General features: G+C 45.5%; 52 protein-coding genes (1 of these 52 only partly in view). 28 read left to right on the top strand and 24 right to left on the bottom strand.

The features are described from left to right. Window positions 1-87: 87 nt before the first annotated feature. From VNM22_12825 to VNM22_12865, 9 genes are all read right to left on the bottom strand, one after another. Window positions 88-570, bottom strand: coding sequence for a hemerythrin domain-containing protein (locus VNM22_12825; protein HWP48041.1), 483 nt, complete (start codon window positions 568-570; stop codon window positions 88-90). Between the two features lie 303 nt (window positions 571-873). Continuing rightward, window positions 874-1,695, bottom strand: a complete 822-nt coding sequence (locus tag VNM22_12830) for a molecular chaperone TorD family protein (protein HWP48042.1) — start codon at window positions 1,693-1,695, stop codon at window positions 874-876. A gap of 108 nt (window positions 1,696-1,803) precedes the next feature. After that, window positions 1,804-3,054 (bottom strand): 4Fe-4S dicluster domain-containing protein, encoded by a 1,251-nt coding sequence (locus VNM22_12835; protein HWP48043.1) that lies wholly within the window; start codon window positions 3,052-3,054, stop codon window positions 1,804-1,806. Window positions 3,055-3,161: 107 nt separating this feature from the next. Next, the gene (locus VNM22_12840; protein ID HWP48044.1) at window positions 3,162-3,512 is read right to left on the bottom strand and encodes a hypothetical protein; all 351 of its coding nucleotides are present in this window, start codon (window positions 3,510-3,512) and stop codon (window positions 3,162-3,164) included. A 17-nt stretch (window positions 3,513-3,529) separates the two neighbouring features. Then, entirely contained in the window at window positions 3,530-7,006 is a 3,477-nt protein-coding gene (locus VNM22_12845; protein ID HWP48045.1) for a molybdopterin-dependent oxidoreductase, read from the bottom strand. A 163-nt stretch (window positions 7,007-7,169) separates the two neighbouring features. Then, window positions 7,170-8,843 carry an ethylbenzene dehydrogenase-related protein gene (locus VNM22_12850; protein ID HWP48046.1) on the bottom strand — a complete coding sequence of 558 codons (1,674 nt, stop codon included), beginning with the start codon at window positions 8,841-8,843 and terminating at the stop codon, window positions 7,170-7,172. An 842-nt stretch (window positions 8,844-9,685) separates the two neighbouring features. Next, entirely contained in the window at window positions 9,686-10,852 is a 1,167-nt protein-coding gene (locus VNM22_12855) for a M20 family metallopeptidase (GenBank protein ID HWP48047.1), read from the bottom strand. A gap of 81 nt (window positions 10,853-10,933) precedes the next feature. Continuing rightward, a complete protein-coding gene (locus VNM22_12860) occupies window positions 10,934-12,625 on the bottom strand; it encodes a GAF domain-containing protein (protein ID HWP48048.1) in 1,692 nt (563 codons plus the stop codon). 76 nt (window positions 12,626-12,701) lie between these two features. Further along, window positions 12,702-13,967: a glucose-1-phosphate adenylyltransferase family protein gene (locus VNM22_12865; GenBank protein ID HWP48049.1), complete on the bottom strand. Its 1,266-nt coding sequence runs from the start codon at window positions 13,965-13,967 to the stop codon at window positions 12,702-12,704. A gap of 720 nt (window positions 13,968-14,687) precedes the next feature. Between VNM22_12865 and VNM22_12870 the strand changes: the two genes are divergently transcribed. The 3 genes from VNM22_12870 to VNM22_12880 all read left to right on the top strand — a co-directional run bounded on the left by VNM22_12870 (window position 14,688) and on the right by VNM22_12880 (window position 16,610). Beyond that, a complete protein-coding gene (locus VNM22_12870; protein HWP48050.1) occupies window positions 14,688-14,960 on the top strand; it encodes a hypothetical protein in 273 nt (90 codons plus the stop codon). 78 nt (window positions 14,961-15,038) lie between these two features. Further along, the gene (locus tag VNM22_12875) at window positions 15,039-15,302 is read left to right on the top strand and encodes a hypothetical protein (protein ID HWP48051.1); all 264 of its coding nucleotides are present in this window, start codon (window positions 15,039-15,041) and stop codon (window positions 15,300-15,302) included. A gap of 15 nt (window positions 15,303-15,317) precedes the next feature. Beyond that, on the top strand, window positions 15,318-16,610 hold the full coding sequence (locus VNM22_12880) for an aminopeptidase P N-terminal domain-containing protein (GenBank protein HWP48052.1): 1,293 nt from the start codon (window positions 15,318-15,320) through the stop codon (window positions 16,608-16,610). Between the two features lie 61 nt (window positions 16,611-16,671). Here VNM22_12880 and VNM22_12885 read toward each other — a convergent pair whose 3' ends face one another. Then, complete coding sequence (locus VNM22_12885) at window positions 16,672-17,646, bottom strand: CPBP family intramembrane glutamic endopeptidase (protein ID HWP48053.1); 975 nt, start codon at window positions 17,644-17,646, stop codon at window positions 16,672-16,674. Between the two features lie 206 nt (window positions 17,647-17,852). Here VNM22_12885 and VNM22_12890 point away from each other — a divergent pair, with 206 nt between their 5' ends. From VNM22_12890 to hflC, 8 genes are all read left to right on the top strand, one after another. Then, window positions 17,853-18,935, top strand: a complete 1,083-nt coding sequence (locus VNM22_12890; protein HWP48054.1) for a mandelate racemase/muconate lactonizing enzyme family protein — start codon at window positions 17,853-17,855, stop codon at window positions 18,933-18,935. A 26-nt stretch (window positions 18,936-18,961) separates the two neighbouring features. Beyond that, complete coding sequence (locus VNM22_12895) at window positions 18,962-19,915, top strand: dienelactone hydrolase family protein (protein HWP48055.1); 954 nt, start codon at window positions 18,962-18,964, stop codon at window positions 19,913-19,915. A 187-nt stretch (window positions 19,916-20,102) separates the two neighbouring features. Further along, entirely contained in the window at window positions 20,103-20,876 is a 774-nt protein-coding gene (locus tag VNM22_12900; protein HWP48056.1) for an alpha/beta hydrolase, read from the top strand. An 86-nt stretch (window positions 20,877-20,962) separates the two neighbouring features. Further along, window positions 20,963-22,990, top strand: coding sequence for an elongation factor G (gene fusA, locus VNM22_12905; GenBank protein HWP48057.1), 2,028 nt, complete (start codon window positions 20,963-20,965; stop codon window positions 22,988-22,990). A gap of 28 nt (window positions 22,991-23,018) precedes the next feature. Beyond that, window positions 23,019-24,662: a hypothetical protein gene (locus VNM22_12910; GenBank protein ID HWP48058.1), complete on the top strand. Its 1,644-nt coding sequence runs from the start codon at window positions 23,019-23,021 to the stop codon at window positions 24,660-24,662. A gap of 55 nt (window positions 24,663-24,717) precedes the next feature. Then, on the top strand, window positions 24,718-24,924 hold the full coding sequence (locus VNM22_12915) for a copper ion binding protein (protein HWP48059.1): 207 nt from the start codon (window positions 24,718-24,720) through the stop codon (window positions 24,922-24,924). 16 nt (window positions 24,925-24,940) lie between these two features. Continuing rightward, window positions 24,941-26,020 carry an FtsH protease activity modulator HflK gene (hflK, locus tag VNM22_12920; GenBank protein HWP48060.1) on the top strand — a complete coding sequence of 360 codons (1,080 nt, stop codon included), beginning with the start codon at window positions 24,941-24,943 and terminating at the stop codon, window positions 26,018-26,020. Next, window positions 26,017-26,925, top strand: coding sequence for a protease modulator HflC (hflC, locus tag VNM22_12925; GenBank protein HWP48061.1), 909 nt, complete (start codon window positions 26,017-26,019; stop codon window positions 26,923-26,925). Before hflK ends, hflC begins: the two co-directional genes overlap by 4 nt. Window positions 26,926-26,986: 61 nt before the next feature. Here hflC and VNM22_12930 read toward each other — a convergent pair whose 3' ends face one another. Continuing rightward, window positions 26,987-27,217: a KH domain-containing protein gene (locus VNM22_12930; protein ID HWP48062.1), complete on the bottom strand. Its 231-nt coding sequence runs from the start codon at window positions 27,215-27,217 to the stop codon at window positions 26,987-26,989. 266 nt (window positions 27,218-27,483) lie between these two features. Here VNM22_12930 and pyrF point away from each other — a divergent pair, with 266 nt between their 5' ends. The 7 genes from pyrF (at window position 27,484) to VNM22_12965 (ending at window position 33,959) form a co-directional block, all read left to right on the top strand. After that, window positions 27,484-28,434 (top strand): orotidine-5'-phosphate decarboxylase, encoded by a 951-nt coding sequence (pyrF, locus tag VNM22_12935; GenBank protein ID HWP48063.1) that lies wholly within the window; start codon window positions 27,484-27,486, stop codon window positions 28,432-28,434. A gap of 111 nt (window positions 28,435-28,545) precedes the next feature. Beyond that, window positions 28,546-29,166, top strand: a complete 621-nt coding sequence (locus VNM22_12940) for a hypothetical protein (GenBank protein ID HWP48064.1) — start codon at window positions 28,546-28,548, stop codon at window positions 29,164-29,166. A 262-nt stretch (window positions 29,167-29,428) separates the two neighbouring features. Beyond that, window positions 29,429-30,493 carry an amidohydrolase family protein gene (locus VNM22_12945; GenBank protein ID HWP48065.1) on the top strand — a complete coding sequence of 355 codons (1,065 nt, stop codon included), beginning with the start codon at window positions 29,429-29,431 and terminating at the stop codon, window positions 30,491-30,493. Between the two features lie 142 nt (window positions 30,494-30,635). After that, a complete protein-coding gene (gene pyrB, locus VNM22_12950) occupies window positions 30,636-31,661 on the top strand; it encodes an aspartate carbamoyltransferase (protein HWP48066.1) in 1,026 nt (341 codons plus the stop codon). Window positions 31,662-31,971: 310 nt separating this feature from the next. After that, window positions 31,972-32,742, top strand: coding sequence for a TatD family hydrolase (locus tag VNM22_12955; GenBank protein HWP48067.1), 771 nt, complete (start codon window positions 31,972-31,974; stop codon window positions 32,740-32,742). Beyond that, window positions 32,739-33,485 (top strand): competence/damage-inducible protein A, encoded by a 747-nt coding sequence (locus tag VNM22_12960; protein HWP48068.1) that lies wholly within the window; start codon window positions 32,739-32,741, stop codon window positions 33,483-33,485. The genes VNM22_12955 and VNM22_12960 overlap by 4 nt, the downstream gene beginning before the upstream one ends. Window positions 33,486-33,494: 9 nt before the next feature. After that, window positions 33,495-33,959, top strand: a complete 465-nt coding sequence (locus tag VNM22_12965) for a PilZ domain-containing protein (protein HWP48069.1) — start codon at window positions 33,495-33,497, stop codon at window positions 33,957-33,959. Window positions 33,960-33,977: 18 nt separating this feature from the next. Here the strand turns inward: VNM22_12965 and VNM22_12970 are convergent, their stop codons facing one another. Both VNM22_12970 and speY read right to left on the bottom strand, forming a co-directional pair. Beyond that, complete coding sequence (locus tag VNM22_12970) at window positions 33,978-35,033, bottom strand: AAA family ATPase (GenBank protein ID HWP48070.1); 1,056 nt, start codon at window positions 35,031-35,033, stop codon at window positions 33,978-33,980. Window positions 35,034-35,148: 115 nt separating this feature from the next. After that, on the bottom strand, window positions 35,149-36,237 hold the full coding sequence (gene speY, locus VNM22_12975) for a deoxyhypusine synthase (GenBank protein HWP48071.1): 1,089 nt from the start codon (window positions 36,235-36,237) through the stop codon (window positions 35,149-35,151). A gap of 208 nt (window positions 36,238-36,445) precedes the next feature. Here speY and VNM22_12980 point away from each other — a divergent pair, with 208 nt between their 5' ends. The 4 genes from VNM22_12980 (at window position 36,446) to gpmI (ending at window position 40,428) form a co-directional block, all read left to right on the top strand. Then, the gene (locus VNM22_12980) at window positions 36,446-37,399 is read left to right on the top strand and encodes a cysteine synthase family protein (protein HWP48072.1); all 954 of its coding nucleotides are present in this window, start codon (window positions 36,446-36,448) and stop codon (window positions 37,397-37,399) included. A 350-nt stretch (window positions 37,400-37,749) separates the two neighbouring features. Next, window positions 37,750-38,262 carry a thermonuclease family protein gene (locus VNM22_12985; protein HWP48073.1) on the top strand — a complete coding sequence of 171 codons (513 nt, stop codon included), beginning with the start codon at window positions 37,750-37,752 and terminating at the stop codon, window positions 38,260-38,262. A 283-nt stretch (window positions 38,263-38,545) separates the two neighbouring features. Next, window positions 38,546-38,839, top strand: a complete 294-nt coding sequence (locus VNM22_12990) for a hypothetical protein (protein ID HWP48074.1) — start codon at window positions 38,546-38,548, stop codon at window positions 38,837-38,839. Continuing rightward, window positions 38,836-40,428 (top strand): 2,3-bisphosphoglycerate-independent phosphoglycerate mutase, encoded by a 1,593-nt coding sequence (gene gpmI / locus VNM22_12995; GenBank protein HWP48075.1) that lies wholly within the window; start codon window positions 38,836-38,838, stop codon window positions 40,426-40,428. The genes VNM22_12990 and gpmI overlap by 4 nt, the downstream gene beginning before the upstream one ends. 259 nt (window positions 40,429-40,687) lie before the next feature. Here gpmI and VNM22_13000 read toward each other — a convergent pair whose 3' ends face one another. The 6 genes from VNM22_13000 to VNM22_13025 form a co-directional block, all read right to left on the bottom strand. Continuing rightward, window positions 40,688-41,545 (bottom strand): cyclase family protein, encoded by an 858-nt coding sequence (locus tag VNM22_13000; GenBank protein ID HWP48076.1) that lies wholly within the window; start codon window positions 41,543-41,545, stop codon window positions 40,688-40,690. A gap of 166 nt (window positions 41,546-41,711) precedes the next feature. Next, entirely contained in the window at window positions 41,712-42,479 is a 768-nt protein-coding gene (locus VNM22_13005; GenBank protein ID HWP48077.1) for an ABC transporter permease, read from the bottom strand. Between the two features lie 140 nt (window positions 42,480-42,619). Further along, window positions 42,620-43,318, bottom strand: coding sequence for an ABC transporter permease (locus VNM22_13010; GenBank protein ID HWP48078.1), 699 nt, complete (start codon window positions 43,316-43,318; stop codon window positions 42,620-42,622). A 219-nt stretch (window positions 43,319-43,537) separates the two neighbouring features. After that, the gene (locus VNM22_13015; protein ID HWP48079.1) at window positions 43,538-44,341 is read right to left on the bottom strand and encodes an ABC transporter ATP-binding protein; all 804 of its coding nucleotides are present in this window, start codon (window positions 44,339-44,341) and stop codon (window positions 43,538-43,540) included. A 4-nt stretch (window positions 44,342-44,345) separates the two neighbouring features. Beyond that, entirely contained in the window at window positions 44,346-45,347 is a 1,002-nt protein-coding gene (locus VNM22_13020) for an ABC transporter substrate-binding protein (protein HWP48080.1), read from the bottom strand. Between the two features lie 59 nt (window positions 45,348-45,406). Continuing rightward, window positions 45,407-45,745 (bottom strand): hypothetical protein, encoded by a 339-nt coding sequence (locus VNM22_13025; protein HWP48081.1) that lies wholly within the window; start codon window positions 45,743-45,745, stop codon window positions 45,407-45,409. Window positions 45,746-46,332: 587 nt separating this feature from the next. On the opposite strand from VNM22_13025, the gene VNM22_13030 reads away from it, so the two are divergent. Then, a complete protein-coding gene (locus tag VNM22_13030) occupies window positions 46,333-46,536 on the top strand; it encodes a cold-shock protein (protein HWP48082.1) in 204 nt (67 codons plus the stop codon). Window positions 46,537-46,708: 172 nt separating this feature from the next. Here the strand turns inward: VNM22_13030 and VNM22_13035 are convergent, their stop codons facing one another. Together VNM22_13035 and mutY are read right to left on the bottom strand one after the other, a co-directional pair. After that, window positions 46,709-47,764 (bottom strand): Ldh family oxidoreductase, encoded by a 1,056-nt coding sequence (locus tag VNM22_13035; protein HWP48083.1) that lies wholly within the window; start codon window positions 47,762-47,764, stop codon window positions 46,709-46,711. A gap of 248 nt (window positions 47,765-48,012) precedes the next feature. Further along, complete coding sequence (gene mutY, locus VNM22_13040) at window positions 48,013-49,101, bottom strand: A/G-specific adenine glycosylase (GenBank protein ID HWP48084.1); 1,089 nt, start codon at window positions 49,099-49,101, stop codon at window positions 48,013-48,015. 201 nt (window positions 49,102-49,302) lie between these two features. Here mutY and VNM22_13045 point away from each other — a divergent pair, with 201 nt between their 5' ends. Beyond that, window positions 49,303-51,342 carry a tetratricopeptide repeat protein gene (locus VNM22_13045; GenBank protein ID HWP48085.1) on the top strand — a complete coding sequence of 680 codons (2,040 nt, stop codon included), beginning with the start codon at window positions 49,303-49,305 and terminating at the stop codon, window positions 51,340-51,342. Between the two features lie 14 nt (window positions 51,343-51,356). On the opposite strand, the gene VNM22_13050 is transcribed toward VNM22_13045, so the two are convergent. Beyond that, the gene (locus tag VNM22_13050) at window positions 51,357-51,650 is read right to left on the bottom strand and encodes a hypothetical protein (GenBank protein ID HWP48086.1); all 294 of its coding nucleotides are present in this window, start codon (window positions 51,648-51,650) and stop codon (window positions 51,357-51,359) included. Window positions 51,651-52,101: 451 nt separating this feature from the next. Here VNM22_13050 and smpB point away from each other — a divergent pair, with 451 nt between their 5' ends. The 4 genes from smpB (at window position 52,102) to rph (ending at window position 55,577) form a co-directional block, all read left to right on the top strand. After that, entirely contained in the window at window positions 52,102-52,560 is a 459-nt protein-coding gene (gene smpB / locus VNM22_13055; protein ID HWP48087.1) for an SsrA-binding protein SmpB, read from the top strand. Window positions 52,561-52,606: 46 nt separating this feature from the next. Next, window positions 52,607-54,106, top strand: coding sequence for an N-acetylmuramoyl-L-alanine amidase (locus VNM22_13060; protein HWP48088.1), 1,500 nt, complete (start codon window positions 52,607-52,609; stop codon window positions 54,104-54,106). A 10-nt stretch (window positions 54,107-54,116) separates the two neighbouring features. Beyond that, the gene (locus VNM22_13065) at window positions 54,117-54,704 is read left to right on the top strand and encodes a GerMN domain-containing protein (GenBank protein ID HWP48089.1); all 588 of its coding nucleotides are present in this window, start codon (window positions 54,117-54,119) and stop codon (window positions 54,702-54,704) included. Window positions 54,705-54,839: 135 nt separating this feature from the next. Then, the gene (rph, locus tag VNM22_13070; protein ID HWP48090.1) at window positions 54,840-55,577 is read left to right on the top strand and encodes a ribonuclease PH; all 738 of its coding nucleotides are present in this window, start codon (window positions 54,840-54,842) and stop codon (window positions 55,575-55,577) included. A 140-nt stretch (window positions 55,578-55,717) separates the two neighbouring features. Here rph and VNM22_13075 read toward each other — a convergent pair whose 3' ends face one another. Beyond that, a complete protein-coding gene (locus VNM22_13075; protein HWP48091.1) occupies window positions 55,718-56,227 on the bottom strand; it encodes a biotin/lipoyl-containing protein in 510 nt (169 codons plus the stop codon). Between the two features lie 3 nt (window positions 56,228-56,230). Next, on the bottom strand, window positions 56,231-57,671 hold the 3' portion of the coding sequence (accC, locus tag VNM22_13080) for an acetyl-CoA carboxylase biotin carboxylase subunit (protein ID HWP48092.1). Its footprint extends 89 nt past the window's final position; only the last 1,441 of its 1,530 coding nucleotides appear in the window; its start codon lies beyond the right edge, outside the window — the gene reads right to left on this strand; it ends in the stop codon at window positions 56,231-56,233.

Raw genomic sequence — 57,671 nt, forward strand, 5'->3', positions numbered from 1 at the left:
CCCATAAAAGGCAGATTGATATTATTCCATGGAAATGGGATTCTCCGGTCCTCTCGTATTCAACTTGTTCATGTCATAGACGAGATCTCATGAGAATCGCTCTTTCCGATATTCTAACAGGGTCGTACCTTCACGTCGTCGTTCTTCCATTTGGTTCAAGAGCTCCTCTTGTAGAGTATGGGGTAGTCTTTCCATATAGAGAGCCAATCCATCACAAGTGATAGGATGCTCCCAAATCAGTTCCAGATTCGCAGCTGCGGTTTCGGCATCGGACTGACTCCAGGTATCTTTTGCAGCCAAATTCATTAAAGCCATCACACCCCGGAATACCCCATCGTGTTCCGTGAGCAGTCGTTGCAATCCAGCTTCTCCGATGAATTCCCTTAACTTTGGGTAAAGATGGAGTTCTTCAAACTTAAAGTGTGGACCAACCAACTTGTTTGCTTCGTTCAACGTCGCCCTGATCCGCGCAATATCTTGAGCCTGGATGGCACTTCGTAAATCCATCAGGGCCTGTACCACCTTCGTATGGTCTGAGTGAAATTCTCCAATAAGAGTTTTTCCAGCCATCTTTGTTACCTCCCCACATAATCTAAGGACAGGTTTGTTTTTTAGTTAACATTTCCTGACAGGAGTATCCTCATGACCTCCTTAAACAGGTCCCATCCTCATAGTAAACAAACATTACTTTTAATAAAGTTAAACAGGGATCATCGCGCTCCCCTTTCCCCATATGTGCCCGGATAAGGCTTAGCTGGGGGTGTAACCATCTACCTCACCTTCCTTTCCCCTCTCCTGAAGCTTCAGGGATTACCTGGATCCCAACTTCTCCCTTCTCTCACGGAGAAAAGCAGGAGTAACCGTTCCTACAGACTATTCATTCGAGGTATCTGCACAGGAGATTTCTCGAATGAGATCATCGCCAGGACCACAGGTAAAACACTCATCGGTGATCAGGGTGGGTCGAAGGCGTAATTGCTTTGAACCAAAGGGTATGTCGTACTGATGGCATTCCCGCCGTATAAATTCATCACATATCTTACCCAGGGTTCCATAAAAGCCATCCGGGTCTTCCCGGCTCAGCAAGTTGGAGAAGGAGGGCACAAAGCGCCCCAGATGGTCCTTTAGAAACAACTTTTGAGCTTTGCGAGTTTCTACCACTGTAAAGGCGTCTTGCTGTTCCAGGGCATAAGCTTCTTTCCGTGTCAGAAAAGAGAGAAACTCGCATTCCCCACTGATATGATCTACCCGCTCATGTTGCTCAGAGTTCCATTCTAATCCAAAGGCTTTATAAAATCCGGCAATATCCCCCAGCTCTTGAGGTTGTTGAAATAAGGTTTCCTCTCCATATTCTGTTTCGTAGGGGGGTACCTTAGGTTGGGCAGTATGTCCAAAGAGGAAATTGTACGAGTTTTTCAACGTTTCCAGACTTTGAGCGTCTGTACAGGATCTTAACTTGAGGATGTAGATATGAAGGGGCAGCGTTATCTCGCCCCTTCTTTTGAAGGCAACATCTAATATCCAGGTAATTTCGGCCAGATCCGTATTCTGTTCCTCTGCTACCAAACGTTCCAAGGTTTCAGCATTCGGTGAACGAAACCCTAAAGCCAGGGCTTCATAGAGGGCGCTGCGGCACAAAGCGAGATCAATCTCATCTGACAATTGAAAAGGGTGAAGGTCGGTTTCGGTTTTCATGGGTCCTCCCTATTTAGTTACAAAAACACCAGGATACCGGGGTTTACTAAGAAAAAAAGCCTGGTGGAGCTTTGTACCCCGACATCTTTGTGACTAAAAATTTCAGAATCAAATAGAATTAGCATGTTGGGCAGGTCGTTCATATACAGGCTCTTCGACGGTTGTACGAAAGAGTTCTTCTCCTTCTTTGCCATAAGCTATAACCGTGTCATTGTAAATGGTGACCGGTTTTCCACGTAGAGTTCCTTCAAAGATTTTAGGACCTTCCTCAAACTTGTAGCTGAAAATAATTAAGTTAGATCGTCTAAATAACTGTAACACAGCCAGGAGCTCACGATCAGGATTCATATACCGTTCGATAGCTTCATCCACACCGGGTCCAAACATCTGGTATAAATAAGGTCGTGGGACCCATCGGGGCGGAATATAGTAGCCGTTAGGGGCGGTTCCGAATTGGGGATATAAGGGCAAGGCCACCTTAGCCACATGGACCAGATAGTAAATCGGGTTATAGCGATCTTCTGCCCAGGTCCCATCGGGATTCATTTTCACCAGGCCTTGTAAGCGGATCTGACCGATGCAGGCAGCCATACATCGGGTTTCCATGGGTTTACCGTTTGATTCGGGATCATTTCCTTCGACCCTTGGATAGCAAGCAATACACTTCTCGGAAATTCGGGTGTTACCCCTGTACATAACTTTTTTGTACGGACAGGCTTCTACACACTTACGATAGCCACGGCATTCACTCTGATCCACCAATACGATTCCGTCCTCTGGCCGTTTGTAAATGGCATTGCGGGGACAGGCGGCCAGGCATCCCGGGTATGTACAGTGATTACAGATTCGGGCAAGATAAAAAAACCAGGTTTTATGAACCGGTAGTTGTGCGCCTTCTTTATCCCATTGAAAGGGTTGGCCTTTGGGTCCTTTGGGATTGTCTTCATAGATATTAGGGGAATTCCACTCATGGTCTTCCGGCAAGTAACCTAAAACCCTGGAGCTTTCGGGGGTAAGTTTCTTTTTGGCAGCTTCAAAGATGGTTTGACCTTCAAATTGAAAGGTTCCATCTTTTTTCGACCATACTTGACCACCTGGATTGGCTTCCTCCAAAAGTTTGAGAATCTTCATGTCCCAAAATTGAGGATAGCCTCCGTAAGGTTTGGTCTCCACGTTAGCCCACCACATGTGTTCCTGGCCCTTGCTGAAAGTCCAGGTAGACTTACAAGCCATGGTACAGCTCTGACAGGCAATGCAACGATTGATATTGAAAACAAAGGCAAACTGCCTTTTGGGAAAGGCCGCTTCATGGGGATATTCCATGTTACGACCTAATTGCCAATTATATACTTTAGGCATAATTATAAGTGAGTATGGGAGTGTGGGGGTATGGGCGTGTGAGAGTATTCAAACACTCCCATACCCCCCTACTCCCATACTCCTATACTTCCATCCTTCCACCCGCCTTATTCTTTATTCGTAGCATCCTGATCCCTCCATTTGAGTCGTCCCCAAATCGCAAGGCATTCGTCCACGATTTTTTCTATTGTTTCCTCACCTAACTCCAGGTAAGCCCGATGGGCACCTGCATAAAAGGGTCGTTTGAAAATGCGCATCAGATTCTTCTTATCAAAACCCAATCGGGCAAATTCCTCGGCAAACACATAAGCCATATCCCAGGTAGCTTTGGGATTGGCTGGTAACTCTACACCTACCAACATGTTGGGATCGGTCGGATCCGGGTCATTGTAAGGCATAAATGGGGGAGTATGGGAGTGTAGGGACGGGAGGCCTCCCGCCCGTACTATGGAAGGCACCTACACTCCCATACCCCTTATTTTTTAATGTTTATTAATTCTCCAGCCAGATACCTCTGCATAAACTCATTCTCATTGTCCGGTGTAAAACCGGTGGTTGCAGGAAACCAGATTCCAACTCCACCCATCCCACCATCCTCTGCCTTGGTGATGCGTACCAGGGTCTCTTTGGGAACGGTGTTTAAAGCATGGTTATCCGCTTCGCCGCCGAAGATAAAACCCATGAAAGTCTTTGCTTTATGAAAGAGGTTATCGGTCTGATGCATGGGCATGTGCCAGTTCCGGGTGATGGATTGCTGAGAGCCGTAGCGCAGATTGGCCTGATAGCCTGTGTTTTCAGAAAGGGCTCGACCATCCGGTCGAGTTTCATGGGCTTTAACGCTCTTTTCTGTGGCGATGAAAGGAGCGTGTTTCATCATCACCACATTATAGGGATAGGCATGGTTGTACTTGACCCTCAACATGCACCGTGAGACGCGATAGAAGAACTCGTTGGGTTTGGCGCCTATGTAAGGTCGATCAGCCGGATTAGCATCCACATATACATAGTCTCCATCGTTGATACCCAAATCTCGAGCTGCCTGTGGATTGATGTGGAGTTGATGTTCTCCTACGGATGGAGCGCGTTTATCCAGCCGATAGGGATCCCCAAAATTGGAATCATAAAGCATGTGCCAATCAACATTAGACCAACTACTGTGAACCCGGTGACGGGTCTTGGGGGTCAGGCAGTAAAACTGGAATCCCTTTTCCCAGAGGAAGTTTTTGGTCCCTTTAACTCGGCTCCAGGGCATTTTGATGTTACGGATAGTACGGTCATCCCAGTGCTCATCATCTATAGGAATGCCATAATCATCGGGCCGTATAAACGGATTGGAACTGACAATCACATTGGGCAGATAAGGCGTTGCTTCGGGTCCTTCACGGTGTACAATGAAGTTCTCTCCATATTCAATGGCTTCTGGAATATCGGAATAAGCATGGAGGCGGCCTGTATCCGTGTAAAAGGGTTCATTATCATGGATCTGTTCGTAAAATGGGATGCGTGGATAAGTGCGGAATAACATCAACGCACCTCCCGGAGGGCCATATTTTCCGGCCATGATATCTTCCAGGTTATACCCTGCTGTGGTGGTCGACGAATCCAGTAACCGCTGGATGTAAACCTTACGTTTACCTTCGTATTCAAATTTAAAATAATCGGTAAACCGGGTATCCCCTGTTACTTTCGCCAGACTTTTGGCAATTCCTGCGATGATGGTCAGATCGTCTTTGCTATCGAATACCGGTGGGATGCCTCCTTTCCAGATTTGCAAAAACGGATTAGAGCAACTGGCCGTTATTTCCAGGTCTTCAAACTCCAGCCAGGAGTTAGCCGGTAAAGCCAGATCAGAATACTCGATGGAAGCGGTCATCTGGATGTCAATGGAGACGATCATCTCTACATTGGGATTGACGTTTTTGAGCATCTCGTAAACCCACTTGGCATTATTAATCAGATTGACGTTGGTAAACAACATGGCTTTAGTAGGCGTGGGCATATGGGTTTGGCCCGTGAAATTTTTCCTTCCATACTTGGGAGTTTCTACAATCAGGGCCTTGTCTCCATGATTCCAGTAAGCCGGCTCTTCATCCTTGGTATAGGCATGGGCTTTAATATCTTTTCCATGGGCATTGGGATCCAGGTTGGGTTCAAAGGGATCTTCGGCTACCCAACCTTTAAAACCGGGTCCGGTCCAGGGGGAGCCCTGAAACAGAGCGGCTTTATAATTCCCTGCCCAGGTATGGCAACCCGCTCCGGGTTTTCCTATATTCCCTGTCAACATAAGAGGCAAATAGGCTGCCCGGTTCATTTCGGTAGCATGGAACCAGTGGTTAATCCCTTCACCCTGATGAATGGCTACCGGCTTGAGGGTTGCAATGTCTTCGGCCAACTGCTCCACCAGGTTCCGGGGTGCGTGGGTAATCTCACAAACGGTATCAATATCATAGTCTTTGAGATGGATTTGATACAACGTCCAGAGCGTGGCCACTTCGACCTCTTTACCGTCTATTAACTTAATTTTAAACTCTCCTTCCAGGGCCGGATTGATGCCTTTCTTCTCAAGGGTCTCACCCACATCGTCCCGGGTGACTGCCCGGGGTTTGTTACCGGTAAGGTCCCACACCACAAAGTCACCCAGCTTTTCATGCTGTTCCTTCGTGAATCCCTGGATCTTCATGGAAGGTCCTTCCGGGGAAAGATCGCTTTGATAATTGGGAAAGACTTCGTGGGCCCGCAACCGTTTAAGCGTATCCTTACGAATCAGCAGGGGAAAATCGGTAAACTGTTTAACAAACTTCTCGTCATACTGCTTACGGTCTATCATCAGTTTCGTAACTCCCAACCAGAGCGCTGCATCGGTGGCAGGGCGAATGGGAATCCAATAATCTGCTTTGGTAGACGGAGGCCCGTACTCGGGGGCAATCACCACAATTTTGGCCCCTCGTTCCATGCATTCAATAAACCAGTGGGAATCGGTCAGCTTGTTCTCCACCAGATTTTTGCCGTCCATGATGATTAACTTCGAGAACCTCAGGTCATTAAAATCGCAGTCCGAAGCTTGAAGGCCATGCACCCAGGGTTGACCAGGGGCCTGATCTCCGTGCCAGGTATAATTAGACCAGGTACGTCCGGCAAGGGCTTTATCAGGACCTACGCCGCGAATCTTTGCATCCAGCAGAGCAAGGGAATTACACAGACGATACATTCCATATTTGCCCATGACCCCCAACAAACCCATACCACCTCGCATTTTGATACAGCGGGTACCGGCTCCTTGGGTAGCCTCTACCATTTCAGGCTGATAACCCTGAGCAAGAAGTCGCTTTTTTCCCTCCTCACCACTGTAACGTGTTGCAATGGCTACCAACGCCTTCGCGATACTGTCAAAGGCATCTTCCCAAGAAATCTGTATAAATTCATCCTCGCCCCGGCTGTCGAATTTGTATTTGGTTTTTAGTTCAGGTGTAAGGGCTGGAAATCCGGCATCTGCCCAGGCTTTCCAGCCTTTACGAACAATGGGATGTTTCAGTCGATAGGGACCGTAAATAACACGATGGAATGTATATCCCTTGGCACACTGACGAGGATTCCAGTTATGGGTGGCACGATTCCCGTAAAGATCCCTGTAATTCTGATAATCATAGGTAGCCCCCAGACGAGTTACAATACCATTTCGGACATAGGCACGAACCCGACATGCATGGGTATCGTTGGGAGAGCAGACCCAATCAAACCAGGAGTCGTATTCATACTGGTTCCGATAAATTTTTTCCCAATCTCGATTTATGGAACCGGCCAACGGGTTTTCATTTGGATTAGCCGCTGCAAGAAGTTTAAGGGGCATATTGAGATTAAGGACGGTTGCCCCGGCACCGGCTCCTAACCAGCGCAAAAATTGGCGTCGGTTTATAAGGTTAAAACCTTCCAGGCTGTGCTCAAAATTTTCCATTTTATGCTCAGGCAATTAAGGAAAAGTAGGGGAGAGTGGAAGTATGGGAGTATGGGAGTGTGGAAGTGTGGGGGTAAATCCTTCCATCCCTCCATACCCCCTCCATACTCCCATCCCTCCATACTTCCAATACTTCTCTGCCTCCCTACTTTCCCTTGCCGCCTCAGGGGACTATAATAAGATCCTGCCAGATGGTTACAGATTTTTTTCCATCCCGATCTCCCGCATGCCCATTCCATACAGCAAAAGCAACACGTATCGTTCGACCCGAGATGAAATCAAAACTATTCGGACCGGTTCCTTTGAAGGAGCGACGAAACACCACACGATAGGTACCTAAATTGTAAACTCCCTTAGCACGAACACTCTGATCCAGAGCAGGACGTGCTTTCAGGGTCCCAAATCCCTGTGCCGTGAGTTCTTCTGCGGCGGTTTGGCGAAGCGGGTCTGAGACGATATTGCCGGCTCCCCAACCCGTTACAAAGGTGGGATCGGACTCCAAAGTTAAAGCATGTCGGGTAGGTTGCTCAACGGGAGATTTCATTAGATTGGGATAGGAATCAATCCCTATATTGGGATAGACCTTGTCAATATCCTGAAATGCCGGCTCTAAATCGGCTTGTCGTTCTGATTTCCACATCCAGATGTTCACAACCTGCCCCGTTTGACCCATACCAAAAAAGGGGGGATCATCTGCTAATGAAAACTCTACGGCTGCGGCATCTCGAAAATCTTGAGTACGAATGGCAGTGTGGTCGTAGGTTTCGTCTACCCACATCAACCGTAAAGCCAGTTCACTCCCATTATGCAGCGCTTTTACGTTTAAAATCTCCGGACGGTTTTCCCGCCACCAGAGGGGCATCATGTGTAAATTCACCCCCGGTACATCTCGCCAGATCCCTGCATCGGGATGGTCCGGAATTTCCTGGGCCCAGGGTACTACGATTCTGAATTTTTTCATTTCTACCCGTTCCCTTTGTTCTGGACTGGACATGGAAAGGACTAAATGAGTCAGATGCCAGGCATCCTGCCCATAGGCCCAATCACTCATGGGCATAGGAGATCCAGGCATGCCGGCCACAATCCTGCGATAAATATCTTTCGGGTCCGGATTTCCTTTAAAGATCCCCTGGGTCAGATCCCTGGGACGAATGGGGTAGCCCTTTTCATCAAACTGCTCCTGAACCCCATCTCCTCGACCTGTTTCTCCATGACAGGAGGCGCAGGCATCACGAAATATCTCTTTAGCCCGCGTCTGGGCTTCCATATCATAGGGAGGCTCCGGAGGTACCTTGATAATTCCAGGGTGTGTTTCCCCTTCGCTTTTTTCTGTACTCCCCTGCTGTTCGAGCTCTTCCTCAGTCTCTACAAGACTCGGCTGGATCGGTTTTTCTGCAAAGGTTTTAATGTAATGGACCAGAGCCCACCGGGTTTCTTCGGGTAAATGGGCCCAGGACGGCATAGCCGATCCTGGAATACCACGGGAAATAGTTACAAACAAATCTCTATCCGTTGGAACCCTTTCCCACGTGGAGACCATGCGATATTGGGCGGTAACAAAATCGCGAGGTTTTGGATACAGAAGGTAAGCCGCTGGTCCCTCACCACGACCATCCAGGCCATGACAGGGTGAACACTCTTTATTGTAGACCGTTTTCCCCAAAGCTAAAAGCTCCTCAGAAGGGGCTATAGCCCGTGTGGGTACAATCGAAACAGGAATAGGACCCGTCTGTAAGGCTTCTCCTTCGATCCCCTTGGAGTAGTTCAGAAACCAAAGCACCAAAATTAAATTGGACAACCCAAAACCTATTATTATAAATAAGGGAGGTTTTTTCATTTCCAGATCCTTTCTTTGAATCTGTTAAATTCAGGCGAGGCAAAAAGATAGGTAGACAGGTCTGTCTTTTTGCCTACTGATTTCTGGTTCCTATATCAATTCACCATGAAAAGGTTACCTGATGACCTGTGGAACTTCCCCTACGGCTTATGTAAAGTTTCAATGAGGAAATGGCATAAGCCTCTTATTCTTGTCATATCGGCCATAAGCTCCACAATAAATATCCTGAAAGGCCTTCTGTAACATCTTTTGAATTTGAATTACCTTCTGTCCTTTGACAGATAGGTATATATCGGGTTTACTGGTTGTTAAGGAGATATCGCAAAGGGTATGCCGGGTTTTAAAATACAAAGACCTCGGGGGAAGATACCGCTACGCCGAAGATTGCAGGTATAGGATTGGCTTCAGATTAGAAGGTTGGGGGTTATATTTCCTGCCTTAAAGTCGTACAACATCGATGAAAACCCAACGTCTCCGGAGGAGATGAGGTGGTGTCTTGAATCAGGACAAAAGACAGATCAGGTAAGGATTCTAAATACCTTGCTTTCAGAGTAAGCGGTTAGGCCATTTCTCCTATGGGTACGGGCGGGGGGCCCCCCGCCCCTACTGCAATCATTTCTGTTTTGAAAGGTTGGCCTTTATCTTAGATCTTTGGATAAACTTGTTCTGAATTTATGGAAGGGTTCAGGATAGATTTATTACGGGAGGAAAGAGGAAAGGGTGATAAGGTTTTACCTTTCGACAGGCTCCGGGCGAACGGAGTACAGTCATTAATATTTCAAGTAATACCAGGTTCATTTTGAAATTATCCCTGGAGGGTAAGGGCACGTTGCAACGTGCCCTTACGCTTCAGCCAGGTGGATTTCCACCGTTCGGGCCAGTATTTCAGTTGCTTTTCGGATCTGGTCGATCTCTACGTACTCATCGGGTGCATGGGCCTGTTCGATGTTGCCGGGTCCGAAGACGAGACATTTTTGATTTCCGGTTTTAACGGAGATCATCCCCACATCGGTATAGTAGGGAACTCCAATTTCTTTAATCTCGCCGCCCATGGTTTCTCGATAAGCTTTTCGCATATCGGCCAGGATTCTGGCATTGGGATCTATTCTTAAGGATGGCCGGGCGGCTGTCATGGGTTGAACTTCTCCACGAGTACCTGCTACTTCCTGACCGGCTGTTTGGACAATCTCCTGGACCAGGGTCGTGAGCGACTCTGGAGTAAGGGGAGGTGGATAGCGAATATCGATTTCGGCACGGCAGGTCCCGCAGACCACGTTGGTTTTTTGCCCACCTTCTATTCTTCCAATAGAAACATAGGTTCGCCCTACCAGGGGGTCCTCGATCCCGAGTTCGGCAATTTTTTGTTTAATTTTAACCAGAATAAGGGCCATGGCATGGGCCGCATCAGCTCCCTTGTAGGGAGTTCCGGCATGGGCATTCTTTCCGTACGTTTTGATTTCAAACCAGGCCACCCCTTTATGGGCTACAACCATATGGAGATTACTGGGTTCGGTGGCTATAAGGGTCATATCATTATCCACAATTCCGGCATCGGCCAGGTCTATGGCCCCCCGCATGTGGGACTCCTCGTCAATGGTTGCACAAAGGAGGAAATCTCCCTTTAAAGTCTTCCGATTCTGCGCCAGGTATTTGAGGGTGACCAAACTGGCTGCCAGACCGCTTTTCATATCGGCGGCTCCCCGTCCATACATTTTACCGTTTTCTATCACCGCCTCATAGGGAGGTTTTGTCCAACCCTCTCCCAGGGGCACCGTATCCATATGGGCTACAATCGCAAGGGCCGGCCTCTGTCCACTTCCTCGAATACGACCGATAATATTATCCCGATCCGGAAGTACATTCTTCCTTATCACTTCAACTCCGGCTTCTTTCATATAACGCTCTACATAATAGCTGATCTCTTTTTCTCCGACGGTTGGATTTAAGCTGGGAATTTTAATTAAGTCCTGAGTGACCTGGACGGCCTCGTCAAGGTAGGTTTTATCCATGAAAAGTCCAAAGCCCAAAGTCTAAAGCCCAAAGTCCAGGGTTTATTCGGCCTGGAACAGGAGGCTCTAAACTCTGCACTGTTAAATTCGGTTCAGTTTGATTCGAAAGGTAGTTCCTCTTCCGACTTCGGATTCCACTTCAATCTCGCCTTTATGTTCATCGATGATCTTCTTAACCATCGCAAGTCCTAATCCGGTCCCCTGCTCCTTCCCCTGGGTTACAAAGGAATCGAAAAGTCGATCTCGAATCTCCTCCGGGATTCCACATCCGGTATCGGATAATTCAACCACCACATGGGAATCTGTTAAGTAAGATTTAACATTAAAAACGCCTCCTTGTGGCATCGCTTCGATGGCATTTCGAATGATGTTGTAAAATACCCGCTTCATCTTGGATTCATCCACATAGACATGAGACCTGTATTTCAGATCTACTTTCAATTGGATGTTTCTACTTTCAAAATCCGGTCGCATCAAATCCAGGACGTCATTGACAATAGCAGACAGATAATATCTTCGCAGTAAGAGGTTCGTTTCTCCTTTGGCAAAATTGAGAATTTCCCGGGTCATGTTAGTCAGAGATTCGATTTCCCGAAGGATAATTTTACAAAATTTTTTTCGATTTTCCTCGGTAGTTTTATCCAGGCTGATAAGTTCGACAAAGCCGATGATACTGGAAATAGGATTCTTTAGGTCATGGATAATGCCGCTTACCATCTGCCCCACCATGGCCAACCTTTCCTCTTTGGCTTCTTTTTCTCTCAGTCTATGGGTCTCAATGGCCCTGGCTACCTGACTTCCTATAACCTCCAGGAGCTTCAGATCATCTTCGGTAAACACATTATCCTCACCTTTTTTATTAATGAGTTCCAAAGCTCCTAATATCCGATTATTCTCGACCAGTGGCACACAGATAATAGATCGCGTGGGAAATTGAATTTTAGCCGAAATATGACCGGCAAATCGAGGGTCCTCAGCCACATTGTTTACAATCACAGGGGTTTTGGTAGAAGCCACCCATCCGACAATTCCTTCTCCCATCTTAATCTTAAATTTTCGGAGTTCTTCGGCTTTTTCCCCGGTAATACTCTTGAAATAAAGGAGATTGGTTTTCTCTTCCAGCAGGAAAATGGATCCGGCTTCGGCATGCAGGGTCTGGGTAGTTTTGAAAAGGATTTTATCCAAAAGCTTATCTAAATCCCACGAACTACTGATTTCTTTTTCAATCTCGTACAAGATATCTAATTCACGAATTTTCTGCTCCAGTTGTCTTTTTGCCTCAACCAAAGCTCTGTTTTTAGCCCGAATATGCTGGTATAGCTGGGCATTTTCTATGGCTATGGCGGCTTGAGAGCAAAGGGCGTCCAGGAGTTTTTCATCCCGCTCTGTAAAGGCCCCTCCTTTTTTATTTAAAACCTCGATGACGCCTATTCTCTGACCATAGGTATTGACCAGTGGTTTACAGAAAATGGTCTGGGTAAGATACCCTGTCTGCTCGTCGAAGGCACGATTAAACCTGGGATCTTTATAGGCATCGGTAATATTCAAGGTCTCACCGGTTGCCATTACAAAGCCCGCAATCCCTTCCCCTAATTTAAGTCGTATTTCCTTGATCTCAGAATCTTGAGCAATCTTCGACCATAGCTCTTGCTTTTCCTCATCATAGAGAAACAAGGTACTTCGCTGGGCTTCTATCGATTTAGTAATTTTATTCATGATGAGGATGAGGAGTCGATTTAAGTCCACCGTTTCAATCACGGGTTCGGAATCCATAAACTTCCAATTGTCTACCATAGTCCCTCTTATTTTAGAAGGTTTGGTGGTTTTTAGGTAATTATTTCTCAGGTAATTATAGGGTTCTTCCAGAAGGGATCTCAGAATATTTCGATTTTGAAACGACGATCCCCGGATGGATCAGGCAATTTCTGCCTATCTGAATGTGGTCCTCGACTTCAGCACCTTTACCCAAGACGGTAATCCCGGTATGAAAGTAGGAGGGGTAAGATAAATTGGCAACTTGAGGGTCTCCAGTTCCTACAACAGCATGGGCTCCAATCAAAACATCTTTATCGGCAACTACCCGGTCGACAAGGGCGCCGGTACCAATCTGAGTATCATGCATGATAACCGAATCACGAACTACGGCATCCTTTTCTACCACAACTCCCGGGGAAAGAACACTTCTCTCTACTCTACCCCTGATCAGACAACCCGGTGAAATGAGGGAATTGATTACCTCGGCAGAAGGATCACATCTGGCCGGAGAACGGTCACCGATATTTCTATCCTCTAAATTGGTCCGGACAGACCAGTTCCACAGATCGATCTCCGGTTGATCTTTAAGGAGATCCATATGAAGTTTCCAGTACTCATCAATGGTACCACAATACTCCCAGGTTCCGGTAAATGGGTAAGCGTAGAGTCGATACTTCCCTACAAGGTTTGGGATAATATTATAAGCAAAACTATGGGAAGAGTCTTTCTGCTCGGCATCTTCTTGTAATCTCTCTAAAAGAAAGGGGGTATTAAATACATAGATCCCCAGAGAATAGTAATTCCCCTTAGGAACCTGAGGTTTTTCTTCGTAACGTAGAACTTTTCCGTCCTCATCCATAGCTAAGATTCCAAATCGGGATGGATTTAGAACGGGTAGCTTCTTACAAACAATGGTACAGTCGGCCTTTTTACTGATGTGAAAATCTATGACAGGAGAATAATTCATCGTATAAATATGCTCCGCCGATAGAACCAGCACATAGTCTGGATGGTGATCTTCAATAAAATTTATATTTTGGTAAACGGCATCGGCAGTTCCTCTATACCAGTCTGAGTCTACCTCTCCTTTGTAAGGAGGTAAAATCCGGACATAGCGGGTTCTCCCTATAAAATCCCAGGGAGCCCCAATACCTACATGATCCATTAAAGAACTGGGTTTATACTGGGTGAGGATGCCGATAATATTGATCCGAGAGTTCATCAAATTACTCAATACGAAATCAATGATCCGATAAATCCCTCCAAAAGGGATAGCCGCCTTGGCCCGCCTCTGGGATAAGATATTCAACGCCGGTACCATCCCCCCCGCCAGAACCATGGCTATAACTTTTCGTGTCATATATCCTCAGGACTACCTTGGGTTCCGTACCCCCATAACGGGGAGCGCACGTTGCACAAACAGGGTTATTTACTTTATACTATAAGGTGTCTTTCTAAAATTTGTCCCCCTAAAAACTCATTTTTTATTTTCATTTCAAAGGATAGAGTAATACTGTGGAAATTATGCTCCGTTTTCCAAAGGACTGTCAAGATAATTTTCCTCGGCAGGATGTTTAACTGAAAGTATAACCTTTTCGTCCCTATATCTTTGTCAACCTTCAATACCTCCAGGGATAAAAGCCATGAAACAGGCTCTTTGAGCCGGGAAATAGCTTCATTCCCTTCGCTTTACCCGGGACTTCGGCTTACACGGCAAGTAACCGGTTTCCCTATCGAAGTTGTAAAGGAGGTGGGATGAAACGCCGGGTTTTGAACTTTTGGAAAAAAAGCTTCAATCCCACGAAGTTCTCTTGACTTTTATGATAAGACACTCATAGTATAACTTAGGGTGAAATGCTTACTTTAATTAATTGAATTAAAATCCTTTGTAAAATGCCTTCTTATCTGTATCTTATCTATGGTGTTAAAAACCATTTTAGCCCTTCTAGGAATTGCTTTAGGATTATTGATAGGGCTCGCTATCGTTGCCGTAACCATAAAAACGAAACGGGTCATGCGGGGAAGAAGATGATGAAAGATTACTTTTTTCCGTCTACTTAAAGGAGTCGTGATTTTTTTTATGAGTTTGTTTAGAGATGAGTCTATGTCTCATGAAGAGATGGTAGAAATCGAGAGCCGATTAACCAAATTAGAGAGTAGTCTTACGGCTAGCCGGGAAATGTTGGAGAAGTGGAGGGCCCAGGTGAATTTAATCAAAAAGCTACTGGGAGATCTGGAATTGAGTATTCGTGAGAGTCGCAAAGAAAGCTTCATGATGGACTTTGGGAGTCTCAATCGTGATGTGAATTTGAGCGAGTCGTTGGAGAAAGAGGATATAGAAGACGAATCTTAAGCCGCACTAGAATTCAGAGGCCAGGACTCAGACTCGAAATTGGGTTGTTTTCTGACTTCTGATTTCTGACTCTGGAGTATGCTCGCAGAATCCAATGAAGAGGCCTTAGAAGCGAAGGTCCAAATGAAGAAGGAAACGGAATATAAATCCAGGATTGTTCGTAATCATACTCCACTTATAACAGAGTTTTTAGATAGTTATAAGGATATCTTGAAAGACAAAAAGCTCTGCGAAGAAGGGGCCAGGGGTAAACTGGTTGAAATACCCATGCAACCTTTTCTCCTTCAACTCCTTCTCGACTATGAAGATTTTAAAATAGAAAAGAAAAAGTTACTTTTTTGAAGGGGGAATGCTGATATGTTTCAGATGAGACGAGCTCAATTTATGGAAAAAATGGGGAAAGGTGTGGCCATCTTCAAGAGCGCACCTGTTGCTACTCGCAACCAGGACGTAGATCATGAATATCGTCAGGATAGTGACTTTTACTATTTGACCGGGTTTGAAGAACCTGAATCTCTGTGCCTGCTGGCTCCCGAGCATCCAGAACACCAGTTCGTCATGTTTGTGCGACCCCGGGATAAAGAAAAAGAAACCTGGACCGGTAAACGAGCAGGTCCAGAAGGTGCCATAAAGGATTATGGAGCTCAACAAGCCTATACCATCGACAAGCTGGATGAAATGCTTCCTAAATATTTGGATCAGGTAGATAGAATTTACTATCGGATTGGAAAAGATCCGGAACTGGATCGCAAGATCATGGGTTTAGTCTATTCTTACCGTACGAAGTCCCGGGCAGGTATTTCAGGTCCTTATATGTTAATCGACGCAGCCGAGATTCTCCATGAAATGCGCCTGATCAAAAAGGAGGAAGAATTATCTTTGCTGCGCCAGGCCGTGGATATTTCCTGCGAAGGTCACCTGGAGGCTATGAAGGCAGCCCGGGGAGGAATGTACGAGTATGAAATCGAAGCCCTTATAGAGTATACCTTTCGCAAAAGGGGTTCTCCTCGAAACGGCTACCCCAGCATCGTGGGCTCCGGTCCTAATACCACCATCCTTCACTACGATACCAATAATCGACAAATGCAGGAAGGAGAACTGCTGTTGATCGATGCAGGGGCAGAATATGGATACTATACCGGTGATATTACCCGAACCTTCCCGGTTAGTCGAAAATTTTCTCCTGAACAAAAGCAGATCTACCAGATTGTTCTGCAAGCCCAACTGGAAGCCATCGACCGGGTTAAACCAGGGGCAAGTATCATGGATGTGCATAACCGCGCTGTAGAAGTTATTACCGAGGGACTTGTAGCCCTTGGTTTTCTACGGGGGAATGTAAAAGATTTGATCGAAAAGGAAGAGTATCGTAAGTTTTATATGCATAAAACCAGTCACTGGTTGGGGATGGATGTCCATGATGTGGGAAAATACAACCTCAATGGGAAGTGGCGGGTGCTAGAGCCGGGGATGGTTTTAACCGTAGAGCCCGGGATTTATATTCCTGAAGGAACCGAACAGGTGGATCCTAAATACTGGAATATAGGAATTCGAATCGAAGATGATGTTTTAGTCACCCCCCAGGGTCATGAAGTCCTGACGGCTAAAGTACCTAAACAAATAGAGGACATTGAGGCGATAAGAGGTTCCTAATCGTTGTCTTTGTCAATAACCGGATGAAACCTATCCTGGTTCCCCCAGGATCCTGGAAAAGCTACTGGAAAAATATGCGCCAGTAGCTATCCACCAGCCAATGGGTAATGGCAGCAGCCGTAACTTTTCCGGTTCTTATATAGGTAAGCCCATAAAACCATCCGGCCAGGGTGGCCAGAATCACATAGACCCAGTTCGGGGAATCGGGCCGGTGAATGTGAGATAGACCGAAAATGGCCGAGGAGATCATTAAAGCCACGTAGGGTTTTTCCTTCAATCGCTGAGAAATCAGGTTGTGAATCACTCCACGAAAGACCAATTCTTCAGGTAAAGCAATGGAAAATGCAATAAGAACCAGAGAGATAAAGATCTGAGTACCTGATTTCAGGGTCGGGGGTATGGTAATGAAATGGGTAGGTACGGCAATGGGAATGGCAAAAAAAGCGACAAATACGGCAAAGTAAAGACCTGCCCACCGGATATCGTTCCTATGCAACTGAAAAGTATAACCTACCCTCTCTAAAGGGCGTACAACCAGAAAAAGAAAAATCCCCCAGATCAGGCCCAGGACTCTATCCAGAGATTCCCCATGCTCTACCGGAATACTAACCAGCCGGATCCACCCTCCCAGGAGGGGAACCCAGAGGGTCGTAATCACCAACACATCCTGGATGGTTAATCCATCCGTTTTTGGCCTCGCAACCAGGAGGATGAAAGCAGGAATGAAAAGATATAACGCATATATCCCCACATCTTCCCAACGAAATCCGGCAACGGAAAGTGCGTAAAAAGCATACATAATAAGCAGAATCAATGCTATACCGAAAACCTTCGCGCAATTAAACCTGATGTTTTCCTTTAATTTTTCGACTAATTCAGGAATCCCGAGCAGAAGATAGAGGGATATAAGGAATATGAACAGAGTAATGGCCGCAAGCTGACTTTGAAGATCTAATTTAAGAGTTAATACGTATACAGAAAAAATTGTCGTTAAAAAAACGATGAGTGGAAGAATAACCCAGTTCTTACCTTTCATGTCGATTTTCCTTTTCGCGTTAAAAAGACTCTGTCAAACAAGAGTTTTCTCTAAACCTATCTTCCCATTGTTTTTAACATGTTATGGTAGGCTTAAAAAAGCAATATAACCCGATAAAAAAGGAAAAGATTGACTTAAACCTTGCAGAGTAAAGGGGATTTTGGATTCTCATTTTGCGTGGTTTAAGTAATCGAGGCTAACAGCTTATGAAAATTACCCAAATCGCTTCGGCACTTTATCGGATTCCCCCTCTTCGTCCCAGGAAGGATGCTATTCAGGAGTTCAGTGCCATGGAACTCCTTCTGGTAGAGATCTTCACAAATGAAGGATTAACCGGGGTGGGTTACTCCTATACCATTGGACAGGGAGGCAAAGCAGCCAAGGTCCTGTTGGATGAAGATCTCGTTCCTTGCATTCTGGGCGAAGATCCTTCCAATGTGGAGCGTATCTGGCAGAAGATGTGGTGGCGAATTCATGCGGTCGTCGGTGGGATTTCTCCGGTTGCCATGGCTGCAGTGGATATAGCCTTATGGGATCTCAAAGCCAAGATGGCAAAATTACCGCTTTATAAACTCTTGGGAGGTTATCGAGATCAAATATCCGTGTACACCACAGAAGGCGGCTGGCTTAATATGAGTTTGGAGGAGATAAAGGAAGAAGCCATAAAAGCCGTCGAAGAAGGATTTACAGGGGTAAAACTGAAGGTAGGCAAGGAAGATCCCCTTGAGGACGTTAAAAGGGTTGGTGAAGTTCGTAAAGTTATAGGGGATTCTGTGAAGCTTATGGTCGATGTTAACCAAAAATGGACCTCTACGGAAGCCATTACCCGTGGGAAACAACTGGAAGAGTTTAATATTTTTTGGTTGGAGGAACCTCTCCCCCACGATGATGTGAGTGGACACGCCACCTTAAAGGCACATCTGACCGTCCCTATTGCCCTGGGAGAGAGCCTTTACACAAAGCAGGCGTTTAAAGCTTATTTGGAGCAGAAGGCTGTGAGCATTTTACAACCCGATGTGGGTCGGGTCGGGGGGATTACCGAATGGATGAAGATTGCAGCCCTGGCTGAAGCCTGGAACCTTCCGATAGCCCCTCATTTCCTGATGGAAATCCATTTTCACCTTGCCGCTGCAGTCCCCCATGCTTTGTTCGTAGAATACATTCCGCAATTGGATCCCATTTTGGAAGAACCTTTTAAAATTAAAAAGGGAATCTTCGAGCTTCCTCCAACGCCAGGCCATGGGATTCGATTCGATAAAGGCAAATTAAAAGCTTATCAGGTCCTGTGAAATTACTTTAACAAGGGTCAGGGGCCATGTTATTTCGCCCAAACAGAAGGCAAAAATATGTGTGGTCCTCCCTCACCGTGATCATCCTTTTTTTATCTCTGCTGTTTCTTTCCACGGAACTCTATAAGGAACGGGACTTCAGCCAGATTTTCCTGGATCGGAAAGGAAGTCTCGTCGAGATTGAAGAACGGTCCCTGGATCCTAAAAAGTATGAAATTCGGCTTCGTAGCTCAAATGGTCTTACCGTGGAGGGATTTATTAAAATTCCGGATTCTTCGACCCTATCTGCACCGGCGGTTATTGTTTTTAATGGGCTGGAGACCGGAGCCTGGGTGGTGGATCTGATCGGTGGCGTCCAGGAAGTTGAGGAGACGGTGATCATGGCGATGAATTATCCTTACAAGGGAGAGGTTTCCCTGGAAGGAGCTCAACTCCTATTGACACTTCTTCAGTTTCGCCAGGCTATTTTTGATACCGTTGTCGGTGGTTTACTTATGGTGGATTACCTGACCCAACGTAAAGGGGTAGACCCCGAACGGATTACCATGGTCGGGATCAGTTTTGGAAGTCCTTTTGCCGTGGTAGTGAGTGCCCTGGATCCTAGAATTCGGGGAGTGGCCATTCATTATGGCGGAGGGGATCTGGAAAAGCTTCTTTTCCATAATATTCAATCGGGAAATTGGATTTCCAGAAAGTTGCTGAGCTCTCTGGGTGCCCTGATTTTGGCACCCATAGAACCCCTCAAATATATCGACCGCATAGCGCCTCGACCTCTTTTTATGATTAATGGGGAACAGGATGAAAGAATCCCCCAGGAGAGTGCCAGGACCTTGTTCCAAAAAGCCCATTTCCCCAAAGAGATGGTTTGGCTGGAGTCCGATCATGTTTATCCTTCCAAAACAGAGTTGATCCAGGAATTAACCCGCAGAACCGCTCAGTGGATGAAAAAGAACCATCTTCTTAAGGTCTTTCCAAAGTAAAAAAGTAAATAGCGTAGAATCCAAGACTTTGAAAAGTCAAATAGTTACAAATTTTCTAGTTGACAATTCAAGAATTTTCCGGTTAAATAATTTAAATAGTTTTAATCAAGTGCCTGATTATTTACAGGTATAAACAGACAGACCCCTTGAGAACTAACGCCGGAGTTAAAATATACCTACGCTTCATATGCCCTATATAAATATTAAAGACAATAAGATTCGATATATTGTAGTGGAGAATACCCATAAAGTAGGACATGGCGAAAAGATTTTTTTCCTTCATGGGTTGGGAGGAAATATTTATAACTGGGCGTATCAAATTAAATATTTCTCAGAATCTTATCAGGTGATTGCTTTGGAGTTACCCGGTCATGGAAGATCTCCGGGAAAAGGAGCCACCGCCATTTCCGATTATACCAACTTGCTACGAGAATTTTTTGAAGTCATGGACCTGGATGAAGTGATTTTAGTGGGTCATTCCATGGGTGGGGCTATTGCTCTAGATTATGCGATTAAATATCAAGATTCATTAAAAGCCCTTGGACTTGTAGCTACAGGAGCGAAATTTGAGATTTCTACCCAAACCCTCATAAAAATGAAGGACAACATTGAGTCTATTTTTGGAGCTTTGGATAAAGCCAAGGAAAAAATGAAAGATATCGATGAACGGTTGGTGACCAACGATATCAATGTGATGCTGGGAGATGTGGTGGCTGCCAGAAAGTTTAACGTAACCTCCCAGTTATCGACCATTCAAATTCCAACTTTAGTCGTTTGTGGTACCGAAGATCCCTTAATTCAAATCTCAATGGCCGAATATCTCCGGGATCACATTCCGGGTGCTCAACTTGCCCTCATTAAAGGAGCCGGTCATATGGTCATGGTAGAATACCCCCAAGAGTTTAACACCATTTTGGAGCAGTTTGTTATTAACTTAATGGTAAACTCTTTATGGGACTAAAAGTTGAAGGGATAGTAAATTATTTGTAATAAGGAGTAAAAGGGTTTAGCTTCCTTTACTTCTTACTCTGGATAACTTACAGAATTATGGAACCCTCCCTAGATAAGATCCGTAACCTGGGCATTATGGCCCATATCGATGCCGGTAAAACAACCGTCACGGAGCGAATCCTGTACTATACCGGGCGCTCTCATAAAATGGGGGAGGTTGACGAGGGATCTGCCACGATGGATTGGATGCCCCAGGAACAGGAACGGGGCATTACGATTACCGCGGCAGTTACAACCTGTACCTGGAAAGGTTGTCAGATTAATATCATCGATACGCCGGGTCATGTGGATTTCACCATTGAAGTCGAACGGGCTTTAAGAGTTCTGGATGGAGCCATAGCCGTTTTCTGTGGGGTAGAGGGTGTAGAGCCTCAATCTGAAAAGGTGTGGCGGCAGGCGGATCGTTACCATCTTCCCCGGATAGCTTTTGTCAATAAAATGGATCGGGTTGGGGCCGATTTCTTTCGGGCCATCCAGAGCATGGAAGAAAAACTGAAAGCCCGGGTTGTTCCTATTCAACTCCCCTGGGGAGGAGAAGGTGATTTCCGGGGGGTTATTGACCTTATTGAAATGAAGGGCCTTCTCTGGCAGGATGAATTGGGGACGCAAATTGCAGAGGTTGAAATTCCGGTGGATAAGATCCAGGAGGCGAAAAAATACCGAGACAGGCTCATAGAGACCCTGGCCGAGACGGATGATGTTCTGCTCGATAAGTATCTCAATGAAGTACCTTTGACGGCCGAAGAAATAAAAGCCTCCTTACGGAAAGAGACGTTACAGGGCCGGCTCTTTCCCGTACTTTGCGGTTCAGCTTTAAAAAATAAAGGCATACAACCTCTGCTCGATGCCGTCATCGACTATCTCCCTTCTCCCATAGAAGTTCCTATAACCCGAGGAATAAATCCCCTCACCCAGCAGGAAGAAATTCGTAAGCCGGATTCTACAGAACCTCTGTCGGCTCTTGTATTTAAAGTCATGACCCATCTGGAAGGTCCCACCATCTTTTATACCCGGATTTATTCCGGTACGTTGTCAGTGGGAGATACCGTCTATAATCCACGTTCGTGTAAGAGGGAAAAAGTTCTGAGGGTCCTTCAACTCCATGCCAACAAAATCAACCAAATCGATAAGGCTTATCCGGGGGCCATCATCGGGATTATCGGCTTGAAGTTCACCACGACCGGGGATACCCTCTGTGACGAAGCCCATCCCATTCTCCTGCAATCCATTGAGTTTCCAGAACCGGTCATCTCCGTTGCTATTGAGCCGAGAACCCAGGCCGATCAGGAAAACCTGGACGAAGCTCTTCGAAAATTGGCCAACGAGGATCCCACTTTTCAAGTTAAGAAAAATGAGGAGACCGGCCAGACGATTATTTCCGGAATGGGGGAGCTCCATCTGGAAATTCTCGTGGATCGACTCCTGCGGGAACATAAGGTCAAAGCTCGGGTTGGAAAGCCCCAGGTGGCCTTTAAAGAGACGATTCGGAAGAAAGTAGAAGTGGAAGGGAAGTTCATCAAACAAACCGGGGGAAGGGACCATTATGGGCATGTGTGGTTGCGGGTAGAACCCAATGAAAGGGGAAAGGGTTTTAAGTTCGAAACCGATCTAAAAGAAGGAACCTTACCGCCGATATATATTGCTGCAGTGGAAGCAGGGATTCGGGATACATTGGGAAGCGGGGTATTGGCCGGATACCCCATAGTGGATGTCAAAGTCACCCTCTTCGGAGGTTCTTACCATGAAGAACATTCTTCGGAACTGGCTTTTAAGATCGCGGCTGCAACGGCCTTCAATGATGCCTGTCGAAAAGCAGATCCGGTGCTTCTAGAACCGATTATGCGGGTCGAGGTTAACACCCCCAAGGCCTATACCGGTGAGGTCATAGAAGATCTAAATACCCGTAAAGGAAAAATTCAAGGATTGGAAACCCGAGAAACTACGGAAATTATTAAGGCTCTGGTCCCTTTGTCGCAAATGTTCGGCTATACCACCAGTCTCAGATCTCTGACTCAAGGCCGGGCAACCTTCTCTATGGAACTGTCTCACTATGACGAAGTCTAAGCAAGAGCAAGGAAAAGGAAAAAGGGAAATGATGGACAAAAATCAGCGTATAGAGAAGTGTGGACCTGTTGCCACTTTCTGTATGTTTGTCTGTGGCCTCTTCCTGGGTCTTGTGGGAGTTCTATCCTCTCACCTGGCCATCAGTTTCTATAGGTATCATTTTGTCCTCTTATTTCCTGTCTGGATGGGAATACTCCTGGGAATGGGAGTTTCAATGGGGGCGCGGATAGGAAGATGTACCCGACAGTTGTCTGGATTCTTGATGGTTACGCTGCTGAGTATCTTTTGCTACGCCCTGCTTTTAATCCTCAATAACTTTACCTCCCTGACAGAGCCGGGTACGGCTGTAAAAGAGTATTATTACTTGAGAAGAGATTTTGTAGAACCCCTTCAAAAAACCGTTTCCCAATACGGACTGGATCTCAAGACCTGGGATACCCTCAAAGAAGTTTGGTTCCAATGGGCTTCTTTATTACCGGCTTATGATGAAAAAGCCATGGTTTCTAACCATGAATTTTCAGTTTTTTTAGAGTATCCTCCCCTTACCAGGTGGCAGGCACAAAGGAAGATCTTAGAATTCGAGAAGGTCCAAAACTGGATGGTATGGGGTGTGGAACTTCTCGTTTTGATCCTGGTTGCCTGGGAAAAAACTCATAAAACGATCCAATACAACTACGCCAGGGCTTATTCCAGAAAAATGCTCCAATCCGAAGTGAAGAGCTCTCCGACCGAGACAAAAACCCTGGAAAATCGGCTGGCTAACTTGAATCTGGAGCCTGGACGGGTTTCCGAAGCATCTCAGCAGGCCAAAAAGCCTGAGGCCCCTGTTAAAACGCCGGGTACAGAAACTCCCACGGTTACCATCCCCCCTATGCCGGTGGATCACACCGAAATCCCTGCAACCATGATCCTTGATCGGCAGGTTGATACCACCAAAACCCTCACACTGCCTCAGCCAGATATGCCGGGTACTGGTCCAACAACCTCGACTTCTGCAACGCTTAACCGGCCAACTGATACCCCAAAAACCCAGGAGTCCCCGGAGATAAAGGCCCAACAACCACCGCCAGGCCCCGGGTATGCACTTTTACTTCGAGGATATGATCCAGCACGGACAGAAGCGCTGGTGGATTTCATGACCAAATCCCTGAACATGTCCATGGATAAAGCTAAAGTCTTACTTAAAACCCCCTCTCTGTTAAAAGCTCCGGTAACGGACCTGGAAGCTCAGACTCTCGTAAAAGCGTTTAATCAATTGGGTGCTCGCGTTCAAGTTATCACCCTGGAGCAACTCCGAGCTATAGCCGAAAAACAAAGGAGGCAGAAGAGTAAAGAACCCTCGAGAACCCTATCGGAATCTGTTACCCAGGGTTTGGAAGTTCCAACCCTCATGACCCCTCCGTTCTCCAGGGATAATCCGAGATATGGGGTTTTATTACAAAAATTTGATAAGACCTATGAAGAAGAAGTTCTTCACCTCCTTGCTTCGCTAACCGGATTAACCATAGAACGTCTGAAATCGGCTCTCAGAACTCCTGCCCTTGTAGTAAAAAATGTGACTCAAGAAGAAGCAGACCGGATCGGTCAACAATTTAAGGGTATCGGTGCAGAAGTAACTATTTTAACCATGCAGGAGGTAGAAAAATTGTTTGCCCCCAAACGATCTGCGTGAAACGTAGTCTTATAGAAAGACCTTACGTTTTACGCCCTATGGTTTACAGACAGGTATGATTGAAAAAACCACTATTTTCATCGAAGGAATGAGCTGCAATCATTGTAAAATGACCCTGGAAAAAGGTATCGGTGGCTTGAAAGGAGTCTCCTCGGTCAAAGTGGATCTCGATCAGAATCAGGCAGAAGTTCAATTTGATCCCGACGAGATATCCTTGACAGATATTAAAAAGAAAATTGTTGATTTAGGCTATAAGGTTTAGAACAGGAGGAATGATTATGCCTTGGAAAGACAGAAATCCCAGACGAGGTCCTGGAGGGGATTTTGATGAAGAACCCGAGTTTAAATTACCCGGTTTAGATTTACCCCGGGTGTTCTGGCCGAAAACTTTTAATCTGGTAATTATTTTGGTGGTGGTTCTGGGACTTTTTATAGCCGCCGGAGTCTATAAGGTGAACCTGGGTGAGGTGGGAGTGGTCAAGCGTTTCGGTAAACTCAACCGGATCGTCAGTCCGGGCTTACATTATCGAATTCCCTTCATCGAAGAGGTAGCAACTCCCAAAGTAGAAGAAGCTAAACGCGAAGAAATCGGCTTTAGGACCATAGATCCGGGCCCCCCGGCCAAATATCAGGATGTACCTAAAGAATCCCTCATGCTCACCGGAGATGAAAACATTATCGATATCGATGTCATTGTACAATATCGAATTAAGGATGCAGCCGCCTATTTGTTTAACGTGAGAGATCAACAAAAAACCGTGCGAGATGCTGCCGAAGCGGCTATCCGAGAGATTATAGGGAATCGAACCATTGATGAAGCTTTAACGACCGGGAAAACAGATATTCAGAACAGCACCCGGGAACTCCTTCAACAGATTTTAGATAAATACCAAAGTGGAATCGTCATCGAAATGGTTCAGCTCCAAGATGTTCATCCCCCCCAGCAGGTTTTTGCTGCATTTCGAGATGTAGCCAGTGCAAGGGAAGATCGCAATCGACTCATCAACGAAGCCCAAGGGTATCGAAACGACATTATTCCTAAAGCAGAAGGGGCGGCGGCTGAAATTATTCAGCAGGCGGAAGCTTACAAGCAAGAGAGAATCAACCGGGCCCTTGGGGATGTTACCCGATTCCGCCAGATTCTGACGGAATACCAAAAGGCTAAGGAGATCACCAAGCAGCGGTTGTATCTCGAAACCATGGATGAGATCTTACCGGGTATCGATAAGTACATTATCGATGAAACTTCCCAAAAAGGATTGTTACCCATACTCCAGCTCAATAAAGAAGAATACCGTAAAGACGAGAATCATCCGGTTGGAAATGCATCCGAGGAAAGAAAAGGAGGAAATCCATGAAGAGTTCACTGAGTACCATTGCTCTCCTTGTTGTCGTCTTGATTCTGATAAACTCCCTTTTTTACACTGTGGATGAAACCGAGCAAGCCGTGGTCACCCAATTCGGTAAATTTGTAAAAACAGTGACAGAGCCCGGTTTACATGTCAAAGTTCCTTTTCTTCAACAGGTTACCCTCTTCGAAGATAGGGTTCTGGGATATGATGCCGCTCCTAAAGAAGTGATCAGCCGGGATAAAAAGGCGATTGTCATGGACAATTATGCCAAATGGCGCATTGAGGATGCTCAAAAGTTCTATGAAAGTGTCCGGGATGAGGCCCGTGCTCAATTCCGAATCGATGATATTATCTACTCCGAGCTGAGAGCGGAACTCGGTATGCACGATTTTGCCTCTATCATTGGAAAAGAGCGGAGCCAGATTATGGATAAGGTAACCGAGAACAGTAATCGACAGGCATCTAAATACGGAATTGAAATCGTGGATGTTCGGATTAAGCGAGCCGACTTACCCCCCGAAAACGAAAAATCTATCTTCGGGCGCATGGAAACAGAACGCCAACGAGAGGCCAAGCAATACCGCTCAGAAGGGGCAAGGGAAGCAACTAAAATACGAGCTGAAGCCGATAAAGAAAGAGCCATTATTCTGGCAGAAGCTTATAAAAAAGAACAACAAATCAAAGGAGAGGGAGATGCTGAGGCTATTAAAATCTACGCCGAAGCTTATCAGCAGGATCCAGAGTTTTACGGCTTTATCAGGACTTTAGAAGCCTACAAACGGTCCCTCAAAGAGAGATCAACCCTTGTGCTATCCCCGAATTCTGAGTTTCTAAAATATTTAACCCGGTTTAACCTGGATTCAGACTCCCGGCACAATCAGACGAACAATAAGGAAGACCATGGAAAATAAAAAAACAAACTTCTCCCTTTAAGAGCTTAAAGGCTTTTCAGCAATTTTTGAGGAAAGAATCTTATTCTAAGATTTCAAGGATGCATCGGGTTCCAACTTTGCGTCCGGCAGCATTCAAAATCGTCCGTAAAGCACGTGCGGTCCTTCCCTGCTTTCCGATAATTTTTCCAATATCACTCTGGGCTACCCGAAGCTCGACAACAATCGTTTTCTCACTCTGCACTTCCGTCGCTTGAACTTTCTCCGGTTCATCCACCAACAACTTAGCTATATACTCAACCAGCTCCTTCATCCGAAAGTACCTCCTTATCCTATGAGATGATAGGAATTAGAACACTTGCACCAACTTAGGCACTACCTTAACTATTGACCGACCTACACAGCTACAACTTCTTAATTTGTCAAGGTTAGGATAACCTTGTTTTTATGTCAAGGGATTTTTTGCAAATAAGAGATAACTACGTATTAGTCGGTCGTTAAAATACATACAGAGTGTTATAATCCGACTATTTTCTATTTTTCAAAAAATTTTTTTGATTTTGATAAGAAATCTTAAAATTGAGTGGAATCAAACCGAAATCCTTCAAGAAAAGGTTTGACAAAACCCTGAAAGGGCTATATCCCATAGGTATGGGAGAATCCTTTCAAAAACTTCTGGAGAGACGATGGGAAAAAGGATTTTTTGTCTGCATAGGTTTAGATTCAGAGCTCGGGAAAATTCCCAAGGTTGCCCGGGCAGGTTCTGTCAAGGAAACCCTTTTAAAATTTAATCGGGAAATTATTGAAGCTACGGGAGACCTGGTCTGTGCCTATAAACCCAATATAGCTTTTTATGAAGCGGAAGGACCCGAGGGTTTGGAAGCCCTTATCTCTACAGTGGGATTTATCCATGCTACTTATCCCGAGGTTCCCGTTATTCTCGATGCTAAACGGGCCGATATCGGACATACCAATGCCGCCTATGTAAAAGCCATGTTCGATATCTATGGCGGAGATGCTCTAACCGTTCATCCTTATGTGGGACAAGAAGCCCTTCAAACTTTCCTGGATCGGAAAGAGAAGGGAATCTTTGTCCTCTGTCGAACTTCAAATCCAGGGGCCGGAGAATTCCAAGATTTACAGGTCCTCAAAGAAGGGCAAAGGTTACCCCTTTATCAAGTCGTTGCCCATCAGGTGGCAACAAAATGGAATCGTAACCAGAATTGTGGGCTTGTGGTAGGAGCCTCTTACCCGAGAGAACTTAAAGAAATCCGACGGATCGCAGGAGATCTGCCTGTTTTATTGCCCGGCATTGGAGCCCAGGGTGCCGAACTTACCCAGGCCCTCGCAGCCGGATTGGATTCGAAGGGTACTGGACTCATTGTGAACGCCTCACGGAGTATTATTTTTGCCTCTTCAGAAGCCGATTTTGCCCTGGCAGCCCGACGAGAAACCGAAAATCTCCATAAGGCTATCCAACAGTATAGATTAAGCCTTAATTTAGCTAAGTTAACAGGTCGAGAATTTTAGTGTATAAAAAATTTGACAACATAAAGAAAACATTATATCCTTTAGCTTTAGAGTTAAACCTCATGGTTAAAGGAAATTTTTTTAAACTTCATCGATCCCATCACTTCCATTGTGACCGAAAAGCAAGAAATTTTGGCTTCGGACCTTTTTGAAATCGGAGCCATTAAATTCGGAGCTTTTAAGCTCAAACTTCATGAAAAAGTCCCTGATGCCCCTCTTTCTCCCATTTACATTGATTTGAGGATTCTCCGTTCCTTTCCCAAGGTCCTTCGAAACACCATCGAGGTCTTTAAAGAACTGATAATCGGATTAAAATTTGACCTCCTGGCCGATATTCCAACGGCTGTTACACCCCTTGTAGCCATTCTATCCTACGAAATGGGAATTCCCATGATTTCTCCCAGAAAAGATGAAAAAACCCATGGATTATCTCGCCGAATCGATGGAGTCTTCCAAACCGGGCAAACGGTTCTTCTCCTGGACGATTTAATTACCAAGGCAGATAGCAAATTTGAAGCTATTCAAGCTCTTCAAGAAAATGGACTGCGCGTTCAAGATGTCCTGGTCTTAGTGGACCGGGAACAGGGAGGGGCTCAGCAGCTTGAAGCAGCCGGATATCGTCTCCATGCAGTTTTTAAGCTCAAAGATTTACTGAGTTACTATTTAAAGAAGGGCCAGCTTGAGCCCGCAAGATATGAAGAAATTATGCGATATCTTGCGATGGGTACTTAGGATAGGTCCACAGGACATCTTGTTAAATGCTGTAATCCCAGAGATCCAGGCTTTCTGGGGTAGGTTTTTTGGATCTAACCCTTCCAACTCTCCGCCCCTGGGAGGGAAGAGGAGAGTGGGGAAGAAAGGCCCTCTCCGATTTCCCCTTCCCGCATCGGGAAGGGGGGGTCAGGGGATTAGGTTATAAAAAACCTGCCTCTGAGAACTCTGTATCCCCCTACAGAATCTTCATTGAAAGTACCTGGACAGGGTTTTAAAGGCTATGGGTAAAAATAACCTTCTAAAACTCCCGGGACTCATTGATCCCCACGTGCACTTGCGAGATCCCGGGAGTACGGAGAAAGAAGATTTTTTTACAGGCACCTGTGCGGCAGTAGCCGGAGGCTATACGGCTATTATAGACATGCCCAATAACCCCCATCCCATCACCAGCGAAGAAGCCCTCTCCGAGAAAATATCCCTGGCGAGCCGAAAAATCGTCTGCGATGTAGGGTTTCATTTCGGAGCGTCTCCCTCAAACTATCCGGTTTATAAGCAAATTGAAGCTAAAGTAAAAGGTTTGAAGCTTTACCTGAATCAAACGACGGGCCCTCTACTTATAAAGGATCTCGAAGCTATTCTAAATATTTTTCAACACTGGCCCGGTCAGAAACCTATTCTGGTCCACGCAGAAGGGGTCACGGTTGCCATGGTGCTGGCTTTAAGCTATTTATACCGAAAGTCGGTCCATTTTTGCCATATCAGCCAAAAATCCGAAATCGAGCTTATTAAAAAGGCAAAAGAGCAGGGCTTTCCTGTTACCTGCGAAGTAACCCCCCATCATTTGTTTTTAACTCAAGAGGATGTTAAAAGTCTCGGTGGATTTGGCATTATGAAACCCCCCCTGCCCTCTAAACGAGATCAACAGGCGCTCTGGGAAAACCTGGCAGTTGTCGACCTGGTTGCTTCGGATCATGCGCCCCATACCCTGGCTGAAAAGCAAAGTCCTCAACCCCCTTTTGGAGTCCCGGGTTTAGAGACCACCCTTCCTCTTCTTTTAACGGCTGTATTTGAAAAACGATTGACCCTGGAACGTCTGGTTGAATTAACCTTCCTGAATCCCTCTCGTATTTTTAAGATTCAACAAGATCCGACCACATTCACAGAAGTGGATCCCCAGGAAAGCTATTTTATTCAAGGCTCCGAACTTAAAACCAAATGCCGTTGGTCTCCCTTTCAAGACTGGAGGGTCTGCGGAAGGGTCCGACGCGTAACCCTTCGAGGTCAAATCGTTTTTGAACAGGGACAGGTGCTGGTGCCCCCAGGTTTTGGGCGCATATTGTACTGATTTACCATAAAATAATAAATAATCTTAATAAGAGATAAAATAAGTATACGCATGTGTATATTTTATCCTTATATAGTAAGAGGTTATCCAAAAACTATGGAACCCTTTTCCGCTTTTAACTATCTTATAAAAGGAGGTGTATATGCTTACAAAGGAAAATATTAAATCTCCAGCGGAGATACCGGTATTACCGGAAAAAATAGATGGACACTTTTACGGAAAAGATATTCTCTCTGTTGAGCAATTCTCCCGAAGGGATTTAGAGATTCTGTTTGCCCGGGCGCAAGAAATGAAAGCGCTTAAAGAACAGCAAGGGTCTATCGACCTTTTACATGGGAAAGTCCTTGTTAACCTTTTTTATGAAGCAAGTACTCGAACAGATGCGGCTTTCAGCATAGCCATGAAACGACTGGGAGGAGAAGTTCATAATATTGTGGGAGTTCAGTTCTCCTCGGTATCCAAAGGCGAGACCCTGGCGGATACGGTTCGGGTTTTAGCAACTTATGCCGATGTGATTGTCTTGCGCCATCACGAAATGGGTTCTGCGCTCAAAGCGGCTACTTATATTCGGAAGTTAAAACTCCGGACCCATCAACCTCCGGTTCCCCTTATCAATGGAGGAGATGGCGTCGGTGAGCATCCAACCCAGGCGTTTTTAGATGCCTATACCATTGAGCAAAAGTTTGGAACCCTCGAAGGCCTCACCGTGGCTATGGTCGGTGACCTGAAACATGGCCGTACGGTTCATTCCCTGGCGAAACTTTTATCTCTTTTCAAAAATGTCCGCCTTATTTTCGTCTCTCCGGATAGCCTGCGGATGCCAAGAGAGTTGTTACTGGAATTACAAAGAAAGGGGGTTTCGGTTTCTGAAGCAGATTCGCTCTCAAAGGTTGCCTTTGAAGCCGATGTGTTTTATATCACGCGGGTTCAACAGGAACGGTTCAGTGATCCAGATCTGTACCATCAGGTACAAGGTTCTTACAAGGTGGATGCAGCCTTTCTGGAGAAAATAAAAGAAAACGCCATTATTATGCACCCACTTCCCCGGGTTGGTGAAATCACGGAAGAGGTCGATGAGAGTCCCCATGCAGTGTATTTTGAACAGGCTGAAAATGGAATGTACATCCGAATGGCTTTGTTAACCAGTGTATTACTTAAATGCTATTAGCGGTAGGAGTAGAGGTATGACAAAAGTAAAAAACCGGGCTCAGTTTGAGAATCGTCCCTTTTTAAGTCTCCCACAGGAATCAAAGGTCTGGACGAAGTTACTGCTCCCGGTCCATTTTGTGTCCGGGTTATGGATGATAAGGTAAATAGGGCAACAACCTGGGTTGGAGAACCGATGTTCTAAATCAAAAAACAAATCCCAGGTCAAAAGCCTGTTTCAGGCAATTTTCTTAACTCAAAAGAGAAAAATCCCTTGACCTTTAAAGGAAAATCTTTTAAGCTTTTTTACGTTATCCACGGAGGTTTTTACATTGCTTGTTGATTCCCATGCACATTTAGATGCTTCTCAATTCGATGAAGATCGAGATGAGGTTATCCAACGAGCCAGGCAGGATCAGGTTGAGTGGATTCTTACCGTTGGAACCAATCTGGTTGAAAGCCGGAGAGCTGTTGAGATTGCCCTCCGATACCCGCAGATTTTAGCAGCCGTAGGGGTCCATCCCCATGAGGCTAAAGAGGTAACCGAAGAGGTCTATACAGATTTAAAAAACCTTTCCCAGTCCGAGAAAGTTGTCGCCATCGGCGAAATCGGGTTAGATTTTTATCGGCAGCTATCCCCTCCGGAAATTCAAGAGGAGGTGTTTCGCCGACAAATTCAGCTCGCCCGAGAACTTCATCTACCGATAATTATTCATGATCGAGAGGCTCATGGAGAAACCCTCCAGATACTCCGATCTGAAAAAGCTTCGGATGTGCGAGGAATCTTCCATTGCTTTTCTGGAGATTATCAACTGGCCAGAGAGGCCATGGATATGGGATTTTATATCTCCATTTCGGGGATTGTAACCTTTCATAATGCAGCCTGGTTACGAGACGTTGTTAAGGAAATTCCTCTGGATAACCTTCTGGTTGAGACGGATTGTCCCTATTTGGCACCTGTCCCTAAGCGGGGAAAACGAAATGAACCCGCCTATGTCACCTATACGGCAGCTAAAATAGCAGAGATCAAAAATATCGAGGTCGAAAAGGTCGAAGAGGCCACCTCTGAAAATTTTTTAAAATTTTTTAACTTGAAAATATGAAAAAAACGGGAAAAAGTGCCGGTATCCTTATCATAGGAAATGAAATCCTCTCAGGTAAAACGGTAGATTCCAATTCGCCTTATTTATGTCGTGAGCTTCGGAAGCTGGGAGTTGAGGTAAAAAAGATTTCGGTTATTCCTGATGACCTGGACGCTATTGCTAGAGAGGTTTCCCTTTTCTCTCAATCATACGACCTGGTTTTTACGTCTGGGGGGGTAGGTCCAACCCATGATGATGTAACCATGGAAGGAATTGCTCGAGGGTTAGGAAGAAAAGTGGTGTTGCATCCGGAATTGGAAAAGCTGGTAAAGGACTTCTATGGGACCGACATGAACCCGGCTAAACTGAGGATGGCAGAGGTACCTGAAGGTACCCAACTTATTAAAGATGAAGGGCTCATTTTTCCGGTTGTAACCGTAGAGAACATTTATATCTTCCCGGGAATCCCGGAAATTCTTAGAAAAAAGTTTGAAGCCATTAAAAAGCAGTTTCTGGATGAACCCTTTTTCATGAAACAGGTTTTTGTGAATCAATGGGAAGTCGATATCGCCCATCATCTGAATCGTTTATTAGAAGCTTTCCCCCAGCTCTTATTGGGTTCTTATCCTGAGTTAAATAATGCTGAGTATAAGGTCAAGTTAACTTTAGAATCTAAAGATAAGAGTTATCTTGAACAGGCCTTTCGTCAACTCGTTACACTTTTACCGGCAGATGCTATTGTGCGAGTTGAAGGGTTTCCCTGATTCTGAAATATGCCTAACCCAACCCCTATTCAAGATAAAATAAACACCCTCAAGCGTATGCTTGATACCCAGCCGGAACAACTGGCTCAAATTCGAGATTCGTGTGCGCAGCTTATAGCAGAAATTGATAAGCATCTTCAGACCGAAAAACGTCAGTATGCCCGATTGGATTTAATTTTATCGGTTAAATACTCCCTGTATGGGGAAAATGAAACCCAGGCCGAACAACTGGGAGTTATTCGAGATATCAGCCTGGGAGGCGCAAGTATTGAAATGAAGGAAAAGCCATCTCCAGAAACTCCCGTTGTCCTTAACCTCCTCCGGAATAATGGGAACCCCATTCAAATCAAAGGACGGGTGGTACGGGTGAGAGATTTTAAAGAAGGTACCTGGCTGGTCAGTGTGGAGTTTACCGAGATCGAAGAAAAAGATCTGAGAGCTATTTTCCGATTCCTGGCAGAGAATTACGGATAAATGGCTCAAAATTAAATTTTAGAATCCCAGGGTTGGAGCGGCCACTCCCCCTTCTGGAATAATCCCAAGTTTTTTAAAATTTTCAACCAGTTCCCCGGTATTCTTGAAGATCTGGGTACACAGACGAGAGAAAAAAGGGGAGGGATTATAGGGAAATACCGCATAGACGTCTTTGTTGTAACGATGGGCAAAATTCATTTCGCTCAATACTCCCGGGGATAAATATTCGGTTGGATAAAGAACAATAATCATATCGCTTTGATAAATAAACTGATAATCCCGATCGATCGTCCGAGTTTCAATTTTTTCTGCCTCGGTTTTGTCAATATACTCGATTTTCTGTCCTTCTTCATCACTTTGCTTCAAAAGAAGATCGGTGTCTTTAATATCCAAAGGATCAAAAAGAACCAGATATTTACGGAGATAGTTACCGAATTCCCGAATTTTGTCGATCTTCTCCGGGAACTCCCGTTCGATATGCGTAATGGGATAGCTTAAATAGACTTTCTTTTTATTTGAAAAAATCAGGTCATAGAAATTATCCAGAGGATGCTGCCGGGATACCAAATAGTAGGGTTTATTATACCGTTCTGCTAAGATCTGGGTAATGAATTTTTCCTCGTCCAGCCAGACATTAATCTCGTTGAGATTCAGTTTATCCCTCCACTGGGGATTTTCTTGCATCCGACGCTTAATATCGTCCAGATTATCTACGATATTGATATAAATATCCGGTCTGAGCCGATCCAGATTATTAAAGTCAAATCCCGGAAGAAGCAACCCCCGCCATCGAAAACAGGCATGAATGGTGATAAAAGAAGGCCCCGGGCTTTTCTCCAGTTCTCGGGTGATTCGTTCGAGGGCCAGAGCACGCATGAGTTTCAAGACTTTCTCATCGACATCCAGAATCTTTTCTGTAGTCAGGGGGAGCCCCTGCTCTCTGGCAATATTCAGGATATGGCTTCCCATGTCAAAGAAGCTGATAGGCTGTCCCCGCCGGGTACAGTACTCCTGAAATTCACGCATAAAAATGCCTTTTTCACTACAACTTATTCCGGTACAGAGAACTTTCACATTAAAATCACGGAGCCACAGGCAAAAGTAAAAAGCAAGGGAAGAAAATCAGGCCGATTTTCTTCTGAACCCTTCCTCTCCGGTCCGCTCCATTTTTACCTTTAGCCTTTGGCCTTTACTTAGAAAGATATCCTTTCTTTAACTCGTCCAGTAACCGTTCCCTTTGGTCATAGAGTCGTTTTAATTTACGAGGTGGATGTTTCGCCACTGCATAGGCCGTAATAATGGGAAGGGCTACCGTGGAATCCAGATAGCAAACCACCGTATCGGGTAGTTGATCCGGGTTTACCTTCCCCCAGCTCACGGCTTCGGAGGGAGTCGCGCCGGAAAGTCCACCGGTATCCGGTCGGGCATCGGTAATCTGAATAAAGTAATCGTGGCCCTTTTCCTGAATACCTAAAACTTCCTGGAGTTGAGGCTCGGTTTGAAGCAGAAAGTTTTTAGGCGATCCTCCCCCTAGAATAAACACCGCACTTTTACCCCCTGAGCGCTTAGCACCTAGGACGATGGCAGCCGTTTCGTTCACATCTCTGGAAACATCTATTTTTAGGCCATTTCCCTCCAGAGCTTTGGCTGCAATGTTCATCCCAATGGAACTATCTCCAGGGGAAGGGGTATAAATGGGAACCCCATATTGATAAGCCGCCGAAAGGAGGGATCTGGTTCCAAGGCCTAAAGCCTTCTCCCGTTCATGAACATAGCGACCAGCCAGATAATGGAACTCTGCCGTACTCATCTCGCGTTGAAATTCCGGAGCGGTTATTATCTGTTGGAAGAAGGCATCAGTTGAAAGTAGTACCTCGTAATCAAAAAAAATATCATAAATGCGAATAACCCCTTCCTGACGAAGGACTACGTCGTTAACCTGGTGGGTTCCTTGATACAAATCCAGGCCGATTCCAAAGTGTATGTCGTGATAAAGATTGGCTCCGGTACTCACGATCCAGTCGATGAACCCATGGGTAATAAGGGGGATAAGCGATGAAATACCCAAACCGGCCGGCGTTAAAGCACCGGTCAAGCTCATTCCTACCGTGACATTGTCTTCTAATATTTTCCGGGTAAACAGGTGACAGATCTCACGAAGCCGGGCCGCGTTATAAGCCATAAAAGTCCTATCCACAAGATCAACAATGGATATGGACGGATGAATAGGTTGTGGATCGATTTTATTTCCTCGTAGAAATTTGCTTTTCGATTTCATCAAAAATAAAATATAAAAGATAGAACATGGCCGGAAACCATAATTTATCTTTTACATTTTATGATTTAGGTTTTACGTTATGTAACATAGTACAAAATTAAAGAGCAAAGCGTCAATAGAAAATCCCTTTTTATGATAATAGATTAACCTCTAATCAGATTTCCTGGCTCAAATGCGGCTTTATAACTCATTAAAGGGAGGAACTATCATGAAGGTGGCTTTAAGTGCACTCGATCTCATCGGCCGTACCCCTCTTGTGGCTTTGGATAGGCTTACAGAAGGTTTGAATGGGCGCGTATTAGCTAAGGTCGAGTACTATAATCCCGGAGGGAGTATAAAGGATCGGATTGCCCTTCGGATGATCGAAGATGCCGAAAAGAAAGGATTATTAAAAAAAGGGGGTACAGTAGTGGAATTAACCAGTGGAAATACCGGAATCGGTTTGGCTATCGTTTGTGCCGTAAAAGGGTACCGGATGATCGCAGTTATGTCCGAGGGGAACAGTGTAGAACGCCGACGCATGCTGGAAGCCTTCGGAGCTGAAGTGGTTTTGGTTCCCCAGGTCGGTGGCCATCGACCCGGTCAGGTTTCTAAAGAAGACCTGGAAGCTGTGGATAGAAAAACGGCCGAGCTGGTTAAAGAACTTAATGCCTTTCGTCCCGATCAATTTAACAATCCAAGCAATGTAGAAGCCCACGAGTTTACCACCGGGGAAGAAATTTGGGAACAAACGGAAGGAAAGGTAGATATCTTCGTAGCCATTGTAGGAACAGGTGGGACCTTTGTGGGAGTCTCTCGCGCTTTAAAGAAACATAATCCAAAGATTAAAGCTTACGCCGTAGAACCGGCCAATACCCCTTTCATAGCCGGAAAGGAAATCAAAACCACCAAACATAAACTTCAAGGTGCCGGCTATGCCTTGATCCCTCCCCTCTGGCAACCCGAACTTTGCGATGGGTTCCTTACAGCAACCGACGAGGAAGCCATCACAACTGCCAGATTATTGGGTACTCGAGAAGGAATCTGTGCAGGATTTTCTTCCGGAGCCAATGTGGCCTGCGCCCTTAAATTGGCCAGGGAAGTCGAAAAAGGAACTACCATTGTAACAATTTTATGTGATACCGGATTAAAGTATTTAAGCACGGACTTATATCCTGATTGAATTTGCCGAAAGGGATAAATAGACCGTCATCGAATTATACTTTTACTTACTAAGGTAAATAGATAAGGAGCCCCGAAAAAACGATCCATATTGGCCCCTTGTTTACTCACACCTAAAGGCTCAGGAAGCCTTGGGTAAGTATATTCAGGATCTGGCCCCATTGAGGCTCGATCCATTCCCTTAACCGAAGAGCTGCAAACGTTAGGGGATATCCAGGGCTGGTTGACTTTCGGGGAGGAAATGGCGGAGGAGGAATTGGAGCGGATGGAGTGAACAGGACGTTATTAAGAATCATATATGTGGTCTTGATCTTAATTATTTTTGTTGTTTCCTATTATTCGACAAGGTCGATGGGTCGACGGCCATCGGCTCGCGGATCTTCAAAGGATCAGGTAGCCAAAATACCCCGGAGCTTAGAAGGGCAGGTAGTTGAAGTCAAAGACGGGGATACCATTAAAGTACTGGGAGAAGATGGACAGGCGATAACGTGCAGATTATACGGAATTGATGCACCGGAGGTTCCCCACAGGCGTGAAAATGGACAGCCCTATGGAGAGGAAGCTTTAGAGGAATTATCCCGTTTAGTTTATGGAAAGGTAGTCTACATTGAAACCACCGGGGAGAGAACTTACAACCGGGAAGTTTGCCATGTTTTTTTGAAAAATGGGACAAAACAAGATGTAAGTCTTGAAATGGTCAAACGAGGCTACGCCTGGGCCTATCGGCAGTATTTGGGAAGAGCCTACGCCTCTGACTATCTTGAAGCAGAAGAAAAGGCAAGGGAAGCGGAAAAGGGACTGTGGAAGCAAAAAAATCCACAACCCCCCTGGGAGTTTAGAAAACTCAATTCGAGAAGGGTATAAATAAATGCCACCTCTGTTTCAAGACCAACATACGGACAAAGAAGTTCATAGGGAAGATATTAAAATCGAAGACTAAGATCGCGGCAATCCAGGGGAGGCTCTTATGGTTAGTAAACAGAAAGTAGGAAACAAAGAGAGAAGGTAACCTAACCTGTTAGGTTGGTTTAAACCATGGAGTAGGGCATTACAGTGCGGAAAAAGAGTTGGGGGCGGGGGTGAACCGTTACCGTTTTATAACCGTTTACCCCTTGCTACCCGCTATTTACTGCTTGTGGTCTTTTAAATGGGTTTTCTAAATACTTTTAAAGAGACCGCCGGATTTTTGGCGGGGCATGGAAAGGAATTTGCAAAAATAGCAAAGTTAAATGTAGATCTCTCGGGTCTTGAAAGAAGACTTGAAAAAGCCTATGCCGCCATCGGAGAACGGATTTATAACACGGAATTACGTCATCGAATTCAAGACCCGGAGTTAGAAAAGCTTTATCTGGAAATCGGGGAGATCCTGCATCTTATTCAGCAAAAGGAAAAAGAGAAGGAAAGAATTAAAGATTCTATCAAAAAAGGAGGTACCGCGTGAGTGTAAAAGAAATCAAGCTACCCTATAGGCCCATTACCCTGATTATTCTGGATGGATGGGGAATTAATCCGAGGACAGAGGGAAATGCCATTGCCCAGGCTCGAAAACCTAACTGGGATGAATTAACAGCCCGCTATCCTCATACTTCTTTATGTGCTTCCGGGGAGTGCGTGGGGTTACCTTCAGGCCAGATGGGTAATTCAGAGGTTGGGCATACCAACATAGGGGCCGGTCGGATCGTGGATCAGGATTTGGTTCGAATCAGTAAGGCTATTAAAAGCGGTGAATTCTTTCAAAATCCGGTTTTACTTCAAGCCATGTCTAAAGCGAAGTTGGCTCAGCTTCACCTGATGGGATTAGTTTCCGATGGTGGAGTTCACAGTTCCATCGAGCACCTGTTTGCCTTACTTGAGTTAGCCAGGAGAGAAAAAGTCGAGCAGGTTTATATCCATGCTTTTTTAGACGGTCGGGATACTCCCCCAACGAGTGGATTGGGATATATTCAGCAGTTGGAGGATTTTATAACACGACTGGGGACAGGTCGGATAGCAACGGTCATGGGACGTTACTATGCCATGGATCGGGACAAGCGGTGGGATCGAACTCAAAAAGCATATCTGGCCATGGTTACCGGTGAAGCAGGAACTCCCGATGTTCCACGTTACTTTGCTACAGCTTCAGAAGCTGTAGAGTATGGCTACAAGCATGGTGAGACCGATGAGTTTCTCATTCCTTCTGTTATCGGCTCCATGGGGAAGGGGGGTAAACCGGTTGCTCCGATGACTCTGATTCGAGACCGGGACGTAATTGTTTTCTTCAACTTCCGTGCAGACCGTGCCCGTCAGCTCACCCGTGCATTTATTCAAAAGGACTTTTCAGAATTTGAACGTAAAGTCCATCCCGAGTTGGGTATGTTTGTTTCGATGACCCTGTATGATGAGACCTTTGATATTCCCGTAGCTTTCAAGCCGGTTGAACTGCACAAAATTATGGGAGAGCTGGTAAGTCAGGCTGGTCTTGTCCAACTCCGCATTGCAGAGACCGAGAAATACGCCCATGTCACCTATTTTTTTAACGGAGGAGAAGAAAAACTTTTTCCCAACGAAGATCGATGCTTGATCCCTTCTCAAAAGGTGGCTACCTATGACTTAAAACCGGAGATGAGTGCCTATGAAATAACCCAGGAGGTTGTCCGGAGAATTAACTCCGGTCGTTACGACTTTATTGTACTCAACTATGCGAATCCGGATATGGTAGGGCATACGGGAATTATGGAAGCTGCCGTTCGAGCCATTGAAGTGACCGATGATTGTATCGGAAGAACGACCCGGGCCACCCTTCAACAGGGGGGAATTACCTTAATTACCGCCGATCATGGTAATGCCGAACAGATGCTGGATTATGAAACCGGCCAGCCGCATACAGCCCATACCACCAATCCGGTTCCGTTCATTTTAGTTGGGGAGAAATATCGAGGGGTTTCTCTGGCAGAAGAAGGAATCCTGGCAGATGTAGCCCCCACCCTGTTAGAGATCATGAATTTCCCTCAACCACCGGAGATGACGGGGAAATCATTGATCAGAAGATAATCGTTAGAACAAGGATCTTGCCATGATCTGGAAGGTGTTGAGGGTTACCAGCAGTGGCATTAAGTTAAGGCCCTCCTTCCTGCCCCTCCCCTTCCCCCCGTCCACGGGGGGGGAAGGAACGCCGCGGTCAAAGTTCCCTCTCCTGCGAAGCGGGGAAGGATTAGGGTAGGGGTGTCTTTCGTAGGGGCTTCCATCCTTAACTTAATGCCATTAAGGATTACCAGGGGCCTGTAGCCACGTGCCCCGGGTTAAGTAAAGTTTATCCCTTAGGTACCAGGGCCAGAACCCTTACCGGACTTCCCGATCCCCCTTCCAGTTTCATAGGCATGGCGATGAGCAGGGCTCCCTTAGCGGGTAGCTTGTCTACATTGGCCAGGCTTGTTAACATATACTTCCCGGCTCCCAGCATCACATAGTGGGCCGGAAAAGGTGGATTAAAAGAAGCGGCATTACCTGCATCCAGTCCCACGGCCTCCGTTCCAATCCCGTTTACATTCCGTTCTTTTACGAGGAATTCAGATACTTCCATGGAGAACCCGGGCCATTTAGGTTTTCCGTCGGGATCTAAACCCAGAAATTTTTTAGCATCAGATTGCAGATCTCCCCAGCCTGTTTTCATGATAACCACAGCGTTTTCCGGAACTTTACCGTTTTTCTTCTCCCAGTCCAGAACATCCTGCTTCGTTAAAAGATAATTCGGATTTGCTTTGGCTTTTTCGACCACGTCGATAACAACCGCTTGAGAAATCAACTGATCTACCGGAACTTTATCTACGCAGGCTTTGTCTTTGCCTGTGATCCAGTGGCAGGGCGCATCGAAATGGGTTCCGGTATGTTCTCCCACTTCAATCCAGTTCCAATACCAGGCAGGACCCTTCTCGTCATACTTGGAAATCAAATGGCTTGTGTAGCCGGGACTATTGGCCAGGGGAGGTGGAAGTTGAATAACCGGTATCTTTTCATTGAGAGCATGGGACATATCCAGAACCAGGATATCTTTCTTGACAATGGCCTGGGCAAGCTGATTAAGGTCTACTCCCGGGTTGGAACCGGCCCAGGTGGCCAGGGCTAAAATTAAGGTAACGGCAGAAATAATATAAGGTAGTTTGTTAGTCATCCTCTCAACCCTCCTGCAGGGGAGTGTGGGGTATGGAGGTATGAAGGTATGGAGGTACGGGAGTGTGGAAGTATCGGTATGTCAATGTATACTCTCATACTTCCACATCCCCATACCCTCCTGCTCCCATACCCCCATACTCCCACACTCTTTAGTAGTAACGCCCTCACACAGCGACCTTCTCAGGTCGCCACCGACCCAGACGTTTTTCTAACATCCGGAGACTTTCGTTTATTACAATGGCCAATACACAGATAAGACCTACCAGGCTATACAAACTTGCCGTTTCAAAACTGCTGGTAAGAACAATGATTAAAGTCCCGAGACCTTTTTGAGAAACTACCAGTTCTGCCAGGAATACCCCTAGAAGGGTAAAGTTCATCCCCAATCGGAGCCCGGTGATCAGGGTTGGGAGCATCCATGGAACTATCACTTTACTGAAAAGTTGAAGCCGACTGGCACCCATGGATCGACTGGCCAGGAGAAGCGATGGATCAACCCCTCGAACACCGGCCATGGTATTCAGTATAATGGGAAAAAATCCATGGGTAAATCCAAACGCAATTTTAGAGGCTGCTCCAATACCAAACCAGAGGACAAAGAGATAGTAAATAGTTACCTGGGGAATGGCGAAAAGGATCAGAATAATCGGACTAAAAAACTGGTAAATTTTATTTTTAAGTCCGATCAGAAGGCCCATAGGTATGGCTATGCCGGCTGCCAATGCAAAAGCCACCACAATTTCATAAGCCGTGATGGCAAAGGCTGCATGAATATCTGATCTCGCGAGCAGAACCCAGGTCTTCTGCAAAATCTCACTGGGGGGTACCAGAAATAATCGATCGATATACCCTGCTCTGCAGGTCAGTTCCCAGGCCAGTAAACCGGTGCCTATTACCAGCATTCGCAGGGTAAAAATCCATTTTTTCGGCAAGGGTCATTCAAACCACGAAGGAGCCGAAGAACGGGTCGCGTATAAGAATGGAAGCGATAGGGCGATACGTTTCATGTTCCTCGGGCTCTTCGGGGAGGGAACATTGTTTTTCCAAATTCTAATACCGGGTCTTTGCCCTCCTAAGGGATATTGAATTTTCGCTCCATCAGGGATAATAGCATATTAATACCTGCAGCCAGGATCAAAACCACCCAGATATAACTGAACAATAGAGGGGTATCCAGCATGTCCGAGGCCTGGGCAATTTTGTAACCGATCCCGGCTTTGGCACTGATAAATTCTCCGCCTATGACTGCCAGCAAGACAAAAACCATTCCGATCCGAAATCCTGAGATCATGGTCGGAAGAGCGGCAGGAAAGATAACTTTAAAAAAGAGCTGGTGAGGTCCGGCCCCCATAGATTTAGCAGCCTTGATAAACTCCGGGTTAACCGTACGAACCCCCCAGGTTGTGTTGATCACCACAGGGAAAAAACCGGATAAGGCTGCAAAGGCGATTTTAGAGGCAGAGCCGATTCCAAAAAATAGAACACTAAAGGGATATAGAATTACAATGGGAACCGTCGAGATGGCTACCAAAAGGGGTTCAAAGATCTCACCCAAATAGGGGATTCCGCCTAACAGGAACCCCAGGAAAGTTCCTATCAGAACGGCAATTAAGTAAGCCAGGAGGATCTCTCGCAAGGTAACGGCCAGGTGGATATAAATATCTCCCTCCCTGAACAGTCCCACAAAGGTTTTCAAAACCTCGACAGGTGGAGGAAGCAGGGCCGGTAGAACCCATTCATAGGCCGTGGCTATTCCCCAAAAAGCCAGCAAAAGTCCCCATAAACTGACAAGTATAATCTTTACTTTCTGACCGGAAATAGCACCGGGTCACTGTCATTGCGAGTCAGAAAGAGGCCGAAATAACCTGCCAGAGTTAACCCTGAGCTTTACCCAAGGGTTCTCGCAAGGACAGCTTGCATGAGGCTTTGTTCTCGTGTTTCAAGGGTTCATAGAGAAGTTCGTAACCTGCAGCTCAAAAGAATCGCTGAATCAGGCCTTATTTTCCTGGAGTACTGCCTTCTTGGATTCTTCATAGAGATTTTTTAACAATTGAATCCGAAGATCTTCAAAGGCATCGGTGGTCATAATCTCCGGACGTCTTGGATGTGGGAAATCGACCTTTAAAACCTCTTTGATCCGCCCCGGACGGGCCGTCATCACCACAATTCGATCGGAAAGATACACGGCTTCTGAAAGACTATGGGTAACAAAGATAATGGTCTTTCGGGTTTCTTCCCAGATTCTCATGAGTTCCTCTCCCAAAACCAGGCGGGTCTGTTCGTCCAGAGCTCCAAAGGGTTCATCCATCAAAAGTATCTCAGGATCGATGGTTAAGGCGCGGGCGATGGCAACCCTTTGTTTCATTCCTCCGGATAGCTCATGGGGATATCGGGTTTCAAATCCCTGGAGCCCAACCAGTTTAATTTTCTCCAAGGCCTTTTCTCGCCGTTCCTGCTTAGAAATCCCTTTAAATTCAAGTCCAACTTCTACATTCTCTAACACGGTTCGCCAGGGAAAGAGGGTATATTCTTGAAAAACCATGGCGACTTTGTCCGGCCGGGGAGTTTCGATCCTTTCCCCCTCGATAAGAACTTCTCCCTGGGTAGGTCTCTGGAGTCCAGCCAAAATATGGAGGAGGGTGGACTTTCCACAACCACTGGGTCCTATGATGGTCAAAAATTCTCCTTCCTTGACCGTCAAATTAAAATTTTCTAACGCAGAAACCGGAGCCAGGGTACGTGAGAGATAGGTTACTGAAATGTTTTGTAAATCGATGAAAGCCTCCTGACTCATGTTCTTAATCTATTTTTACCGGTATAAACTGGCTTGAATAAAGTGTGTGAGGTTCTGGAACCGTTTTGGAAAAGCCCAGATCTGGAAGAGAGACTGCTACAGCTTCCCAGCCTTTCAGATTCCAGGTTCCGTCGGGAGAGAGTAAAGGTGCTTGAAGTTCATAGGATCTGACCGCTACGGTCTCCGGAAGTTCTAGTTTTTGCATCATCATTTTTATAGTGTAGTCTTTATTTTCTTTGATGTACCGAACGGCCCGGTACCACCCTCTCAGAAAACGCTGAACCAGTTGGGGATCGTTCTGAATCGTCTCGTTTTGAGCAAAGAGCACTTCGAAATTGAAATCGGGAATGACCGTATCAAAGGTAAGTAAGATTTTGGCCTTTCCTTCTTCTACCAATTGAAAACCCCCATCGGCACTCCATACAAAACCCTGGCTTTGACCGGTAGTAAGGGCTGCTACCTGTTCTTTAAATCCGCCCAGCGCCAGGATGTTTATTCCCGTTTTAGGATCCCAACCCTGTTGCCTGGCTAATGTTCTGACTAAGTAATCCGTTAAGGCTCCATGGCGGGTTACTCCAATAGATTTTCCCAGCAAATCCTGAACAGATTGAATACCGGATTGAGGAGCCACCAGTACCATCATGGTTGTTAAGGGGGATATAATGGAAGATACTGCCGTAATGGGGATTTTCTTGGAGATGGCATTACCGGCGTCGACTCCGGTTATGGCTCCAAAATCGACGCTCTTAGAGGCCATAGCCACGACAACTTCGCTTCCCCCACGAAACGATACCACTTCTACGTCTAAGCCTTCCCTCTTCCAGAAGCCTTGATCCAAAGCAACTTCGGCAGGAATGCGAAAACCAAAATCTTTAGCTACTCCAAGTCCTAACGTGATCTTTTTGAGTTCCTGAGCAAAAAGATTTGAAGGGATAATAGATCCCAAAATCCAAGCGGAAATAGCCACTCTCCAGCAAAATTCAAAGAGTTTTTGAGCCACTTTCATGTTTTCAAAGGCCTCCGGAAAAGCGCGTAGATTTTACCCTTGACCCTACAACTACCTCACTATAAGTAGGTTCCCTGATCTAAATTCGTAATTCCATCTTCTTCAAGATTAAATCCTTTTCGATAGGGGAAGTAAACAATGGATTTGACATTTCCCCATGGAATTAAAACTTCCGCAATATGAGTTTCTTTCTGACGTTCCGAGACGGGAATGAGAGATCCGTCTTCCCTCCGCACGTTTATCACCTCAAACTTGGGATTCTCAATCCATAAGCCAATTTGGTCATAGCCGACTAATTTGGCGTAGAAATTCCGATCTGTAATTCCAGCTTTTTCTAACCCTTCATGGGAAAATAAAACAATGAGCACCTTTCTGTTAATAACCTTTTCGATGTCCATTCTCATTCTCGATTCTAATAGCTTCTTTCTTCTTCCTATGAATTATTAGGAATCGATTTATCGAACATAACCCAATGGGTTTTATTCTGTCAATACAAAAACTGAAAATTAACATGCAAATTGACTTTTCTAAATGATAGAATAGGTTAACCTTTTAGGATTTGACAACAAATTATTACCAGGAATCTTTTGTAGGAGGAAATACTTTTTTGCCTCGCGGACGACCCGGCCTGACATTCTGGTCTATAACCTGTTTTCCCACTGGAAAGGTTAAAATTTTAAGATTTTTTAAAGCAACTATACCAATTTAGTAGGTGTCACTTTTTCTGTCTGAACACCTCCCCTCCCCCCTGGAGGGGGGAGTGTTTTTTTTAACCTACTAAATGGATACGGATACTTTTTTAAATAAGGGTATTGACAAAAATCCTTTTAAGCGTATTATATTACTGTTTGTTTATCTTAAGAGTAAGTTGTTAGTTTGTGATGGTAAGTTTTTATTTTTAGAAAAAGAAGCGAGACCAGTTTTTTATTCCTAAAGATGAAGGCTGCTATGAAAGCAAACTAACTGAAAAAGGAGGATAGATTCTTTGAGGCAAACGGGTAAAGTTAAATGGTTCAATGAAAAGAAAGGTTTTGGGTTCATTGAACAGGAGAATGGGCAAGATGTATTTGTTCATTTTTCGGCTATCCTGGGTGATGGATTCAGGACTTTAGCTGAAGGGCAGAAAGTTGAATTTGAACTTCAGAATGGTCCGAAAGGGATCCAAGCAGCCAAGGTTGTAAAGCTATAATAGATCTATTATAGGACAGTGAAAAACCCCTTGGGTAATACCCAAGGGGTTTTTTATTTATGTTGATTCAGGATCCGGGTTGTGGGGCCGACTCATGGGAGCCTGTCCGGAGTTCATCCAGGATTCAGCCTGAAGGGGGTTTTGAGTCCTTAGGGCCTTTCGATCTAAAGTATCAGGTTTGAAAGGGAACGGGTACCTGAAGCTCTCGGGCGATAGTTAAAATTTGATTCCAGGTCTCTTCTTCCACAAAAATCCCTTCTTTTTGTCGGCGTTGGGTCTCCTTGAGCTCCGGTTCACCGGGGACCAGTACTTCTTCAAACCCCGGCATCGGAGGACAGGTTTTTATATATCGAATCAAATCGGCCACCTGATCTTTAAAAATGGAGATGGGGACAAAGTTTTCGACATCAATTACAATAAGAAAAGTCCCATTACCCAGACGACGGGCATCCTCTCGAGAATATCCGGCTGTAGTCAGGATTCCCGAGAAGATTTCAATCATAAAAGCCAGACCAAACCCTTTGTAACCGACGGAACCTCCCAGGGGAAGCAGAGCTCCGGGAGGCGTTTTATATAAAACCTCCGGGTCCGTCGAAGGATTCCCTTCAGGGTCGATCAACCATCCTTGCGGAACCGGCTCTTTCCGATTCACCTTAACCCGGATTTTTCCTTGAGAGACGGTACTGGTAGCAATGTCCAGGACAAGGGGAATTTCTCCTTTAGAAGGAACTGCAATGGCTATGGGATTCGTGGCCAATCGCGGGGCCCGCCCTCCGAAAGGGGCTACATTTTGAGCCTTACCGCAGGCATTAACCATACAAATACCTATCAGGTCTTGTTGAGCAGCCATGAGACAGTAATCCCCTAAGCGTCCCACATGGTTAGAGTTAAAAACCCCTACGGCACTGATTTTATGAGTCCTGGCTTTTTCAATAGCCAGCTCCATTGCCTTTCGCGCAATCACCATACCAAATCCCCAATTACCATTTACCAGGGCTGTAGAAGGCGTCTCCCGGACTACCTCAAATTTGGCTCCTGGAATCAACTGTCCCTTCCGAATAGCCTGAACGTATTGGCTGATCCGAATAACCCCATGGGAATCATGACCCGCCAGGTTAGCGGAAACAAGTGCCTCCATAACAAGGGTGGCTTCTTCCTCTGAAGCTCCACTGGCTTTAAAAATATCCCTTCCAAGTTGCTTGAGCTGTTCTGCAGTAAATCTAGGCATGGCTTAACAGGGCATAGTGGGTGGTGGACAGTCAGCCTGTGAGAGGGGTCGATGACCGGAACGTTAACCTGAGGTTGCAGAACGGAATGACATTTTCGACCCGAAGAATCGTGGATTCGTCTTACCGGTCGTATCAACTACCGATTCACGAACATGAAGGGTTAAGTCGGCAGCCTTGAGGTTCAACCAGGGAAGAAAAGATTCCTCTTCCGTGAGGGACCGGTCTCCTACTACTCACTGCCCATCGCCTACTGCCCACTTTTATCTAATAATTTTTCCAAAATCTTTTTATTGGCTTTTGGAAAGGCATACCGGGGTAAATCATCTGGCGAAACCCATTTCCAGTCTATACATCCCAGGGGCTTGGGGTCCCCCGAAAGGTAAGTACAATGAAAACTATGCAACGTAATTCGAAAATGGGTATAAGCATGCCGGACCACCATAAACGGTTTGTCAACTTTGACCTCAATCCCAAGTTCTTCGCGTACTTCCCGCACTACACACGCTTCCAAAGATTCCCCTTCCTGGAGCTTACCACCCGGAAATTCCCAAAGTCCCCCTAAAAGCCCCTCCAGGGGACGCAAGGCAATAAGAACTTGACGATCCTTCCAGATAATTCCTACGCAAATATGATAATGGGGAAGGGTTTTTTTGGGGGCTTTTACCGGTAGGGCAGTGGGATCTCCTGACGCCCGAGCCTGGCATAAAGATCTCAAAGGACAGAGAAGACAAATGGGTCCTTGGGGCCTACAAACTAAGGCCCCTAATTCCATGAGAGCTTGATTAAAAATACCGGCCTTGCCAGGTGGCAGAAGTTCTCCTGCCAGTTGAAGCAACTCCCTTTTAACCCCCCCAGATCTGGGATCTTTATCGATATGAAAGACCCGACAAAGGACGCGAATCACATTTCCATCTAAAACCGGATAATCTTGATGGTAGGCAATGCTCAGAATAGCCCGGACTGTATAGGGACCGATTCCCGGCAGTTGGGATAACTCTTTAAACGTATCTGGAATTTTTCCCCCATAATCTTCTACAATTCGCTGAGCAGCTTTGTGAAGATTTCGAGCCCGGGCATAGTACCCCATTCCTTCCCAAACCTTTAAAACCTTAGAAAGAGAAGCCCGAGCCAGGGCTTCCACCGTTGGAAAGGCTTCAATAAATCGGTAAAAGTAAGGAAGAACCTGATCCACCTGGGTTTGTTGTAGCATAACTTCAGATACCCAAATCTGATAAGGATCTTGGGTTCGACGCCAGGGAAGATCTCGTTTCTGATCTTGAAACCAGGTTAAAAGATTTTGTTGAAAATTTTGTTTGAGTTCTGAGGAAATCCCCATAACCATCAGAATTCAGGAGTTAGAATTCAAGGATCGGAAGCCAAAGGTCGTTCTGACTCCGACTCTGGCTTCCTGAATTCTGTAGCCTTCAGGTTTTTTCATTTGACAAGTGTTAAAGAACATGATAAAAGAAGAACTAACGTTAGTAAATTGTGGGGGATGGTTTCCATCTGGTCTTTTAAGGAAAAATAAACAAGAACTATGTTGAGTTCTAAATTATTTATTTCCATTATCTGTCCTCATTGTCAAACCAGGTATCGGGTTCCTTCTGAGAAAATTCCATGGGATAAGACCCGTTCTTCAGATCGCCCACTCAAAACCCGGTGCTTAAAATGTCAATATATCTTCACTTTTTCAAAAAAACCACTGACTTCGGAATTCCCTTCAAAAGAAAAGATTCCTCCTTTTCCCAATTTAACAGAGCAGGACCCAGAATCCAGAGAAGGTTTCAACTTAACCCAGAGCCGGCAAACCCAAGACACAGCTTCATCGGTGCGATCAACCCAGAGAAATCTCAAGGACCGGACTCAGACAAGGTCTAAAAAATTTAAATTCTTTCTCGTTCTCCTTATGGCCTTGTTAACCGGACTTCTTTTTTATGGGCTTTACGACCTCTCAAAATGGATTTGGATAGGGATACAAATGAAACGTCTGGATATCCAAAGAAATGGAATGGGATTAGCAAAAAAATTTGGTGTTGAAGAAGGCTTAACGGCACAAGGTTACTACGAGAAGGGGCGACAATATTTTTTGTTGGACAACGAAGACGGCTACGCCCGGGCAGAAACTTATTATATCAAAGGGATATCCTTAGATATCCATAATCCCCTATTTCTTGCTGCCTTGGCGGAAAATTATGTAGCCTGGGGACAAAACCGGGAAGATACAGAACTTTTAGAAAAGGGCTATCAGTTGGCAAAAAAAGCCCTCGGTCTGGCGTCCAACCAGGTTGAAGGGTATCGGGTTATTGCAGACCTTCTGAAGTACCATCATCAGTATGATGAATCCGAGAAAATGATAAAAAAGGCCTTAGAATTAAAACCTGAAGATGCAGATTCTCAATATGTTCTGGGAAGCCTGGTTCTGGCGAAGGGAGACAACTATGGAGTGGCCTATGAACATCTTAAAAAAGCACTGGATTTAAATCCTACTTTAGTCCGGGCGTATGCCGATTTAACGACTCTTTTAGCAGATCTTGAACTTTACGAAGAAACCCTGACCTATGCCCGTAAAGGGCTTGAACTGAATCCAGAACATCTACGTTTAAAAATTAATCTGGCAACAGCCTACAAAGGAGTCAAGGATTATGTCGGAGCCCTTCAGATTTATCAACAACTCCTGGAGGTAAGACCCCGACATTTCCAGATTCTTAATAGATTAGGAGAACTCTTTAATACCCTGGGTAATTATGATAATGCCATCTGGTACCTGACTCAAGCCACAGAATTTAATCCCTATGAAGCCCTGGGGTATGCCAATTTAGGGGATAGCTATTTCGGAAAAGGGGATTATAAAACGGCGACCCAGATGTATCAGAAAGCCATCCAGTTGAGTCCTCAATCGGCTAGTTACCATTATAAATTGGGAGGTACTTACCTGAAACAGCGCAAATTCGAATTGGTTAAGAGCAGTTATCAGAGGGGGCTGGAACTGGATCGTAATAAGTTTAACTATTATATGGCCATGGGCAAAATGTATCGGGAGCAGCAATTCCATCAGCTTGCCCTGGAGGCTTATCAGCGGGCCTTTATTTTACAATCCAGAAATAAAGAGGTTTTGGAAGAGTTGGTTAAGACTTATCAAGATCTGAATCGGATTGATGAGGCCAGGCCTTACCAACAACTCCTGGGACTTCCGGGTCTTGAAAAAATTTCTAGAGCGGTGGAAGGAGGCATTCGCTGCCTGGAAAAAAAGACTTATTCACTGGCTATTCTCAAATTCCAGGAGGCCTTGGAATGGGATAAAAATTATGCCCAGGCTTATTTTTATCTGGGTAAAACCTACGAATTGTCCGGCAATCCAGAATCAGCGTTAAGCGCCTACGTTTCTTCACTCAAAGTTCCCGATACCCTGTCGCCGGAAGCTAAGAGTTATCTGGTCAGTTATGTAGAAACCCATGCCGCTGAGTCTGGAATTTCTGTTCTCATCGATCTTCTAAAAAATGACCCAAATCCAGAAATACAGACTAAAATAACCGAATTGCTTCGGAAAGGAAAGATTCCCGGTTCGGTCGGCAATTAGATTTTTTGTTTCTTCTATTCCTTCTCAAGTTTCCGCCAATCCATGATGAACCAGCTTTTTTCATGGAGCATAGTAGCCAGAGCATCGATTAATGTGGTGGTGATTTCCGAGTCTTCTTCTGTACCGTTTACCACCAACGTTTGTTGGACATCTTCGATTTTGTAAGCGGTTAATCCATCCTGGCTGATCCAGAACACAGGCCACTTTCCCAGAACTTCTAAAAAATCCGCTCTGGTTATATGGGCTGTTTTGGCGGCTTCTTCTAAGGATAAGGTCCCTGCCTGAAATGCTTTAATCACTTCCTTCATATCCATATTACCTGCTCCCGGACGGATCTGGTCCAACTCAAGGAACCTGTTAAGAGGATCACTGAGTCCTACCCCCGGTACTCTTAACGGAACTTATCACTGAGTCCTACCCAAGTACCCTGGTAAAGATGCAAACCGTGTTCCACCAAGGGACTAGGAACGATATTTTACGGAGACAGCCAAACCCTGGGGTGAGAGTTGGCTTGACACCTCTCAAAGAGAGGTGAAGGGTTTCCTTACCCTGAAATCTTTTTCATTTTCAACGGAATCCCTTTCGCTTCATTTTCCGGAATTTCATGGTGTTTACTTAAAGATAGAGGTCAAAGTAAGTCGTTTCACGATGAAAGAACATAATTTCCCGGGATTCCTTTTCTAAAAACTCCTTGAACTATCTCATTTTTGGTTATATAATGCATGTAGCATTTAGCGATTCCTCCGGGGAAATTAAAAAATGGCCGAAGAAAAAATTGTATGTACCAATAAGACTGCCCGGCATGATTATTTCATAACGGATACCTATGAAGCTGGGATTGTCCTCCAGGGGACCGAAGTTAAATCCCTTCGAGAAGGACGAGCTAACTTAAAGGATAGTTATGCCCAGATCAAAGATGGCGAGTTGTTCCTGGTCAACTGTCATATCAGCCCTTATACCCACGGGAACCAATTTAATCACGATCCGACCCGTCCTCGTAAACTGTTGCTCCATAAAAAAGAGATCCGTCGGCTCATTGGTAAAGTGGCCGAAAAAGGTTTTACTCTCATTCCCTTGAAGATCTACTTTAAAAATGGAATCGCTAAAGTAGAGCTGGGCCTGGCTAAAGGTAAAAAAGCCTATGATAAGCGTGAGGATATGAAGGAGCGAGATGCACGACGGGAAGTTGAAAGGGCCCTTAAAAAGAGCCTTCGATAGGTGAGAGGCGAAAGGCAAGAAATAAAGAAGAAGGATTTCTTATTTCTTGCTTCTGGTCATGTTATACACCCGGCTTAAATTAAGCATTGTATTGATTCTTCTGCTTGGATTTGTTCCTTCTTCTTCCCAGGCAAATACACTGGAACTCGTTTTTGAGGATGGGCGATCCCGGAGTACCCTTTATACCTTATCTGAAGGTGGGGTCGAATATATTCCTTTAAACCAGGTAGTTCAGGCCTTTAATTTAAGCAGGAACTGGGATTCCCTCAACGGGATGATTCTTTTGAGTTATCGAGGCAGAACGGCTTCCATCACTCCCGATCAACCCATTGCTATCGTTGAGCGGCGTTCTTATTCCTTTAAAAATTCCCCAAAATATATAGAAGGTATTTTGATGATCCCCCTGGACTATGTCATAAATATTCTTCCCCTTCTGTATGATAAAGAGATGAGTTGGGATTCTTCCCGGCGGGTGCTGAGAATTGGTAGCAGTCGAATCGAAATTGCTTCCATTCAACATGCCGTTTATACTGACTACACGCGGATTGTTATCCAGACCAATAAATCCATTGCCTACAAAGTGGTCGAGAAACTTCCAGCCCTTCTCATCCTCGATCTTCCTGAAGCCAGTTTTATACTTCCCAATAATCCCCTTCAAGTAGGGAGTAACGTGGTAAAAACCGTCAAAGTTATCAACAGTTATGGGACTACTCAGGTTTTGATCAATTTAGGGGAGCAATTTGCCAGCTATAATCACTTTGCCTTGAACGATCCTCCTCGTATTGTGGTGGATGTGTATAGTACGCCGGGAGGAGGGAATATGGCAAGAAAAGAAGAGAAAACGCCTCCGGAAGGTGAATCGCTAAATCCTCTGAATATTCTTCCGAAGGCAAAGACTCCGACCACGGTAAGGGCCGTTATTATAGACCCCGGACATGGTGGAAGAGATAATGGCATTGCTCTAGGTCCCGACCTTTGGGAAAAAGATATTACGCTGACCGTGGCCCAAAAGCTGAGCGAATCCATTCGGCGAAGATTAGGAGTGCGCGTGATTTTAACCCGGAATGCCAACGAGAATCTTTCTCCTGTCGAACGGACGACCTTAGCCAACAGTACCAAAGCAGATTTGTTTATCAGCCTGCATGTGAATAATAGCTTTTCTCCCAATACCCGAGGGTTTGAAGTTTATACCCTGGATGCGCCCGGTATCTCAGATAATACGAACCCGGAGGCCCTTTTGGTTAAGGCCTCAGCCCTGGATCATGCCCAGGAAACCTATTTAGATAAAAGCGAACGTCTGGCAAATTATATTGTCACGGCTTATAATGAAGAAACAAAATCTAAAGATGCCAGAAGTAAAAAAGCCCCTCTTTTGGTTCTAAAAGGAGCCACAATGCCAGCCGTTCAAATTGAAATGGGTTATTTTTCCAATCCTGTAGATAAAGAAAAAATCACCCAGGAAGACTTTCAAAGGCTGATCGTTAAGGTGATTACAGATGGGATTGTAAACTTTAAAAGATATCTGGAGCAAGTCAGTTTGAACTGAGGTTATGTAAATGCGTGAACGGCGTTGGTTTTTACCGATTGTATTGACGACAATTGGGATACTCTCTCTGGGACTTGCCCTTTACTTCCTTTACTTTTCCAGTCACTCTGGTTCTTTGAGCTTAATTGGAAATGAGACGACCCAGGATGCCGGTATCCGGCTGTCAGGTCCTACTAAAAAGATAGCTGTATTTCTTATTGCCGGTGATGGGGGTTCTTTAACAACTTTAGAAAAAGAGATCCCCGGGGATCTGACTCTCATTGAGCAGGTTAAGGCAGCGGTTCAAAACCTTCTCAGCAAACCCCCTGAAGGGTTGATGACTCCTCTTCCAGACGGTACCCGGCTTCAAAGTTTGTTTATAGATTCTTCGGGAAACGCTTATTTAGACTTTAGTCGTGAAATTCAGCAGAGCCACATCGGAGGTTTGACGGCAGAGCTCCTGACGGTGGGAGCCATTGTAAATACCCTTCTGTTTAATTTTAAGGAAATTAAAGGAGTTCAATTATTGGTGGAAGGCTCTGAAATTGAAACTTTGGCCGGTCATATAGACTGTACAAAACCTTTTTCCCAGATGCTTATGCTTGAAAATAAAACCTAAGGAACTATTCAGCAACCCAAAGGCCCTTGAAGAGTAAAAAAGTTTTCTATCCCTTCAGGGTAGGGGCAGGTTTAAAACCTACTCCTACTGGGTAGTGAGATCATGGGGGGCTGGATAGTTACAATTTATTCATCCATGCGAGTTGATGGACGACAACCCAATAAACTAAGGCCTGTTAAGATTACCCGAAATTATATCAAATATGCCGAGGGATCGGTATTGATAGAAGTCGGAGATACCAAAGTTATCTGTACGGCCAGTATTGAAGATAAAGTACCTCCGTTTCTGAAGAATACGGGGGAAGGATGGATTACGGCAGAGTATGCCATGTTACCCAGGTCTTCAGATACACGCATTCCCCGGGATATTACCAAGGGAAAAATAGGTGGGAGAACCCATGAAATTCAGCGTCTTATCGGAAGGTCGTTAAGGGCGGTGGTGGATCTAACAAAATTAGGAGAACGTACTATCTGGCTGGACTGTGATGTAATCCAGGCCGATGGGGGTACCCGGACTGCTTCTATTACAGGTTGTTGCATTGCGTTGTTTGATGCCTTTACCACCCTGCGAAAGGCCGGAAAGTTAGATTCTCTACCTTTACTGGATTTTGTTGCTGCAACCAGTGTGGGTATCGTAAACGGCAAGGTCTTGTTAGATCTAAACTACGCCGAGGACTCGAAAGCTGAAGTGGATATGAACATTGTGATGACAGGAAGCGGAAAGTTTGTGGAAATTCAGGGAACTGCAGAAAAGACTCCTTTCACCCCCGAGCAGATGAACGAGATGATTGCTCTGGGGACTCAAGGGGTGAAGGAGCTGATTCAAATCCAACGAAGCATCATTGGTCAAGGTTTGTTGGGTTCTTCCCTGTAACCGATGAAGGTTACCTGCCGATTTGGTGTCAGAATCCAACAAGAAAATAACCTGGCATGGGATTACCATTTATTCTAAAACGACCTGCACCGGCTCTTCCCCCCATAGGGGGCTCGTTGGACGTGGAACAGAGCTGTGATTTATTCTAAAACGACCAGCGGTTCACCGGAATTCACGGCCATACCTTCGGAGACCTTGATTTCTTTCACAATGCCACGGGTCGAAGCACGAAGTTCATTCTCCATTTTCATGGCTTCCACCACCACCACCCCCTGACCTGCTTCCACCGGGTCCCCGACCTTCACCAGGAGCTTGATAACCTTTCCCGACATGGGGGCAGAAATAATCTGCTGGCCCGGTAAGGTGGAGGCCCTGGAGATTCTGAGTCGTTTACCGGCTTCATCCAAAATCTGAATGGAATACGTTTTTCCTTTCAGGTCCACCAGGTAGCTCCCCTCTGCTTTATAGACAAAGGCCTGGTAAGAACGACCCTGAATAATCAAAGAATAAAGCAGCGGGTCCAGTTGCCGGTAATCTACCACATATTCTTTATCCCCTATCTGAACTGTCCCAGTGGAACCGGCTGAATATTGGGCTTCTTTAATTTCCAGGGTATAAATCCGGTTGTTTACCAGAAGTTCCAGGGTCATCCTCTAAAATCCCCGTCTTAACGCCTGTTGTCGACCTATCCATTTCCAGGGGTTCAAGATATTCCGATCGGTTGAAGGAGTAAGTGGGGAAGAGTCTTTTCGGTTTTTATAGGCCAAAAAAGCAGCTATTAGCGCGACATCCCGAAGTTCATCGGCATCCGTTTCCTCCTGGAGGGGATACCCGGCTGAGCCATCCAGAAATTGAGAGTCGATAAAATGGGTATGAAAATTTCCGGCGATAAAGTGGGGATTCTTCATCACCTTTTTGTGGAAAGGGATCGTAGTTTTAATTCCTAGAACCTTAAATTCATCCAGGGCCCGGGACATTCTTTGAAGGACTTCCTGGCGGTCACGTCCCCAAACGATTAACTTGGCGATCATGGAGTCGTAATATACGGAGATCTCATCTCCCTGGAAGGTTCCACTATCAACCCGGATCCAGGGTCCAAGGGGAGGTTGTAAAACTAGAATTTTACCGGGGGAAGGCATAAAGTGATTTTCCGGGTCTTCAGCGTAAATCCGACACTCCATGGCAGCCCCGTTTAACCGGATTTCCTCCTGGGAGTAGGAGAGTCTTTCCCCGGCGGCTATTCTAAGCTGCTCCTTGACCAGATCGATTCCCGTCACCATTTCGGTTACCGGATGCTCGACCTGCAATCGGGTATTCATCTCCAGGAAATAAAAATTCTTGTTCTTATCTACTAAAAATTCAAGGGTTCCGGCGTTGTAATACCCTGCGGCCAGGGCTGCTTTTACTGCTGTTTTGCCCATCCTTTGACGCAGGTCTGGATCTACAATGACCGAGGGGGATTCTTCGATAAGCTTTTGATGTCGACGCTGGATAGAACATTCCCTTTCTCCCAGATAAACCATTTTCCCGTACTTATCCCCCAGAACCTGAATTTCTATGTGTCGGGGCTCTTCGATATATTTTTCCAGATACACAGAGGGATCCCCAAAGGCAGATCGGGCTTCGGAGCGAGCACTTCTCAGGGCACTCTCCATATCCCGGGAGTTCCGGACAATACGCATACCTTTTCCGCCGCCCCCCGCAGCCGCCTTGATAACAACAGGAAATCCTATCTCTTCGGCCAGGCGCATGGCCATACGGTCGTCTTCAATTACATCTTCTGTCCCCGGAACTACCGGAACCCCCTCCTGAAGAGCTATCTTCCTGGCCGCCGTTTTATTTCCCATCGCCTGGATAGCCTGACTGGATGGACCGATAAAAACCACTCCTTCTTCCTCACATCTTCGAGCAAAGGTTGCGTTCTCGGATAAGAATCCATATCCCGGATGAATTGCTTCGACTTTGGTCGCTCGTGCAATCTCCAGAATTTTTTCTATATTGAGGTAGCTCTGAATCGCCGGAGGCGGACCGACGCAATAGGCTTCGTCGGCATATCGTACGTGAAGGGCCTTACGATCTGCTTCGGAATAAATG

The organism is Candidatus Limnocylindrales bacterium (genome assembly GCA_035559535.1).
Classification (GTDB): domain Bacteria; phylum Moduliflexota; class Moduliflexia; order Moduliflexales; family JAUQPW01; genus JAUQPW01.

Excerpts from the sequence above, each read along its gene's own strand:
- VNM22_12825 (HWP48041.1), bottom strand. The coding sequence starts at position 570 with ATGGCTGGAAAAACTCTTATTGGAGAATTTCACTCAGACCATACGAAG.
- VNM22_12830 (HWP48042.1), bottom strand. The coding sequence starts at position 1,695 with ATGAAAACCGAAACCGACCTTCACCCTTTTCAATTGTCAGATGAGATT.
- VNM22_12835 (HWP48043.1), bottom strand. The coding sequence starts at position 3,054 with ATGCCTAAAGTATATAATTGGCAATTAGGTCGTAACATGGAATATCCC.
- VNM22_12845 (HWP48045.1), bottom strand. The coding sequence starts at position 7,006 with ATGGAAAATTTTGAGCACAGCCTGGAAGGTTTTAACCTTATAAACCGA.
- VNM22_12850 (HWP48046.1), bottom strand. The coding sequence starts at position 8,843 with ATGAAAAAACCTCCCTTATTTATAATAATAGGTTTTGGGTTGTCCAAT.
- VNM22_12855 (HWP48047.1), bottom strand. The coding sequence starts at position 10,852 with ATGGATAAAACCTACCTTGACGAGGCCGTCCAGGTCACTCAGGACTTA.
- VNM22_12860 (HWP48048.1), bottom strand. The coding sequence starts at position 12,625 with ATGGATTCCGAACCCGTGATTGAAACGGTGGACTTAAATCGACTCCTC.
- VNM22_12865 (HWP48049.1), bottom strand. The coding sequence starts at position 13,967 with ATGACACGAAAAGTTATAGCCATGGTTCTGGCGGGGGGGATGGTACCG.
- VNM22_12870 (HWP48050.1), top strand. The coding sequence starts at position 14,688 with ATGAGTTTGTTTAGAGATGAGTCTATGTCTCATGAAGAGATGGTAGAA.
- VNM22_12875 (HWP48051.1), top strand. The coding sequence starts at position 15,039 with ATGCTCGCAGAATCCAATGAAGAGGCCTTAGAAGCGAAGGTCCAAATG.
- VNM22_12880 (HWP48052.1), top strand. The coding sequence starts at position 15,318 with ATGTTTCAGATGAGACGAGCTCAATTTATGGAAAAAATGGGGAAAGGT.
- VNM22_12885 (HWP48053.1), bottom strand. The coding sequence starts at position 17,646 with ATGAAAGGTAAGAACTGGGTTATTCTTCCACTCATCGTTTTTTTAACG.
- VNM22_12890 (HWP48054.1), top strand. The coding sequence starts at position 17,853 with ATGAAAATTACCCAAATCGCTTCGGCACTTTATCGGATTCCCCCTCTT.
- VNM22_12895 (HWP48055.1), top strand. The coding sequence starts at position 18,962 with ATGTTATTTCGCCCAAACAGAAGGCAAAAATATGTGTGGTCCTCCCTC.
- VNM22_12900 (HWP48056.1), top strand. The coding sequence starts at position 20,103 with ATGCCCTATATAAATATTAAAGACAATAAGATTCGATATATTGTAGTG.
- fusA (HWP48057.1), top strand. The coding sequence starts at position 20,963 with ATGGAACCCTCCCTAGATAAGATCCGTAACCTGGGCATTATGGCCCAT.
- VNM22_12910 (HWP48058.1), top strand. The coding sequence starts at position 23,019 with ATGATGGACAAAAATCAGCGTATAGAGAAGTGTGGACCTGTTGCCACT.
- VNM22_12915 (HWP48059.1), top strand. The coding sequence starts at position 24,718 with ATGATTGAAAAAACCACTATTTTCATCGAAGGAATGAGCTGCAATCAT.
- hflK (HWP48060.1), top strand. The coding sequence starts at position 24,941 with ATGCCTTGGAAAGACAGAAATCCCAGACGAGGTCCTGGAGGGGATTTT.
- hflC (HWP48061.1), top strand. The coding sequence starts at position 26,017 with ATGAAGAGTTCACTGAGTACCATTGCTCTCCTTGTTGTCGTCTTGATT.
- VNM22_12930 (HWP48062.1), bottom strand. The coding sequence starts at position 27,217 with ATGAAGGAGCTGGTTGAGTATATAGCTAAGTTGTTGGTGGATGAACCG.
- VNM22_12945 (HWP48065.1), top strand. The coding sequence starts at position 29,429 with ATGGGTAAAAATAACCTTCTAAAACTCCCGGGACTCATTGATCCCCAC.
- pyrB (HWP48066.1), top strand. The coding sequence starts at position 30,636 with ATGCTTACAAAGGAAAATATTAAATCTCCAGCGGAGATACCGGTATTA.
- VNM22_12960 (HWP48068.1), top strand. The coding sequence starts at position 32,739 with ATGAAAAAAACGGGAAAAAGTGCCGGTATCCTTATCATAGGAAATGAA.
- VNM22_12965 (HWP48069.1), top strand. The coding sequence starts at position 33,495 with ATGCCTAACCCAACCCCTATTCAAGATAAAATAAACACCCTCAAGCGT.
- speY (HWP48071.1), bottom strand. The coding sequence starts at position 36,237 with ATGAAATCGAAAAGCAAATTTCTACGAGGAAATAAAATCGATCCACAA.
- VNM22_12980 (HWP48072.1), top strand. The coding sequence starts at position 36,446 with ATGAAGGTGGCTTTAAGTGCACTCGATCTCATCGGCCGTACCCCTCTT.
- VNM22_12985 (HWP48073.1), top strand. The coding sequence starts at position 37,750 with ATGGGTCGACGGCCATCGGCTCGCGGATCTTCAAAGGATCAGGTAGCC.
- VNM22_12990 (HWP48074.1), top strand. The coding sequence starts at position 38,546 with ATGGGTTTTCTAAATACTTTTAAAGAGACCGCCGGATTTTTGGCGGGG.
- VNM22_13000 (HWP48076.1), bottom strand. The coding sequence starts at position 41,545 with ATGACTAACAAACTACCTTATATTATTTCTGCCGTTACCTTAATTTTA.
- VNM22_13015 (HWP48079.1), bottom strand. The coding sequence starts at position 44,341 with ATGAGTCAGGAGGCTTTCATCGATTTACAAAACATTTCAGTAACCTAT.
- VNM22_13020 (HWP48080.1), bottom strand. The coding sequence starts at position 45,347 with ATGAAAGTGGCTCAAAAACTCTTTGAATTTTGCTGGAGAGTGGCTATT.
- VNM22_13025 (HWP48081.1), bottom strand. The coding sequence starts at position 45,745 with ATGGACATCGAAAAGGTTATTAACAGAAAGGTGCTCATTGTTTTATTT.
- VNM22_13035 (HWP48083.1), bottom strand. The coding sequence starts at position 47,764 with ATGCCTAGATTTACTGCAGAACAGCTCAAGCAACTTGGAAGGGATATT.
- mutY (HWP48084.1), bottom strand. The coding sequence starts at position 49,101 with ATGGGGATTTCCTCAGAACTCAAACAAAATTTTCAACAAAATCTTTTA.
- VNM22_13045 (HWP48085.1), top strand. The coding sequence starts at position 49,303 with ATGTTGAGTTCTAAATTATTTATTTCCATTATCTGTCCTCATTGTCAA.
- VNM22_13050 (HWP48086.1), bottom strand. The coding sequence starts at position 51,650 with ATGAAGGAAGTGATTAAAGCATTTCAGGCAGGGACCTTATCCTTAGAA.
- smpB (HWP48087.1), top strand. The coding sequence starts at position 52,102 with ATGGCCGAAGAAAAAATTGTATGTACCAATAAGACTGCCCGGCATGAT.
- VNM22_13065 (HWP48089.1), top strand. The coding sequence starts at position 54,117 with ATGCGTGAACGGCGTTGGTTTTTACCGATTGTATTGACGACAATTGGG.
- rph (HWP48090.1), top strand. The coding sequence starts at position 54,840 with ATGCGAGTTGATGGACGACAACCCAATAAACTAAGGCCTGTTAAGATT.
- VNM22_13075 (HWP48091.1), bottom strand. The coding sequence starts at position 56,227 with ATGACCCTGGAACTTCTGGTAAACAACCGGATTTATACCCTGGAAATT.